This is a genomic window from Yersinia alsatica (assembly GCF_902170305.1).
Taxonomy (GTDB): domain Bacteria; phylum Pseudomonadota; class Gammaproteobacteria; order Enterobacterales; family Enterobacteriaceae; genus Yersinia; species Yersinia alsatica.
Genome location: NZ_CABHWW010000007.1, coordinates 57672 through 115342, shown reverse-complemented (window position 1 = coordinate 115342; position 57671 = coordinate 57672). Strand labels below are relative to the sequence as shown.

Below are 57671 nucleotides of genomic sequence, written 5' to 3'. Positions count from 1 at the left end.
CAGACAAGGAGAGCAGATGAAGTATCCACAGGTTTATATCGGTAAAATCGAACCTTATAGCGGCAGTTCCCCAAGTGCTATTGGCAAACGCCAGGTACAGGGCGACATTATGCTCACCTCTCTAGGGTTAGAAGGGGATGAACAAGCTGAAACCCGCTTCCACGGCGGCCCGGATCGCGCGTTATGCCATTACCCACGTGAACATTACCAGCACTGGGTACAGCAATTCCCGACACAGGCCGATATTTTCTCGCCACCCGCTTACGGTGAGAATCTATCCACCCTCGGTATGACCGAAAAAAATGTGTATATGGGAGATATCTATCGCTGGGGCGGTGCCATTATTCAGGTAACCCAACCGCGCTCACCTTGCTACAAACTCAACTTCCATTTTGCTATCGAAGATATGTCGGTATTGATGCAACAAACCGGCTATTGCGGCTGGCTGTATCGCGTGATTTCGCCCGGTAAAGTCAGCGACAGCCATCCATTAACGTTACTCGCACGAACCAGCGATATTTCAGTGTCTGAGGCCATCGCCATCGCCTGGCATATGCCATTCGATGAAGAACAGTACCGCCGCCTATTGGGCGTCTCAGGGTTATCCGCCAGTTGGAGCAAAACCATGCTGACGCGCATTGCTGAAGGAAAAATCGAAGATTTTAATCGGCGCTTGCGGGGAAATAGCGAGATATCAAGAGGTGGTTAACAGTTAAACATCACCAAGTCCTTCGATAAATTTGACTGTATCTCAATTGAGATACAAAATAGATTTATTGATGAGGAGGCTAAAATGGCTACACACACCACAATGTTGCATGTCCGTATTGATGATGACATTAAGAAACAAGCAACCACGGCACTCAATGCGATGGGCCTTTCTGTTTCCGACGCTGTCCGTTTATTTTTAAATCGCGTCGTCGCTGATCAGGCATTTCCATTTGAATTGAAAGTACCTAACACACAAACACGTGCGGCTATGCAGGAAGCAGAAGAGATTGTTCGCACTCGCGACGCACGCTTTACCACTTCTGATGAGTTATTTATTGAACTTGAAAAAGGCAACAGTAAGTAAGCGAACGACAATGCCAAGGACGGCAGACTATACGAAAGACTTCCTTAAAGACTGGGAAAAGCTGTCCCGCAGTGGCCGTTATGATATGCACCGACTGAAACAGGCAATGTTGCTACTGATTGCAAATGATATGCCTCTTGGTGCTGAATGGTTAGATCACTCTCTTAAAGGAGATTGGCAAGACTTCCGAGAATGTCATGTTGGCGGGGATTTCTTACTCATCTACAAATTAAGCAATCACAGCAAGACCAGCCAGATTGTTTTTGTCCGAACAGGGACACACGCTGAACTCTTTGAGTGATGAGCCGACAAAAACAAACCGGGTGGCGGCTGATACCGCGCACCCAGGTTTATCAGAAGTGGTAATTAGAAGGCTTTTTTGGCGTAACCGGTCACTTCTTTCAGGCCCATTTCACGGCCTAATGCAGTCATTGGATGCACTACCACAATACCGCGTGCCGCTTTTTTCAAAGAGCCCATATCAGCCTGCTCTTTCTTAGTAATTGGGCGACTGAATGGCAGTTGAGCCAATTTCTGAGCTTCAGCACTGAGGTTTTTGACCCGCACTTCTTTCAAACGCTGAATTTCAGCTGCCAGCTTCTCTTTTTCTTTCATATGTTGCGCAATTAAATCCACATTCCCCTGCTGAATAACAGTAGGATCTTTATGGTTCAGCGCATCCAGCATATCGCTTAGACGTTTGATTTCTGCATGTTCTTTCATAGTATTTGCCCGTACATGCCGCTGATGGGCACGATATTTCGCTAAAGTTGGAGATAGGATAGCACTGATTGTGCATCAAGATGGATAGTGTATCAGGATGCACGCCTTTCGGCAGCAGCCTCCTGTAACGGCTGCCACTGCATTCCGGCCGGTTCACCACTCATTTCACATGCAGCTGCCCCCAACCGCTCTAATGCCTCGGTATAGCGGCTGTTGAATGGATAACAGCACGATAGACGGAAGGCATGACGATAACGACCACTGGGCGAATAAAGCGTGCCGGGGGTCAGGCAAATTTGTTCCTGCAATAATTGATGGAACAGCGCAACAGTATCGACACTGTCAGGGAACTCGACCCAGAAAACAAAGCCACCCGCGGGTTGGGTTACTTTGGTGCCACGTGGAAAGCTGCGAGTAATCAATTGTTGGGCAAGCTGGACCTGTTGCGCATAGCGGCGGCGCAAACTGCGCAAGTGGTGGTCATAGCCACCCGACTCAAGAAACAGTGCCAGCGTTTCTGAGAGCAACATGGGTTCCGCCATCGAAGAAACCGCTTTTAGCTTATGGAGTGCTTCTGCAAAGCGCCCACCATCAATCCAACCGATACGGAAATCCGGCGCCAGTGTTTTGGTAAAACTGGAGCAAAACAGTACCCAACCATCACGATCAAACGCTTTGACCGCCGGCGATAACGTCGAGCCAAATTGAATTTCGGCGTATAGACCATCTTCAATCAATGGCACCTGATGATCGTTCATCAACTGTGCCAGCCGTTTTTTCGCCGCCAGTGGCATGGTGTAACCCAATGGATTCTGTACCGTTGGCATAGCAATCAATGCATTTAACCGCCCTTCTTCAAGCAGTAACTCCAGCACATCCAATGATAAACCCTGCTGCGGATCGGTGGGAATCTCTACCGCTTTCAGGCCCAGGCTGGCCAGCAATGGCATCAGATAGAAATAGGTTGGCGACTCCAGCCCGACGCAATCCCCCGGTTTGGTCGTCACGCGCAGCGCCAATTGCAGCGCCTCCATACAACCGTGGGTAATGGTGATATCAGCAGGACTGGCCAGCATCCCCAGCGTCATGGCACGGCGAGCGATTTGTTGCCGCAACCGCTGGCTGCCAGGTGGCAAGGAATATTGGCTGATTAGCTGGGGCTCACGGCGCAGTAACGACGCCATAATGCGCCCCAGTTTGGCACTGGGATAAAAATCCCCGGTTTGCGGGCAGGCGAGCGAAATATTGGTAAATCGCGGGTTTTGCTGCGCGGCAAATACGGTATCAATCAAATCCAGCACTTCATCCACTGGCTTGCCCACCGTGGCAGTTGGCACCACGGCTGTCGATGGGCTACAGACGTAAAAACCTGACTGTGGGCGAGCCTCAATCAAGCCGCGGTCTTCCAGCGTACGATAAGCCGCCACCACGGTATTGATACTCACTTGATGGCTTTGCGCACAGCTGCGTACCGATGGCAGGCGACTGCCCGCCAGCAAACTGCCATTTTTAATGGCCTGCGCCAAATTGTCAGCCACTTGCAAGTAGCGGATTTCATTCATAACCAGGGACATGGTGACAGTTCTCCGCAGGATCGATGGGTACAGTTTCGGCTTATGCAAACTGTACCCATAACAATAGATAACTTCTGCTTCTGACGCTATAGCCGATTGCTGTTTATGCTGAATCTCTTCGTAATATAATTATTTACCCAAAGTCATTGGAATTGCAGGTAGACAGCAAACGAACAAATCCCGATGAGCTTATTCAAGTAAGTGATGCGGGTAAGTGAGTGTAGCTAACACCCCTGCGGTTTCAAGAACGAAGGGTACAGAGGAATTCCCCATGCTGGACAGTGCTTTTATCAGTTACGTCACCGTTATGTCGATCACTCCCGGCCCGAATAACCTGCTGTTAGCCGCCTCCGGCGTCAATTTTGGTTTGCGCCGAACCTTGCCGATGATGTTGGGGATTACCTTTGGTTGTGCATTACAGTGCGCACTAACCACCACACTGCTGGCGTTGATTCTTAGTTGGGTGGGTATTATTCGCCTCCCTCTGGTGACGTTGGGGGGGGGCTATTTATTGTGGCTATCTTGGAAGATTTTTAATTCTGGCACCCCCAATGCGCGAGATAGCGAGCGACCAATGGGATTTATTCAGGGGGCATTATTTCAAGCGGTTAACCCAAAAGCCTGGCTGATGGCAATGAATGTCGCCATTTTATTCACACCACGCGAAGGGGCAACACTGAGCCATACCTTGCTGATTATGACTGGCTTTGCCTTATTGAATTTGCCTTGCGTTGCAGTTTGGGCGGTCATGGGCGACCAATTGCGTCATGCACTGCGCGTTAATTGGAAGTTGCGGTTATTCAATGGCGTGATGGGCGGCTTGATGGCAATCACCGCATTGTGGCTGCTTGTGGACGAATGGCTAAGTGTCTTACTTGCTTAAATCAGGCGTGACCAAGAGGTGAGAGCTTAGAAACTTGTTTTTGACTGATGCGGGAGAGCAATTCAGTAATCGAGAGCACCATAGTTGAGCGCACCATTTGCTGATAACGCTGGCGTTGCATGGCAATCAGCGAAGCATCGGCTTCATCTGGACGCAAGAATGTCGGCACTGGTGGCAGCTCAGCAACACAATGTAATTCGCCAAATGGCCCGAGGATTTCGTCATCAGTAAAGCGATACTCGGTGCCATCATGGTTCAGCTCTTCGCGCAGCGCCATCAGTAGCTCCGCATCTTCATATTCATGCCGGGTAATAACGCCGAGGGCATAAACCAGCTTCAACCTGACGGATAATTCCCCTAGCGGCCCATCCCCGACCAGCAATGGCTCCACAGCATATTTCACCGCGTAGTCATCTTTACGAAAAACCTGCACTACGAGAATATTGAGCGCTTCTGCCAATAATTCGACAGCAGCCATCAAGAAACTCCGAACGGTCTTACCCGCGTTCAGATGTTCTAGTACCCGATTCTCAAAGGCCTGTGTTTTTTCAATCATCGTTTGTCACTGGATATGAGGCTACTAAAGGATAAATACCGTGCAATCTGGCACGGTATTTATCACCTAACGCAACCGGCTTGGTTCTTAACGGAATCAGTGCGTCAGCTTGTCCTGCATGGCGTTATACACACTCACCGCCTGTTCGACAACCTCACTATCAGCAGGCAGGCCTGAAATTTGCGCTAACGCAGCTTTCGGCCCTAATTTTGCCAACAATTCAACCAGTTCCTGTGCTTGTGGGTCCTGTTCACTACGATAACTCATCGCGGCGGCAATACCTGTGACCAAATTATCGTGTGGTAACTGATATTCCAGTGTCCCTAACAGCGGTTTGATCAACCGGTCACCGGCACTCAGTTTACGCAGTGGCTGACGGCCAACGCGCTCCACATCATCGTGCAGGTAAGGGTTTTCAAAGCGAGAGAGGATTTTATTGATATAAGCGGCATGTTTTTGTGGTTCAAAAGCATAACGTTTAATCAGCACCGCACCACTTTCTTCCATTGCGCCTTTCACAACCTGACGTATAGCAGGATCCAGAATAGCGTCACGAATGGTCTGATGACCGGCCAGCTGACCCAAATAGGCTGTAATGGCATGGCCAGTGTTCAATGTGAAGAGTTTGCGCTCCACGAAGGCCATCAAGTTGTCCGTGAGTTCCATACCAGCGATTTCTGGTGGCTGCCCTTTAAACTGGGTGCCATCGACAATCCACTCGCTGAAGGTTTCTACCGTTACGGCCAGAATATCGGTGCTGCCTGCTTCTGACGGCGGCACAATGCGGTCTACTGCAGAATCAACAAAACCGACATGTTGCTCAACCCACGCCTGTTCGCTTTCGGGTAAAGCGGCAAAAACATGCTGTTTCAACTGGCTGGTGCCACGCACCATATTCTCACAAGCAATAATATTCAGTGGGCGGGTGTTGCCTTGTTGATGGCGGGCAATCAGACCTTGTGCCACAGTACCGGCGATGCGGGCCAGAATTTGTGGGCCAACGGCGGTGGTGACAATATCCGCTTGCGCAATCAGCTCGATCACTTCCGGGCTACCACTGTTGACGGCGCTAACATTCTTCACTTCTTCAACACGCGCTTGTTCGCCAACAATATTAACCGGATAACTCTTACGCTTGTTTAGCTCATCCAACAGGGGTTGGTTAACATCGGCGAAAGTCAGTTGCGCACCGGCATCAGCAAGAAGTTTACCAATGAATCCCCGGCCAATATTACCTGCGCCAAAATGCAATGCTTTCATATTCGTTACCTTTTGCTGTAAAAGGGCCGTTTACTCCCAACGGCCCTATTCAGGTTGCGGTGGTTATCCGGCAGCACCGGATAACACATTTCGCTATTCAGTTATGACTTTTTACCGCCCAGTAAATCCAGAACTTCTTGTACGCTGGTTGTTTTACTTAAACGTTCAATGACAGAGTCATCATCCAGCGCATTTGTCAGGCTAGTAATGACCTGAATGTGCTCATTATTACGGGCGGCAATACCAATAACCAAACGCGCCACTTCGTCTTCTTCTTCGCCAAAGCGCACGCCGTCTGGGTATTGGCAGAACACAACACCGGTTTTCAGCACGCGATCTTTCGCTTCAATCGTACCATGGGGTACAGCAATAGATTCGCCCAAATAAGTGGAGGTCAGTTTTTCACGTTCTAACATCGCTTCAACATATTCTGGCTCGACATACCCCCCTTTCACCAACTGCTCACCCGCAAAGCGAATAGCTTGCTCTTTGGCTGTAGCATGTTGATTGAGGAAGATATTCTCGGCGCCCAGTCGGAATAAATTAGCTTCTGAGGGTTCAAAGCTGTCATCCAATTTTTCAATCACTTTCTGAGCTTTCGTCGCAGCATCGCTAGCTTCAACCAGACGTGCCGTCAGGTTGCTATACAGCTGACTGTCGAGGAAGTTAGTCAGTGAGATATGCTGTGCCTGCGGTGCATGGCGCATCGCTCGCTCAGTTAAATCACGGTGCGTGATAACTAAGTCGACATCTTCCGGCAAGTTGTTAATGGCACAGTTAGTGACCGAGATATACTTCAGACCCGCATCTTGTACTTTCTTGCGCAACACACCGGCACCCATTGCGCTGGAACCCATGCCCGCATCGCAAGCAACGATAATTTTACGCACCGTGCTCAAGTCGCCAGCAGCAGCTGCGGCATTGGCGGCTTGTGCGCCTTTAGATTGCGCTTTCATATCCTGCATACGACGAGTTGCGTCTTCCAGGTTATCTTCATCTTCGTCTTTGACTTTAGAGGTTTTCAGCAAGATAGCTGACACCACGAAGGACACGGCAAAGGCTGCGGCAACAGCAGCAATGTTAGCGAAATAGGCACCTTTAGGTGTCATCGCCAATACTGCCAAGATAGAACCAGGAGAAGCTGGAGATACCAGACCGCCATTCAGCACAGTCAGTGTGAACACGCCAGTCATACCGCCCAGAATGACCGCCAGCAATAAGCGTGGGTTCATCAGAACGTATGGGAAATAGATTTCGTGGATACCACCGAAGAAGTGGATGATAGCTGCGCCGCCAGCAGACTGCTTGGCGTTGCCTCGGCCGAAGAACATATAAGCCATCAACACGCCCAAACCTGGACCTGGGTTAGCTTCGATCAGGAAGAAGATAGACTTACCGGTTTCTGTCGCCTGCTGGATACCCAGAGGTGAGAAGATACCGTGGTTAATGGCGTTATTCAGGAACAGGATTTTAGCCGGTTCAACAAAGATAGACGTCAATGGCAGCAGGTTATTCCGCACCATGACATGCACGCCTGCGGCCAACAGTTTAGACAGCACTTCTACCAATGGGCCAATCGCCATAAAGGCCAAAATCGCCAACAGCATACCGATAATGCCGGCTGAGAAGTTGTTAACCAGCATCTCAAAGCCGCTTTTGATTTTACCGTCAACCCAACGGTCAAAGCGCTTGATTGCCCAGCCACCTAATGGGCCTGCAATCATCGCACCGAGGAACATTGGCATATCCGCACCAACGATAACCCCCATGGTGGTGATAGCACCCACCACACCACCACGATCGCCACCGACTAAACGACCACCGGTAAAACCGATCAGCAGTGGAAGCAGGTAAGTGATCATCGGGCCAACCAGCTTGGCTAGCGTTTCATTTGGCAGCCAACCCGTTGGAATAAACAGTGCGGTAATAATACCCCAGGCGATAAACGCGCCGATATTGGGCATAACCATGTTACTGAGGAATCGGCCAAAATTTTGAATTCTGACCTTTGCGTCTGGTGAAAACATAAAACACCCCTATTGGTACGCGCTAGCAATAAGAGCGCGATATAATTGTTTTGTTGAGGCAGTTCTGCAAAACCCGCCGGTGTTATCGAATACAAACACGCTGTATGCAAAACAAACTTTAGCATGCTCTTTTACTCACGCGTAGCTCACCCCTTCAATGTGATACATATCACATTAAAACCCCCACCATAGGGGTGGATTTGTTGACGAAGATCACACTATTGAAGTGTAAGAAAGCCACAGAGGATAATTTTTAAGCTAAAAACCGCATTTAACGTGATTGATATCACATTTTTAGGTGGTAAGTTTGTTTTTAAAATGTGACATGAGTCACAAGTTATTTTTGCTCGCAGAGGGGATATGAGACATTCATCGACCTAATGTCTACGACTGGGCAAGTCACTTGGCAAATGTGTAATAAAACAACAATGGTAAATGAAACACTCGATTTCTTGGTTTTAAGGCAGAGTTTTGCTAATAAAAGCACATTTAAGTAGCCAAGGGGCATCATAGCGGTAGGTCATAGGGCGGGTAAGTGATACCAGCACAAACGCCAGATAGCAAAAGGGGCCCAATAGGCCCCCATCATCAAAACGTCGTACTCAGAGTGTAAACAAATTACTGCATAACACTCATGACACTTTTCTGTGCTGCCATCATCGCCGGATACTTGGCGACCAGGTTTGCCATCATCGCGTTATATTGTGCAGCTTGCTGTGCGGTCTGGAATTGAACGCCACCATTATTGAAGGTGACCTGAGTGCCCTGCTGTTGCAGGAAATCTCCAACCTGCGCCAAGTCCTGCACAAAGGCAGAAACCACCGGAACTGCCGGGATCAATACATTGGTCGGCTGAGTCACCACATTATCGAAGACTTTATTAAACACGACTTTCAAGTCATCGGGTTGCTTCAACGCCGCCACTGCGGTATCGGCCTGTGTTTTAGCGGTACGAATCTGCTGCACTAACAGGTTCAATGCACCTGCTGACTGCTGTAAAGCATCGCGCTTATTAAGATAATCTTGCGCCACGCGAATCTCATTGATTTGTGCAATTGCTGGCGTCAGGCTGGCATCCACAGATTTACCGAGTTGCTGTGAAAAAGTCACTAAAATCGCGTAATCGCTAACATAAGGGCCAAACTTCTGCTTTTGATCTTCACTCAGTGTTGGCAGTTTCATCCCACTGCGCATCACTGTGTTTTGCAGATAATCAATAAAAGCCTTACGTTGTTCTGGCTCTTTATCCCCGCAGGCGGTCAATTGGAACACCACCAGTAACGCCAGTAATGGCGCCAACCAACGTGAATATCGGGTCGTATTCAGTGCAAAAGTCATGTGAAGCTACTCCTGTAATAAGTACTTATTTTCACAAAATCCCATTCTTATCACTGGGTGTGAGTGATAAGAATAGCTAAGGGGAGCGATATACGCTCCCCTGTGACTAGCCGAATACAGGATTACTGCAACAGCGAAATATCAGCAACCTGCAAGAACAGCTCGCGTAACTTGCTCAACAATGTGAGGCGGTTTATCCGCACAGCATCGTCTTCAGCCATTACCATTACGCTTTCAAAGAACTCATCGATTGTTTCACGCAACGCCGCCAGTTCCACCAGAGCTTCCTGATATTGACCCGCAGCAAATACCGGTTCCAGCTTATCGCGCAGTACCACCAAATGTGTGGCCAATTTCAGTTCTGCCGGCTCTTTTAACACCGAAGCATGAACATGATCATTCAGCGTATCAGTGGATTTAGCCAGAATATTCGACACACGTTTGTTTGCCGCAGCCAATGCCGCAGCAGCATCCAGTGTGCGGAAATACGTCACCGCCTTCACCCGGGCATCAAAATCAGCCGGTTTAGTGGGACGACGAGCCAGTACCGCCTGAATAGTATCAACACTATGACCTTCATCCTGATACCAGGCGCGGAAGCGGCCGAGCATGAACTCAATCACTTCATCGACGACTTTGGCGTTAGTCAGCTTAGCCCCGTACAGGCGCACAGCTTCTTCGGTCAACGTTTGCAGATCAAGCGGCAAGTTCTTCTCGACGATAATACGCAGCACACCCAACGCCGCACGGCGCAGAGCAAATGGGTCTTTATCGCCTTTCGGATGTTGGCCGATACCAAAAATGCCTGCCAGCGTGTCCATTTTATCGGCAATCGCCAATGCACAGGCCACCGGATTAGATGGCAAGTCATCGCCAGCAAAACGTGGCTGATATTGCTCATTCAGCGCCACCGCAACGTCTTCAGCTTCACCATCGTGACGGGCATAGTGCATCCCCATCACACCTTGGGTGTCGGTGAATTCGAACACCATATTGGTCATCAGGTCGCACTTGGAGAGTAAACCTGCACGAGTGGCATGGTTAACATCAGCACCAATTTGTGCAGCAACCCAACCGGCCAGCGCTTGGATACGATCAGTTTTATCACGCAGGGTGCCCAGTTGCTGTTGGAACAGCACGGTTTCCAAACGCGGTAAATTATCTTCCAGACGTTTTTTGCGGTCAGTGTTAAAGAAGAACTCGGCATCCGCCAGACGTGGGCGCACAACCTTCTCATTGCCCGAAATAATCTGCTGAGGATCTTTCGACTCGATATTGGTAACGAAAATAAAGTTGGGCAGCAAATTACCCGCCGCGTCGTAAACCGGGAAATACTTCTGGTCACCCTTCATGGTGTACACCAGCGCTTCCGCAGGAACGGCCAGGAATTTCTCTTCAAACTTAGCCGTCAACACTACCGGCCACTCAACCAGTGATGCCACTTCTTCCAGCAAGCTTTCACTCAGATCAGCAATACCGCCAATCTTCTGTGCCGCCAGTTCTGCATCACGTTTAATGATGGATTTACGCAATTCATAATCAGCGATAACTTTGCCGCGCTCCAGTAACACCTGCGGGTACTGATCGGCATTATCGAGAGTGAATTCGGCTTCGCCCATAAAGCGGTGACCACGAATAACGCGGTCTGAATCGATACCCAGCACCGTACCAGGAATCAATTCGCTCCCCAGCAATAGGGTCACGGTATGAACCGGACGAACAAATTGGGTTTCTTTATCACCCCAACGCATCAGTTTTGGAATTGGCAGCTTGCTGAGCGCAGCATTGACCATCCCTGCCAACAGAAGTTGTGCTGATTGCCCTTTTACGTGGGCGCGATACAGCAGCCATTCACCTTTATCAGTGACCAGACGCTCGGCCTGCTCCACCGTAATACCACAACCCCGCGCCCAACCTTCGGCCGCTTTGCTTGGTTTGCCTTCAGCATCAAATGCTTGTGCAATCGCCGGGCCGCGTTTTTCAACTTCACGGTCAGCCTGAGCGGCGCTTAAATTCATCACTTTTAATGCTAAACGACGTGGTGCGGCATACCAAATCACCTCACCATGGGGCAGATTGGCGTTATCCAATTCAGCGGTGAAGTTGGCAGCAAAAGATTCGGCCAGAGAACGAAGAGCCTTCGGCGGCAACTCTTCTGTGCCGATTTCCACCAGGAAAGTCTGTTGAGTCATGACAGCCTCTTAGTTCTGATTCTTTTTGCACATAGGGAAGCCCAGCGCCTCGCGAGAGGCATAATAGGCCTCGGCGACAGCTTTGGTCAGCGTACGAATGCGCAGAATATAGCGCTGACGCTCGGTCACCGAGATGGCTTTACGGGCGTCCAGCAGGTTAAACGTATGGCCCGCTTTCAGAATGCGTTCATAAGCTGGCAGCGGCAGTGGGACTTCCAGTGCCAGTAGCGACTGAGCTTCTTTCTCATACTGCTCAAAGCAGGAGAACAGGAAGTCCACATCGGCATATTCGAAGTTATAGGTGGATTGCTCCACTTCATTCTGATGATAAATATCGCCGTAGGTGGTTTTACCCAGTGGGCCGTCGCACCAGATCAGGTCATAAACACTGTCTACGCCCTGAATGTACATCGCCAAACGTTCCAGACCATAAGTGATCTCGCCGGTGACCGGTTTACATTCCAAACCGCCCACTTGCTGGAAGTAAGTGAACTGAGTCACTTCCATCCCATTGAGCCACACTTCCCAACCCAGACCCCAGGCACCCAATGTTGGGTTTTCCCAGTTATCTTCGACAAAACGAATGTCGTGAATCGTTGGGTCCAGACCCAGCTCTTTCAATGAACCTAAATACAGTTCCTGAATGTTGTCTGGCGAAGGCTTGATGATCACTTGGAACTGATAATAGTGTTGCAAGCGGTTCGGGTTCTCACCGTAGCGACCATCGGTCGGACGGCGTGAAGGTTGTACATAAGCGGCAGCGATTGGCTCTGGGCCAAGTGCGCGCAGGCAGGTCATTGGGTGGGAGGTACCCGCGCCGACTTCCATGTCCAGTGGTTGAACAATGGTGCAGCCTTGGCGCGCCCAATAGTCCTGTAACGTCAGGATCAGGCCCTGAAAGGTCTTGGTATCAAACTTTTGCATGTTGGATTCGCACGCGATACAAGTGGATTAAAATGGAATGGGTCAGTATACCCGTTGACCGTAAGATATACAGCCAGAATCCGGCAAGATGTATGAATCAGAGTGAATTTGTTGATTAATCGGGTTGATAAAGGGCGAAAATGGGAGAACCAGAACCGCACTCATCAAAGGAAAATAAGCATATTTTCAGCAAAACCTGATGAAATGCGCCCTGATTCTGCTAACGACAATATGCCCTTTCACGGCTATTCCCCGGTATTATTCAAGGACTCGGACAACCAATCCAACAACCCCAGATGATGGGAGGACCAGCCATGGCAATGCGGGCACAGCCAAGGTAGATGCCCAGACCGAATACACAGATTAAGGGATATCGCAGAATTTTTTGCTTAGTTTGCATAATATACATTCCCATATAAACAGATAACTCAATAAATTCAGATAATCGCGCTAAGTCGATCAATTATTGACCAGTTATTATCTGCGTCAAGTTTCTGTCCAAATATAGAATGAGTCGGTTGCTTATCACCGTCCGAACAGCGATTATCCCATGCCATGCATCGCATAAAGGAATGAGTCAGATGGCTATAGAACGCTGTGGCTGGGTCACATCAGATCCACTCTATATTGCTTATCACGATAAAGAATGGGGCATCCCGCAGAGAGATAATCAGGCGCTGTTTGAGATGCTTTGCCTGGAGGGGCAACAAGCCGGGCTTTCATGGATAACCGTGTTGAAAAAACGCGAAAACTACCGCAAGTGTTTCCATAATTTTGATCCGGTACGTGTGGCAAAAATGGGACCTAAAGAGGTAGAAACTCTGGTGTTGGACAGCGGGATTATCCGGCATCGCGGTAAAATTCAGGCCATCATCACGAATGCCCAAGCCTATCTGGCTATGGAGGCTAATGGTGAAGATTTTTCCGAGTTTATCTGGAGCTTTGTTGAGGGCACGCCAAAGGTAAATCATTGGTGGAGTCTGGCCGAAGCCCCTGCGACAACACCGATATCAGACGCTATGTCTAAGGCATTGAAGAAAAAAGGGTTTAAATTTATCGGCTCCACTATTTGCTACGCCTTTATGCAAGCGACCGGGCTGGTGAATGACCATATGTGCAATTGCTTCTGTCATCCGGATAACGCCGATAAATGATTCGCCCAGCCCAGCCGGAAGATTTGGAAGCACTAATGCCATTATGGCTGGCTAGCACGATTGCGGCACATCCTTTTATTACTGAACAATACTGGCGCGAAAGCGCCCCATTGGTGCGAAATACCTATCTTCCGGCGGCGCGCACTTGGGTTTATTTACAACAGAATGAACCACCGGCAACCACCCCCGCGGATAATGCTATCGTTGGGTTTATCAGTATTCTTGAAGAACAACTGGTGGGAGCCTTGTTTGTTGAACCCTCTTTCCACGGCAAAGAAGTGGGCAAACTCTTGATGAATCATGCTCAACAGCATTATAAGGCGCTGACACTGGAGGTTTATCAACGAAACCTCCGTGCTTATCACTTCTATCGTAAGCAAGGTTTTGTCGTTGTCGAGCGAAGCTATAATGCAGAAACTAACAATTTTATTTTAACTATGCAGTGGCTACGTCCGATTTAATTCCTCCTCTGGTTTATTAGCTATGCTGTAAATATTTTAATATCCCTTTCATAAAATATATCTCATCAATCCTACAAAAGAATAAAAAACAAATAAAAGGCTGATTAAAGAACTTATCTCCTTTCTATTCTCTATAGTAGGAATCAAATGACTGATGCTCAAATTCACCTTAACTGAGGGTCGCCTATATAACGCGAGGTTATCATGAATAATAAACTCATTCTACTATTGTCTATTTTATATTTATTACCATCATCATTGGCCTTTTCTGAAACAGAAGGAAGTTTTAATTACATCACGCCACCAATAAATAATAACTCTTCTCATTCATATAATTATTCAGAATTTTTTGATGAAGAATTTTTCCCATACCAAGTCAATAATATAGATCCTAATATTAATCACGACAAAATGGATGTTATCGCAAAAAATAATAATTCGCTTAATTGTGAAAGATCGTGCGTAATATTAAGTAAGATGGTTATTCCTTTAGATGACATTTTTCACACGTCGGATATTGATGTTGAGCGACAGAATAAAGTAGCCTTGTTTAGCTTTGAAATAGACAGTAACTCCACGTTTAATTTAAATTTAGAGAACAATGCAGATATTACTATTGATGATAATGAAATACATATTCTTAGTAGTGGCATCGATAGTCAACAAATTAGTCACCCGCTCCATCCAGATACCACATCTATTTCATTTATTTTTGAGATGTCAAATTCTGAATTAAAAATCAATTATATGGAAAGCAACCAACACCAAAAAGGCACACCATCAGCTACCATTACTCTCCACTCAGAACGAACCAGAAATCTAAATACACTTCCCAATCTGGTTATTTATAATAATATTCTCAATGGGCCTTTAATAATGAGCCATCATCTAATGGTCAGGATGAGCGCTGACCATAGAACAAAACGGGGTACTGCGGGTATCATCGGTTGCCTATTGTCCGGCCCTTTAGCTCTTTATAATGTTGTGGTACATGGGCGGTGTAATCAGGTGGAATCCGCCTGGGCCAGTATTAAGTCATTTTTCAGTGGTGAAGATAAAGCAAAAATGCAGTTGGTTGCAGGTTCAGCAACTGCCTTAAAACCCAAGCCGCTCACAGAAAAACCGGCTAATACATGGGTATTAACCCAGTTAGATTTGCCGTCCTTGCACCAACAAAGCTTAACCCTCCCCGCGGTTGCCAATACTTGTCATATCCCATTGGATAATTTAATTAGCAGCCGCTTTCCTCGTCAGGTAGATGGGCCGGCCTGCGGTTCTTGGCTATCACGTTTATTAGCTGACTTCACTTTATTGTTTGGCGGCAGTTTGCGTGACTGGTCCATGGAACACTTACGTCGAGTGCTAGATAGCGCTATTGATTCAGATAACACAGGGTATGCAGTTATTGATACGGCAACCGAGCGCCGTTTGCTTCAAGGTATTAGAAGAGGTGTGCGAGAACTTGGGCGAACAGAGGCCATCAATCAAATAATGGGTTCATTCCATTATGCAGAGAGTGCACTCGCCCACTATTATCTACGCACCCATGGCGAAAATACTCCCCCCTCGGCGGCTCAAAACTTGCCTTTAGGGCACTATGTGCTGTCCCTTGATAGCTATATTCCCAGCACCGAACCTGTGCGTATTCGTAGAAATGGCGAATGGGAAACATCTAACACATTAGCCTTTCAGGTTGAGATTATTTTCGGGGAAGATCAACAAAGGGAACTGCACGCAGCATCCCTTGACGTTATTAATGAATGGTACGAAAAATATTACTCTCTATCCTATGGTGCAATGTTAATTCAGGATGAACAAACTCATAAAGAAACCAGAATACCGATTACCGCCAGTGACAGAATAATTTATGCTGCGCGCATTGCTAGCGACTCACTGAAAACACATCTTGAAAATAAAACGCCTAGTTTTTTATTTGTCATTGTTAAAGTTGATGGCGAGATTATCCATATGTTAGAGGCGGTAAAATATACAGTTAATGATGAAGAGCAAGAAGGTCATTATTATCTGGCAAATTTTCTTACCAAACCTCAATTTATTATAGATACTGAGGCGGAAGGGAGTATTCGTGGTGCTGGCACTGCGGCAGTTCATGGGTTAGCCAGTTATCTTAAAAGTAAAGGAGTTAAATACATACATTCTGATGTCATCTCTCACCCTTCTGCCAGAGTGAAAGCAAAACTGGGCTTTGAACATGATGAGCTTTAAATAGTTATATTTAAATACATTATGGAGTTAATATGAATAAATTATTATTATCTTTATTCACTATAATATACTCAGCAAACATCAATGCTATTGTAGACTTATCTAATAGATCAATAGAGGAACTGATCCATTTATCAGGAAAAAAGCACCTTCCGGCATGTTTCTACTCTGAAGATAATTTTCAAGGTGAATATTTTTGTTTACTTGCGCCGGAAAAAATAGATCTCTACAATATAGAGGATAAACACTTTAATGATACAATCGCTTCAATCAGTATCCCCAATAGAGTACAAGTCACCATTTATAAAAACGACAACTTTAATTCACCTCATTATAATTTAACAGAATCAATCAATTTAGTAGGACTAGAAAAAATAAACATGCTCGGAAGTATTAGCTCAATCGAGGCTCTTGATTCCCCCAGTTTTTGTGAGCAACACTGTGTTGTCATGAAAGAAAACAAAATTGTGCTAACGGATTTTTTTAGTCAATACCCTGCTATATTTGGCAATGTAAATAACATTGTATTAATGAATTTTGATATCAATAATGAAAGTAATTTTAGTGTAGGGTTTATTACTTCACCACAGGTTGTTGTGATTGGGAAAGATCTATTTATTTATATCACAAAGAATGATAACCCTATTAACATGAGATTAAATGACAATACGGATAATTTATCTTTAGTATTTAAAGTAGATAATAATAAAGTACAACTTCAATATCTTGAAGCTAAGGGTACTAGACCACTCAATACCCCATTTTGGATTAATACTAAGTATTCATCTGAAGATTCCGCAGAGTTATATATTACCAATGGAGTTTCCGATAATGAGCAAGGCCTACCACCAGAAGACATCGCCCCTTTAATATTGAATAAAACGATAATGGCTATCAATAAACACTCTCATCGCGACAAGCGAGGAGCATTGGGGATCGCTGGCTGCATCGGTATCCCTCTGCTGGCAATCTATAATTATGTGGTTCATGGACGCTGTAATCAGCTCGATAAACTGGTGGGAATAAACGAATTTTCCCACCACGATGGTGTAGGGAAAACACTGGTTATCGCAGGGACAGCAACCCCATTATCCATTCCTGAACACAATCCCAGACCCCCATTAGAGAGTCGCCCTCCACCGAGCTTGGTATTAACCCATCTTGATACAAACCTGCATAATCAGGCACTCACCTTACCGGCGGCGGCAAAAGCCTGTAAAACCTCAATAGAAAATATCCTTGCCGCTCGCTATCCACGCCAAACACAGCCATCAAAATTACATTGTGGCCGTTGGGTTTCCGAGGTTATGGCCGATTTTGTACTGTTATTTGGTTCACAACTCCGCGTCTGGACAACCGATTATTTCCGTCAGATGGTCACCGGTATTCTCAATAGCGGAAATATTGAACTTCCTGCATTTGATGCCCATTATCAGCAAATAGCCACTACCGCCATAGAGCAGCACCCTGATGTAGTCGAACGTTTAATAACCAATATTCAATCACAGAATATTACCCAAGAGGATACCTCCCATATTATCCGACCACTCATCCAAGCTTTTAATCGCACCCAAATGAATGCTGCCAATTATCTGTTGCAGAGCAGCAGCACTCGCCCGGTAGCCTCACCCACTCAAGCTCAATCATTACCACTGGGTCACTATGAATTGTTATTAACTCATTTTGTCTATCAAGAAGTTTTTCCTCGCGTATTACATAACGGGGAATGGATAACATCCGATAGCGAGTTTGAAATACAAATCATTGACGATATTAGTACTATAACAGCCGAGGCCCATGCTTATTTACACACAACATTAGAGGAGTGGAATCATATCTATAGAACACATCGTATAGAAAGCAATAGAGAGCGAGATAGCGCTTCTCAGGCGGGATGTAGTACTGCATCACTGTGCCTTACGCCGAGAGATGAAATTATCCATGCAGGGATTTCACTGAGTTATAGCATGCTGGCTGACCTTGAAAATCTGCCCATTGAGCCAAACAATCACTGGGTCATTGTGCGTTACAACCACCAGATTATTAGCTTATTAATGGCTGATAGTGATTATGACGAAAGTAGCGACTATGGCGCAGGCTCTGTTGAAATTGCAGCGTCATTAACCACACCCAATTATGTACTTAACCCGGAAAGAGAAGGAACAATAAGGGGAGCCAGCACCGCTGCTTTTATGGCTTTAGCACGACATTTGAAAGAAAAAGGAAAAACAAAGCTATTTTCTGAAGTTATCACTCAACCATCAGCCAGGGTAAAGCTCAAGCTTGGTTTTTTATATAAAGATGAACCTTAAACTCACAATCCAGCCATGTATCTAGATGAATTCTTATACATGGCTTTCTTTATTCTACTGACACCCGATATACACAACGCCGGGAGCCAGAAAGTATATGCTCAGTTCGCTCAACCGGTGCCTGTAATACCTGACGAAAGACATCCAATTCTGCTCGACAAAAACCTTGGCAGGTTGTGGCGGCGGCACAAATGGGGCAATGATTCTCTATCAGTAATATCGACCCATCGGTCTGAGTGTGGCTCTCTGCCATATAGCCCTCTTGCGACCGAATAGCCACCAGCCTCTTCACCCGTTCATCAATACTCTTAGCGCCTTCCATTGCTAAACAATATTGCTCGCGAGTTTCATGCTCACGGGTGTCGATCAGCATATTCAGTGCTGCTTCACCTAATTTGCTACGGACCATACGCAATAACTGAACCGTTAACTCGCCATGAGCATCAGGAAAACGGCTATATGCGCTATCGGTTAGCTGCCAAAGTTGGATCGGTCGCCCCACACCTTTCGCCTGTGCAACCGCAATAACTAACCCTTCTTTGGCTAATTTTACAAATTGTTGGCGTGCAGCCTCCCCTGTTGTCCCCAGAATCTTACCCGCATCTGTGGCCTGCAATGGGCCGCGAGTTTTCAGTAACAGAAGCAGCCGTTCAGCAACAGATTGCGGCTGACTGGTTGAATGATCGATATTCATACCTTCCCCAGTGTCGTTAGTGCGTTTTTATATTTCCGATGAATTATTGCTAGCATAACATTTAACAAGCATATACTTGACTTATTGTTGGTAACTGGCCTAACTTATTCCAAGAATTTACTTGTTTAACTTTACCGTAACAACAATCTCAACTCAATAACCAGATTTCTGGCAGGATGGAAACGTGATAATGAATGATGCAAGCCGATGGAGTGATTTGTTCTCCGGTAAAAATGCGGCTTTTGCTATAGCCCTATCGGGTGGTGTGGTGTTACATGCCATCAATATCTATATCGCCACCACCATTTTGCCCTCCGTGGTGCTAGAGATTAATGGCCTGAATCTGTACGCCTGGAATACCACCCTGTTCGTTACCGCTTCAATCCTTGGTTCAGCACTTTCAGCTCGATTACTCAGTGGTTACGGTGCTCGCAGCGCATATTTATTTGCCTCACTGACCTTTATGCTGGGCAGTGCTCTCTGCGCCATGGCACCGAATATGCCATTGATGTTAGTTGGCCGCACGGTGCAAGGTTTGGGGGGCGGTTTTCTGTTCGCCCTCTCTTATGCCATGATTAATCTGGTATTTCCGCAATCACTATGGCCCAGGGCGATGGCGCTTATTTCGGGGATGTGGGGTGTGGCAACCCTCATTGGCCCGGCAATTGGCGGTATCTTCGCTGAAATGAACGCCTGGCGTTTTGCTTTTTGGACATTACTGCCAGTCACCCTGATTTATGCCATTTTTACTTGGCGTATCCTGCCAGCAGGCAGATCCAGCACCGCCGTCACCTCAGCCTTGCCGGTGACCCAACTCGTGCTATTAACCGCGATTGTACTGACCATTTCCGCCAGCAGCATTGCCAGTAGCGGCCTGACGAATTTGGTAGGAATGGTGTTAGCCATCTTGCTGCTGGTGCTGTTATTACGCATTGAATCTCGGGCCACGTCGCGGTTACTGCCCAGAGGAGCATTACGGCTTAACTCGCCCTTGGCGGCACTCTATATCACCGTTTCTTTACTGGCGATCGGCATTACTTGCGAGATTTTCGTCCCCTATTTCCTGCAAACGCTGCATGGTCAGTCGCCACTGATTTCAGGGTATATTGCGGCCACTATGGCGGCAGGCTGGACGATTTCAGAAGTCATGAGTGCGGGTTGGAAAAAGTCAGGTATTCGCTGGGCGATTATCAGCGGCCCAATTATTGTGCTGGCGGGGATCGTGGCGCTGTCTATTCTGATGCCAATCAGCTCACTGGGTAGCTGGCAGCAGATGGCACCGATTGCCATTGCACTTACCATGGTTGGCTTTGGTATTGGTTTTGGCTGGCCACACCTGCTAACCCGTATTCTGCAAGTTGCCGCCGAAGAAGATAAAGATATTGCCGGGGCTTCCATTACCACAGTGCAGATGTTTGCTACCGCAGTGGGTGCGGCGATCGCCGGTATGGTGGCGAACCTCTCCGGCCTCAATGAACCCGGGGGTGTCGCCGGCGCAGAAAATACGGCGCACTGGCTCTTCACTCTGTATGCCATTGCACCAGCACTGGCGATTATCACGGCGCTACGTTGCGCGGCGATTCGGTCTCAGGCTCTGTCGGTTAATACTGCGAATTAGAGCAATAAAACTCAGTAAAACTAAAGCACCAACCTGTGAGAGCAAGTTGGTGCTTTCATTAGCTGTAACATTATGAGGGTGATTAGCGCTTGATCACACCGTGGTGATCACTGTTATGCTGGCTTCAGATCTCACCTATCTGGAGATGTAACTTGTGATGAAACCTTCCATTGTGCTGTACAAAAGTATTCCCACCGATCTGCACCAACGTTTAGCGCAACATTTTACCGTAAACAGTTTTGATGGTTTAGCGCCGGACAATCAGCCCGAACTCTTATCTGCTCTGCAACAGGCTGAGGGGCTTATCGGTTCTGGCGGCAAGATTGACTCGGATTTTTTGCAATTAGCGCCACATTTGCGCGCGGCTTCAACCATTTCTGTTGGCTATGATAATTTTGATGTGGATGCCCTGAATCAACGAGGGATTGCATTGATGCACACCCCTACAGTGCTCACCGAAACCGTCGCTGACACCATGATGGCGTTGGTGTTGTCTAGCGCACGTCGCGTGGTTGAGCTGGCAGAGCGAGTGAAAGCCGGTGAGTGGCAAGACAGTGTGGGTGATGACTGGTATGGCGTTGATGTTCATCACAAAACGATTGGTATACTTGGTATGGGCCGTATTGGCATGGCTCTGGCCCAGCGCGCACACTTTGGTTTTAGTATGCCGGTGTTGTACACCAGCCGCCGCCCACATGAAGAAGCTGAAAAGCGCTTTGGTGCTCGCCGCTGTTCGCTGGATGAGTTACTGGCGGAGGTTGATTTCCTCTGCATTACCTTGCCGATGACCGAGCAGACTTATCATATGATTAGCCGCGAGCAACTGGCTAAAATGAAGTCCAGCGCCATCCTGATCAATGCAGGCCGTGGGCCGGTAGTGGATGAGCAAGCGCTGATTGCCGCCCTGCAAGATGGCACCATTCATGCTGCTGGGCTGGATGTATTTGAGCAAGAACCACTGCCAGTGGATTCGCCATTACTCAAGTTACGCAATGTGGTTGCCGTGCCACATATTGGTTCCGCCACCACCGAAACTCGCTACAACATGGCCGCTTGCGCCGTGGATAACTTGATTGCGGCACTAACCGGCACGGTAACAGAAAACTGTGTCAATCCGCAGGTGTTACAGAAACAATAAGTTAAAGAAGCAATAAGTTAAAGAAATCCGCCTACTGGCCTGCAAGCAGGCCAAATTCTCCTCCTCCACCCGCCTCCTCCCTGCAAAAATTGCTCAGGGATGAGGCTATTTATTCGCCAATCGGCACACTGCTACTGATAAAACTTTATCTGTTCTCAGACCCAAGGAAGATGCGCCATGAAATATTTTGGGCTCCCTTTGCTACTCCTGATACCACCAGCAGCCATGGCGAGCTGGTCACTACAGCATTTCCCGGCATTTACCGAGCAAGACAGCGGGGTTTTTGTTAGCAGCAGCGCCCTCACTAAAGGTGAATATCCACTCAAGTTTTATCAAGGTAAACAGTGCTGGCAGCCCACCGGCCCCGTGAAACTGAATCAGACATTTTCACTACAACCTTGTCAGAATCAGGCCGACATTCAATGGCGACTGTTTCGTGATGGGCAATATCAGGCGCGGATTGATACTCGCAGCGGCACCCCAACACTCACCTTAAATATCAAAGAGCCGGTCGCCGAAGCCGTCAGTGTCGTGACACACAGTTGTCAGCGCTGGAATGGCAACCCCGTGACGATTGATGTGAGCAAAACTTTCGCTGAAGGTGAAATGGTGCGGGATTTCTACTCCGGCCAAATAACCAAAGTTTCCCTCGGTAAAATCACGCTCCAACCCAGCCCGGAGAGTGGCGGCTTACTGCTGCTGGAATCAGCGCAAACCCAGCAAGCGGCCCCATTCAGTTGGCAGAATGCCACGGTCTATTTCGCACTGACCGATCGCTTCAAAAATGGTAACCCGGCGAATGACCACAGCTATGGCCGCCATGGTGATGGAATGCAAGAAATCGGCACTTTCCATGGTGGTGATCTCGCCGGTCTGACTGAAAAACTTGATTATCTGCAACAGCTTGGCGTCAATGCGCTGTGGATAAGCTCACCGCTGGAACAAATTCATGGCTGGGTAGGCGGCGGCACCAAAGGTGATTTCCCCCATTATGCTTACCACGGCTATTACGGACTGGATTGGACGCGCCTGGATGCCAATATGGGCACCGAGCAAGATCTGCATAAGCTGGTTGAACAGGCCCATAAACGCGGTATCCGCATTCTATTTGATGTCGTAATGAATCATGTCGGATACGCCACTCTGGCTGATATGCAGAGTGATCAGTTTGGCGCACTTTATCTACAGGGCGATCAATTAGAAAAAACACTGGGTAAAAACTGGACCGACTGGACGCCGGGCAAAGGGCAGACTTGGCATAGTTTCAATGATTATATTAATTTTGGTGATAAAGCAGCATGGGACAACTGGTGGGGCAAGAAGTGGATCCGCACCGATATTGGCGATTATGACGCTCCCGGTTATGACGATCTGACCATGTCACTGGCTTTCCTGCCTGACATTAAAACAGAATCAACCCAACCCAGTGGATTGCCGGTGTTTTATCGCAATAAGCCGGATACTGCGGCACGGGAGATCCCCGGCGCGACACCGCGTGATTACCTCACACAGTGGTTAAGTCAATGGGTTCGCGATTATGGTATTGACGGTTTTCGGGTTGATACCGCCAAACATGTCGAGAAACCCGCCTGGCAACAACTTAAGCAGCAATCCACCGCCGCACTGGCCGCCTGGAAAGCCGCTCACCCTGATCAGGCACTGGATAACTTACCGTTCTGGATGACCGGAGAGGCTTGGGGCCATGGGGTAATGAAGAGTGATTACTACCAAAATGGCTTCGATGCCATGATTAACTTTGATTTTCAGGATCAAGCAAAACAGGCGCTAACATGCTTCTCATCCATTGACGGCACTTATCAGCAAATGGCAGATAAACTGCAAGGTTTCAATGTGTTGAGCTACATTTCATCTCATGACACTCGGCTGTTTTTTAAAGATGATGCACAAGAGTCTTTAGTGAAGCAGCAGCGAGCGGGTGATCTGCTGCTATTGGCTCCGGGAGCCGTGCAAATCTTCTATGGTGATGAAAGTGGGCGAGAATTTGGCCCGACCGGCTCAGACCCATTGCAAGGTACGCGTTCAGATATGAACTGGAATGAGCTGTCAGGCGCCAAAGGCGGGTTATTGGCACATTGGCAAAAAGTCAGCCAGTTCCGAGCTCGTCATCCCGCCATTGGGGCTGGAGTGCAACAATCTCAACAAACTGCTGATTACTATGCCTTTAGTCGTCAACATCAGGGCGATAAAGTGTTGGTCGTTTGGGTCGGAGACAAAAAAGAGTAATCTAGTGTATTATTCCGTAATAACTCTTCCTGCCGATATTTTTACGCGGCGGGAAGAAATCTTTCCGCATTGCACCCGCTTTTATCTGCGAGTATGGTACTTGTTCACTTACGGATAACAATAAATTTTCATCTATGAAGTTTTCACTTTTCGGCGACAAATTTACCCGCTACGCGGGCATTACCAGACTGATGGACGACCTCAATGACGGCCTGAGAACCCCCGGTTCTATCATGCTCGGCGGCGGTAATCCGGCACATATCCCAGAGATGGATGCTTACTTCCAACAACTGTGTCAGGAGATGCTGGAGCGCGGGCAGTTGACCGAGGCGTTGTGCAATTATGACGGGCCACAGGGCAAAGATTTGCTGCTAAAAGCGCTGGCCAAAATGCTGCGTGATGAGCTAGGTTGGCAAATTGAGCCACAGAACATTGCACTGACAAATGGCAGTCAAAGTGCATTTTTCTACTTATTTAATTTATTCGCTGGCCGCTATGCCGATGGTAGCCGCCGTCGGGTATTGTTCCCACTGGCTCCCGAGTATCTCGGTTACGCCGATGCGGGTCTGGATGAGGATTTATTTGTCTCTGCCAAACCTAATATTGAGTTGCTGCCGGAAGGCCAATTCAAATATCACGTCGATTTTGAGCACCTCAATATTACCGACGATATTGGTCTGATCTGCGTTTCCCGGCCGACCAACCCGACCGGTAATGTCATTACTGACGAAGAGTTAATCCGCCTTGATGCTATTGCTCAACAGCGAGATATTCCGCTATTGATTGATAACGCCTATGGTGTGCCTTTCCCCGGTATCATCTTCACCGATGCAACTCCGCTGTGGAACCCGAATATTATCCTGTGCATGAGTTTGTCGAAACTTGGCCTACCGGGCTCGCGCTGCGGGATTGTGATAGCCGACGAAAAAGTGATTTCAGCCATCACCAATATGAACGGTATTATTAGTTTGTCGCCGGGCAGTATGGGGCCAGCTATCGCCGCCGAAATGATTGAGCGTGGTGATTTATTACGTCTATCTAACGAGGTTATCCGGCCGTTCTATTTTGAACGAGTACAGCAGACTATCGCCATTCTACGCAAATATCTGCCGCCGGAGCGTTGCCTGATCCACAAGCCAGAGGGGGCCATCTTCCTGTGGTTATGGTTTAAAGATTTGCCCATTAGCACTGAACTGCTCTATCAGCGCCTGAAAAAACGCGGCGTGTTGATGGTGCCAGGCCACTACTTCTTCCCCGGTCTGGGATATGACTGGCCACATACCCATCAATGTATGCGGATGAACTATGTGCCGGAACCCGAGCAAATAGAAAAAGGCGTGGCGATTCTGGCTGAAGAGATTGAGCTGGCGTTTCAGGAAGCGAAGTAATTTCTGGGAAATGATCAGAACATACTCAAAGTAATTGGAGTTGCAGGTAGGCAGCCAGCTAACGCATCCCGATGAGCTTACTCAAGTAAGTGATTCGGGTAAGTGAGCGCAGCTAACCCCCTGCAACTTCAAGTACGAAGAGCATGAGTTACATAGTGGTCCAAAACAGCACCGCCAAAATCTGCGGCGACATTATGCGTAAGAACATCGCCAGCGGGTACACCGTGGCATAAGACAACGCTGCCGCACCGCTGGTCGGGTGCAGACCATTAGCAAAGGCCAGCGCCGGTGGATCAGTCATTGAACCGGCGAGCATGCCACACAAGGTCAGGTAGTTCATCTTGACCAACATGCGCGCCAGAATCCCCACCGTCAGCAACGGAATCCCGGTTATCATCGCACCGTAGCCAATCCATGCCAGCCCATCGCCATTAACCAGTGTATTGATAAAGTCACCGCCAGACTTCAGCCCGACCACCGACAAGAACAGCACAATCCCCAGTTCACGCAAAGCCAGGTTGGCGCTCGGTGGCATAAACCAATACAGCTTCCCGATGCTGCCGATACGGCCAAGGATGAGAGCCACCACTAGCGGGCCACCAGCCAAGCCTAAACGCAATGCCGCAGGGAACCCCGGAATAAACAGAGGTATTGACCCTAACAACACCCCCAATCCGACACCGATGAAAACCGGTAACATTTGCACTTGTTGCAGTTTCTGTTGTGCGTTACCCACAACCGCAGAGACCGCCTCGATAGCCTCTGGGCGTCCCACCAAATTAAGGATGTCACCGAATTGCAGACTGGCGCTGTTACTGGCAACCAGCTCAATACCGGCACGGTTTAAGCGGGTGATAGCCACGTCATATTTCTGTTTCAGATTAAGGTCACGGATTTTCTTACCCAACACCGCCTCGTTGGTCACGACCACGCGAGCTGTTTGCAATGCCGTGCCAGCGGTAGACAATGTGACATCCACCTCTTCCCCCACCACCAGCCGTACTTTTTCCAAGGCTTCGCGCTGGCCCACTAAATGCAGATAATCCCCCAGCTCAATCACCGTGGCGGACAGCGGCACCATCAGCAAATCACCTCGTTTCAAGCGAGAGCAGACGACTTCATCACTGTTAAGCAATGGCACATCCTGTACTGATAAGCCGTGTAGGTTGGGGTTACGCACTGCCACGTTCATGGTCTGGAGCAACTCACGATTTTGCCCGTGGCTGCTATCAAAATCTTTCGCTTCACGATCGACGTTGATTTTAAAGAATAAACGGATCAGCCACATCACCAGCAAAATACCGCAAATACCGAATGGGTAAGCCATGGCATAGCCCATACCCATTTGGCTGACCAGCTGTGGTGGCGAGCCTAAATCAGTGAGGATTTGCTGTGCCGCCCCGAGTGCCGGGGTGTTGGTGACCGCCCCTGAGAATACTCCCAGAATGATGGGCAGCGGTACGGCAAACAGTTTATGGATAATCGCTGTCACTAACCCGCCAACAATCACCATCAAAATAGCAAAGCAGTTAAGTCGCAGCCCCGATACCCGCAGTGAGGAGAAGAACCCCGGCCCCACCTGAATACCGATAGTGTAAACAAACAGAATCAGACCAAATTCCTGAATGAAATGCAGCATGTCCCCGTTGAGAACCAACTGATAGGTTTGTGCAAAATGGCCAACAATAATGCCGCCAAAGAGCACCCCGCCGATACCTAACCCCACGCCATAAACTTTCCAATTACCGATCCATAACCCCAATACGGCGACTAGCGCCAACATACTGACGGTAAGGGCGATAGCACTCATAAATCACTTCCTTGCCTAAGTTTAAAAACCGGTCGGCCATGTGGAATATCACCCATGTCACACACAGCCTTAAATTCTTACAATTAGTAAGGATTCTGTCAGAAGGGGGGGCAATTGAATGTGGGATGCACCACAAAACGCACCGGAGAGCGGGGAATCTCTCCGGTGAAAAAAATAACAGATAAAAAGCATGATGCTAAAGGACACAACAAGGAGAGGGTAATACCGACCGACACCCCGGTGAGAGGTGCCGGTCATCATAATTACTGCTGTTCAGTTGCAGCCTGGTTTTCTAATACCTGGTGCTCTTGAGGTGCAGCACTGCCGATACTAATGCGCTGTGGTTGCAGCGCTTCTGGCACCTGGCGCAACAGATCAATGTGCAGCAGGCCATTTTCAAATTGAGCATTATCGACATTCAGATGCTCAGCCAGAGTAAAGGTCAATGAGAACTCTTTGCGAACCAGACCTTGATGCAGGTATTCAACCTGTTTTTCCACTGGTGTTGGCTTGCCGCGAACAGTCAAACGCGGGCCTTCAACTTCAATATCCAGTTCGCTCTGTTTAAAACCAGCCAATGCCAATGAGATGCGATAGTGGTTATCGTCAGTTTTCTCAATATTGTATGGAGGGAACCCCTGAGAATCCTGACCGCCTTGCATTGAGCTGGCTAATTTATCAAAACCAATCCACTGACGAAGCAAAGGTGACAAATCATAATTACGCATATATAACTCCTTCTTTGAAGCGAGATATTGCCGTTATCTTTCAAGTTGCGGAGTGTTAGTTATCTTCCCACATCTTGAAATCTATTAGGCATAACATAATAAACAGTCACGAATTTTCGATATAAATAACCCTAACGCAAAATACTGACGTTATATTATTTCTCACTATCGATTCGCGACCGGTCGGCCCCCGACTACGGCAGGCCGAACTCTGTGTTAATAATGCAAATAACTCACACTATTAAGTAAATTACTTAATTTCAATACGACGTGGTTTTAAACTTTCAGGTACTAACCGCTCAAGATCGATATACAGTAAACCATTCACTAAGTTGGCACCTTTGATTTTAATGTGCTCCGCCAACTGGAATTTCCGCTCGAAATTGCGTTCAGCGATACCTTGATATAAATAGGTTTTCTGTGCCGGCTCACTGGTATGAGAACCACGAACAATCAACAGGTTATCTTGTGTTACGATTTCCAGTTCCTGCTCTGCAAAGCCTGCCACCGCGATAGCAATGCGGTAGTTGTTTTCGTCGACTAATTCGACGTTATAGGGAGGATAACCGCCATTGCTTTGGTTCTGGCCGGATTCTAATAGATTGAACAACCGGTCGAAACCGATAGCTGAACGATATAGTGGTGCAAGCTCGGAATTACGCATAAAACTGCCTCCTAAATATATTAGCAAGGGTGTTATCATATTTTCTATTAAGCCTTCCACCATGGACAGGCTCGTGGTCTGAATACCCTGTCGGCGTATTCTCTCTGACCTACTAATAAAATGGGACCGGTCTTCTTCTTTTCAAGAGCAAAATCAAAAAAAATTTTGCGGGAAAAATCTCAATCAGACGTTTATTAATCTAATTATTCGATAAATGCTTTGCTATAACTTACACTTAAGACGATTTACGCCACAAGATTGAATCTTTAACCATAGGAACTGTCTGTAAAGTAGTGTAAAAAAGCCATGTCAAAACCTGATATTGGTGGCGTATTAACCTGTGTAACCTGTTTATCAATATTGGCCCAATCGCGTGAAAATCAACCGGTATGATGAGAGCTGAATAAAATAATGAAAAATACAGTTATCCCTTTTGTTACCGGCTGCTCGCTGCTTTTATCCAGCGGGTGCTCCAGTATTATGACGCACACCAGCAGCAGCCAGGGTTATTACTCGGGTACTGAAGCTAATGTGGCCATGCTTAAAGATGACAATACCGGCTGGGCTCTGCGCCCTCTGCTGGCGGTAGACCTGCCTTTCTCTGCGGTGATGGATACCTTGCTGTTGCCGTATGATTATTTGCGGTCTGACAGTGACGACAAAATGGCCAATTCACCGCGTGAGCGCGTTCGCCAATCTGAAGCTGAAAATCAGACGGCAACGGCTCCACCACAATAACCCATGCCCTTCTCAGTTAAATTCGCAGCGCTCTTACCGGTGTAAAAGCGCTAGCCGCTCACTCGGCCACATTTACGGTAAAGATTTGAGTGAATCCGTCTATTTCCCGCATGAATGCAATTTGAGTTCCATCCGGTGAAAATACCACTGCATCTGCCAATGGTGCCACAGCACTTCGCGCAGTTAACCGCTGTAATTGCCCGGTTATGCTATCACACAGCATCACCGAGTTATCACTAACAAATGCCAAACAATGGCCTTGTGGATGCCAACTAAAAGCCGATTGAATCCCCTGCTCAGTAAATGTTAGTTGCCGTGGTTCCCCCCCATTGGGTGAAACCAACCACATCTGCACTATGCCGCTATCATCCTTCATCAGACAAGCAATGGCACTGCCGTCAGGTGATGCGCGCAGCCAGTGCCGTGGGCTAGTGGCAAGGCCGGGGAAGCGCCGCTCGGCAGTAAAGGTTATTCGCCGCTGACTGACCCCGATAGGTGGGGCTGGTAAAGTGGTTTCCGTCCCCTCCAGAGGTTGCGCGCCAGCTCGGGCATAATCCCTATCATGCTCAGGTAAATCAACAAGATAGATTTCCGGAACTTTCTCGCCTTGGGCCGAAAGTGTATCGCCAATAAATGCCAACGCCCAACGCTGGCGGCGGCCATCTGCTGTCACATAACCCTGGGTTCCCACCCATCCCTCTTCATAAGCACGGTTTATCTGGTCACTGCCCGCCTGTGGCGTAGGTGTAGTGCGAGTGACTAACACACAGAAATGACTGCCATCATATTCACGAGGATGTTGTTTGGGAGGATTAACACCATGCAAAGGCACGGCCACGCCAACATTGCGGCAATCCAGAGCAGGATCTCGCTCATGTAATACATGGTCGTTATAGGTGAAGCTTAAGCGGCTGCCATCAGGGCTGAAAACATGTACATGGCTGCCGCCGCGTAATGCTCCGGCAGTATAAGGTGCGCTGATGTCCATAGCATCCAGTGTTACCGCCAGCTCCCTGTCCGGTTCAGTGACAATCACACCACGGCGGTGATGAAAATCATAATGCCAGTGGCTATCCGGATGTTCGGGGCCGTGGATAAATACATAGCGCGCAGGCTCGTCAGGGCTCACCGTCACCACACCAACATGGGCACCATGCTGAGCACGATAGATAACTTCAATCTCACGGGTTATGCAATTAACCCGCTCAATGGTTAACCCACTAAATGTACTGCCATTGGGCCGCACATCATATGCCAGCCATTGACTGTCCGGCGTCCAGACATTGATGTTAGTGAGCTGATGACCTCTGGGAGCAAAGGTGAGCTGCTGTTGGTGAAAGAAAGCCTCTTTCTGATTGGTCATCCGGTCTCCGGTGATGCAACAAGCCAAATAATTTAGCTAAATTATATCACCAACCCATCCGCTGCATGCCGCTGTCATCTACGGCATGCAGACTCGAGATTATCCTACCCGCTCAACATCCCCGACCAAGAAGATATAAGAGAGCGCGCCAATCAATGCCACCGCAGCAATGTAAGTTAACGACGGTGCAAAACCATAGTCCTGCGCCAGATAACCTACGACCAATGGTACCGTGATGCCGCCCAATCCACCGACAAAGTTAAATACGCCGCCGGTTAAACCAATCAATCTTACTGGAGCCAATGAAGACACCAGTGACCAGGTAATGGAAGCAAAACCATTGCCAAAGAATGCCAGCCCCATCAAGACCATAATCCAGAAGGGATCGTTGGTGTAATTAGCACCCATGATGCAAGTAGAGAGTAATAAACCACAAATAATTGGCGTCTTGCGGGCAAAGCCAATGGACTTCCCTTTGCGCACCATACGGTCAGCCACTAAGCCGGATAGTAACACCCCGAAGAACGCAGCTAAAAAGGGGACTGTCGTCATGAAACCAGCAGTTAAGGCGCTGATGTGCTTTTCCTGGGTGAGATAGTTTGGGAACCAGGTCAGGAAGAACCACAAGGTTGAGGTGATGGCAAATTGCCCGATATACACCCCAACCAATTTACGATTAAATACCAGTTTCCATTCAGCAGCAGTGATAGGAGTACGTGCTTTTTTCTCGGTCGCAGCATCACCATCAACAATTCCACCACCGGACTGGATATAATCGAGTTCTGCTTGATTAATACCTTTGGATTTACGCGGCGGCTGATAAACAAAATGCCAAATCAGTGCCCATATAATGCCGATACCACCCGTGATAATAAATACCCAATGCCAGCTTAATACTTCCTGTACCCAAATAAGTAATGGCGTTAAGAAAGCCAAACCAACAAACTGACCTGAGGTATAAAAACCCACAGCAGAGGCCCGCTCTCTTTCCGGGAACCAACTGGTTACAATACGGTTATTGGTCGGGAAAGCCGGAGCTTCAAATAAACCGGTAATGGCTCGCAGGCCAATAAGTGTCCCTAGCCCGTTAGCAAAACCTTGTAATAGTGTTGCCACTGACCAGCCCATAATGGCAATAAAATAGGTCATTTTAGAGCCGACACGATCAAGGAACCAGCCGCCGGGGATTTGGCATATCGTATAAGTCCAGGCGAAAGCCGAGAAAATGTAACCCATCTGAGTTTTAGTAATACCAAACTCTTCTTGAATATGGGCCGATGCAACAGCAAGGTTTGCTCTATCAACATAACAAATGACGACTGTCACAAATATCATAAACAGTGTCAGATAACGCCTTTTACTCGGGGCAGTAGATAAGGTCATTTCCATGGTAATGATCCCATTATTATTCGGATTAATATCCGCCGGAGCACCCTGCCTTTATATTGGTAATACTGTCGCATTACCGACTTTTAGGCGCAAGGGTGCCCCTGCGGGTAGGTTCGCAAAAAATCGTTATTTAATAATTTCACTATTCTTCGACCCGCGTTATTTAGCAGGAGTGGGATAGCATTTTTAAACTATTTATATAAATTATATTTATTAAGTAGGGTTATTCCTTCAATTATCTTGCTAGATAATAAAGTGGTAAATTACCATTCAGCCACAGCACCGTCAGGATAACGCCATACCGGGTTACGCCAGTCAGGAGCATTTTTACTGCGTTCAATCACTAACTCTTCATTAATTTCCACCCCTAGGCCGGGTTTATTCAGCGGATAGAAATGGCCGTCAGTCATTTTGAAGTCGTCTTTATTAATGACGTAATCTAATAATTCGGCACCTTGGTTGTAATGAATCCCCATGCTTTGTTCCTGCAATACTGCATTGCGGGCGACAAAATCAAGATGTAGACAAGATGCCAGCGCAATTGGCCCTAATGGACAATGAGGTGCCAACGCAACATCGTAAGACTCTGCCATTGCGGCTATTTTAAAGCATTCCGTCAGGCCACCAGCATGAGAAAGATCGGGCTGAATAATGGCTAATCCACCATCAGCTAATACTCGCTTAAACTCAAAGCGGGAGAACATACGCTCACCTGCGGCAATCGGGATATGGGTTTGCGCTGCCAGCCGTGGGTAATATTCTGCTTGTTCCGCCAATACCGGTTCCTCAATAAACAGAGGTCGGTAAGGTTCCAATTCTTTAATTAGGATTTTTGCCATCGGTGCATTAACCCGACCATGAAAATCCAAACCGAATTCAATGCTATTACCAAACGCTTCCCGAATTTGTGCCACTACCTCGACGGCGGCATCAACTTTGCGCGCGTTATCAATAAGCCCCATTTCTTCGCAGCCGTTAAGCTTAAAGGTATCAAAACCAATTTCAGTTAGTTTATTAATACCACTAATCACATCAGACGGGCGATCACCGCCAACCCAGCTGTAAGCTTTGATTTTATCGCGAACTAAACCACCTAATAATTGATAAACCGGCACACCCAATGCTTTACCTTTAATATCCCACAGCGCCTGATCAATACCGGCAATGGCACTCATTAGGATCGGGCCACCACGATAGAAACTACCGCGATACAAAGTTTGCCAGATATCATTGATACGGGCCGGATCTTGCCCAATAACATATTCGGATAACTCATGTACGGCGGCCTCAACGCTACGAGCGCGCCCTTCAATCACTGGTTCACCCCAACCAACAATGCCTTCATCAGTTTCGATTTTCAGAAACATCCAACGTGGGGGTAATCGATAAGTGGTTAGCTTGGTAATTTTCATTTTGTGGCATCCTTATAGGCTTGAATAAATGCAGCCGCCTGTTGCGCCGTCTGGGATACCGATTGACCGGCGCGATAAAGATCACCGCCCAGACCGGCACCCGCACAACCCGCCGCTAAATAAATATGTAGATTCCCTGGCGTGATCCCGCCGACGGCAAATACCGGAACTTCTGGTGGCAATACGGCTTTCAATGCTTTGATGTAGTCGGGGCCAAAAGAGACCGAAGGGAAAATCTTCAATGCGTGTGCACCGGCATCTATGGCGGTGAAAGCTTCTGAAGCGGTGGCGCACCCTGCGCAGACCGTCATACCTAACTCAACAGCCCGGCGAATGACGGCGGGTTGGGTATTTGGCGTGACCACCAACTTACTCCCCATGCCAGCCAATATCTCTAATTGCTCTGGTTTTAATACCGTACCCGCACCAATTAATGCACGATGTCCGAATTCCGCCACTGCCTGGGAAATACTGACTTCCCATTGTGGGGAATTCAGTGGGATTTCCACTGCATCAAACCCAGCATTCAGCAACGCCGCTACATGGTCGTGGACTTCGGTGGGCGTGATACCTCGCAATATGCCAATCAATGGCACATTAGTATTCCATTTCATTCACGATACTCCTGATTCCAGATTGAAAAGCATGGTCGCCATCCAGCACCTGATAAGGCATTGCCGCCATTTCTAATGCCTGGGTATAACGTGCGACCAGTTTGGGATTGCCAATCACCGTAATGCGTTCGCCGGCAGCCAGTGGATATTGCTGCTGCATTTGTGCCACTTCATTGCCAATCAGCAGACCCGATAGCCATTCGCTAACCGAGCTTCGTTTCAATCGACCCAATACATGAGCGGCTCGGGTTTCAAACAGACAACGCATGATATTGCTGTCGTTAAAGCCTTGTGCTAACCCTTGGGTGAACGTGGCACTATCAGGTAATTGCTCAGCTAAGCCAGCCCCTACCAAAGAATTATTTAACAGAAGATGGTGTAACTCGCCGGTCATCATGGTGCGAAAATCCATTACCTGATCACCCTGCATTTGCACCCATTTACTGTGGGTGCCGGGCATCAAATACACAGATGACGGCAATTCGGCATAGGCACCAATCAGCTGAGTTTCTTCACCGCGCATCACATTGCGGTTATCTGGTTTATCCACACATAAACCAGGAATGATCCATGCCCGGACTGGCTCAGCCTCTGCCACAGCCGTGAGTTGGTGGGAAACCTGAGTCAGGTGAGTCGGGCAAGAGAGATAGGGCACTGAGATCCAGCCAGCATTACTGCCAATCATGCCCGCCATTACTACCGGCAGATTATGCTGTTGTTGCTGGTCCCGCCAAGGTGCGATCACTTGCTGGAACACTTGCTGCGCACTTTGCCCGTTAAAGCGCGTGACCCCCGCTTCGGAACGCAATGTATCCACACATTGACCATGTAAATAGAGCCAGGCACGTAAGTTGGTGGAACCCCAATCAATGGCAATATAGCTTTTATCCATCACTCTGCTCACTCATGTAATGTCCTTTAACCGTTTAGCAGAGCTGGCAATCATTGTCAGCGCCGCCCTTTCTGCTGCATCAGCATCCTGATGACGGATGGCATCATAAAGATCTTGATGCTCTTTCAAGGTGCGCGGCATATTTTCCTCATCGGGCATATAAGTTCGTTCAAATACAGCCCGTTGCAGTGAACTAATTGCTACGCTAAGTTGTTGTAAAACTGGGTTATGTACCGAAGCCAACACCGCCTCGTGATAACGGATATCTGCTTCATTAAATGCATCTCTGTCCTGATGATTGGCAATCATTTCATTGAGCGCAGTTTCAATAACCGCGAGCTCCTTCGAGGTCGCTCGCTCTGCGGCCCAACGCGCAATAGTCGGCTCCACCAGATTACGCACTTCACTCATAGCGCCAATTAAACGCGGGTCATAATCACTGGCTAGCACCCATTGCAATACATCGGTATCCAGATAATTCCACTGGTTGCGGGGCCGCACAAAAGCACCACGAAAGCGCTTCACTTCAATCAAACGTTTTGCCATCAACGCCCGGAAAACTTCACGAATCATGTTGCGAGACGTTTGAAATTCCTCACAAATCTCAGCCTCAGCAGGTAACGGTGACCCTGGTGGGTATTTACCTTCAACAATCTGCTGACCAATAACCAAAATGATGCGGTCTGTTTTACTGAGTTGTTCTTTTGTCATGTTCGCTCCGGCTGTTTCAGATAAACCAATAGTGGTTGGCTTACTTTACGCATCTCTTGGTTAACCGTCCCCACAGCGCCGCACAATTTTCAAATCACGTCACTCAACCTCAAACAGATTGTAGAGCCATTTAATTAATCTGTACTACAATCTAGATCGCAAAATAAGCAATGCGTCACAAAGCGAAGGAAAAATACTGCATTATCGCTATTTTTTTAGAATAAATAGTCTAATATGGATTTTTTATTCCAAACAAAAGCCGCCTATGCTTAGCCGATACCAGCCCATTGCTGATGCGATTGCCACCCTTTTCTCTCCCTATGCGGAAGTTGCCATTCACGACTTAGCCAGTCAGAAACTGGTTTATATCGCTAATAACTATTCACAGCGGGAATTAGGGGAAGACTCCAATCTCAGTGACCTGCAATTTGATCAACATTCGCAGGTCATTGGGCCGTACCAAAAACGTAACTGGGATGGTCGGCAGTTGCGCTCTATCAGTACCGTATTGCGGGGGGACGATAAACAGCCTATCGGCCTACTGTGTATCAATCTGGATATTAGCGTTTTTGAAAGCGCTAAAGCGGCGCTGGATTTATTCCTATCAGGCCATCAATTGCAGCCACAACCGGATGTTCTGTTCCAAGATGATTGGCAGGAGCGGATCAATACCTACACCCATCACTGGCTACAACAGCAGCAACTCACATTGGCCACGCTAGACAGTGCCAGCCGCCGTAAACTCATTGAGGCGCTCTATCAGCAGGGAGCATTTAACGGCAAAAATGCCGCAGGCTACGTTGCAAAAATTCTTAACATTGGCCGGGCGACCGTTTACAACCAGCTGAAAAATATCAAAAACAGCTGAAAAATTTAAAGGAACCGACATGAATACGCTATTCGATGCCATCAAAGAAGCCCACCAGGTATTACGTCCGCAAGTGAGAGTGACGCCATTGGAATATAGCCCGCTGCTGTCCCAGCACAGTGGCTGTGAAATTTATCTCAAATGTGAGCATCTACAACACACCGGTTCTTTTAAATTTCGTGGTGCCAGCAATAAACTGCGTTTACTCACTGACGAACAGCGCCAACTGGGCGTAATCACCGCCTCTACCGGCAACCATGGGCAAGCCATGGCGCTGGCTGGGAAGTTGGCCGGGGTGAAGTCCACTATTTATGCCCCCGAGCAGGCCGCCGCCATCAAGTTGGAAGCTATCCGTGCCTTGGGTGGCAACATTGAACTGGTGCCCGGTGATGCACTAAACGCGGAACTGGCTGCGGCTCAGGCCGCACAGCAGCAGGGTAAAATCTATATTTCCCCCTATAACGACAAGCAAGTCATTGCCGGGCAAGGCACCTGTGGCATGGAGATGGTTGAACAACAACCTGATCTTGATGCTGTTTTTGTTGCAGTAGGTGGCGGTGGTCTAATTTCCGGTATTGCGACGGTGCTGAAGAAACTCTCTGATAAAACACAGGTAATTGGTTGTTGGCCAGCCAATGCAACCAGCATGTATACCTGCCTGGAGAAGGGGCAGATTCAGGAAGTGGCTGAGCAAGAAACACTGTCTGATGGCACCGCTGGCGGAGTTGAGCCAGAGGCCATAACCTTCGCCCTTTGCCAGCAGTTAATCGACCAAAAAGTGTTGGTAAGTGAACAGGAAATCAAAGATGCCATGCGCTTGATTGCCCGCACTGACCGCTGGATGATTGAGGGTGCCGCAGGTGTGGCCTTAGCCGCAGCGCTGAAATTAGCACCACAGTGGCAAGGCAAGAAAGTGGCGGTGGTGTTGTGTGGCAAGAATATCGTGTTGGAAAAATATTTGGGGGCAGTCAGCGCATGATTATCCTCAATAAACAACAGATTCTCGACAAGTTTGATGCCGATGCCATCACGTTACTGCTAAAAGAAGGATTTATTGCTTTTAGCCAAAAACAGGTACAAATGCCCCCAGTGCAGCATTTGCTGTTTGAGCAAGCTAATGGCGATTGCTGTATTAAAAGTGGTTATTTGCAGGGCGACAGCCTATTCGTGGTGAAAGTCTCAGGGGGGTTTTATCATAACCCCGCTCAGGGTCTTGCCAGTAATCAAGGGCTGATGATGGCGTTTTCTGCACAAACTGGCGAGCCACAAGCCCTACTATTGGATGAAGGCTGGCTAACGGCGTTGCGTACAGCACTGGCCGGGCGCATTGTGGCTGAACTTTGTGCGCCACAGCAGATTAGCGCCATAGGTATGGTCGGCACCGGCATGCAAGCACGATTGCAGCTGATGTACTTGAAAAGTGTCATTTCATGTCGCCAGCTATGGGTCTGGGGGCGCTGCGAAACAGCATTAGAAGAATACCGGCAATATGCTCAAACCGAAGGTTTTGAGGTCAAAACCACGTTAGATGCCACGGAGCTCGCCCGTCACAGCCAGTTTATTGTTACCACCACCCCCAGCCGGGAAGCTATTTTGAATGCTGTGGATATTCAACCCGGCACTCACATTACTGCCGTCGGTGCCGATGGAATGGGTAAGCACGAACTGACTGCTGAATTAGTGGCAAAAGCCGATAAGATTTTAGTGGACTCATGGGCGCAATGCACTGAATTTGGTGAAGTTTCACAGTCATTCCAACAAGGGCTTTTGGCGCAGCATACCTTGACCGAAATCGGGGAAGCATTAACTCAACAGGTGCCTTTCAGAGAAAATGAGCAGCAGATAACCTTAGCGGATTTAACTGGCTTAGGCATTCAAGATGTACAAATAGTGAAAGGCATTCTGAAATAGCTCGCGACTATTATTTTAGCTAATTCCTTTATTTTAGGCCGATAAATTCTATTATCGGCCTCGTTTTATATCCATCATATTTCAATATAATAATCCATCGCGACAAAATTAGTGCTGAGGATGATCAGGCCGTTGACGTGGCCAGAAATACTTCACTCTAAACTCATGGACATTAGATGTTAATAATGAATAATCAAGATGAACACCATTAATATCAATGGCTTGAGTTGTTAACTGTAAAGCAGGTTCCCGAAGACTGATTTTGAGTAAATTGGCAATTTCTTTATCTGGAATAACCGGCATAAAAGTTTCGTAGCATCCGGCAATCGTCATCCCACAATTTAGCTCTATATAAGCAAACTTGGAATTAACCATATCCCGTAAAGATAAATCAGGGAACAGTGCGACAGACATCCAAGTGTCTTCTAATTGTACCGGTTTATCATCAATAAAACGTAGCCTACGAATATAATAGACTTGATCACCAGGCTTTATTCTCAATTGAGAAGCAATATCTGCATTTGACTTTATCACCATAAATTTAAGCACTTTACTGGTACAATTTTTACCCGCTTGTTGCGCATTTTCTGAAAAACTTTTTAATGCACTAATATTAGGTTGAATATTTTTATTTCTTATATAAGTGCCAGAACCATGTCGTTTTTCAAGTAGCCCTTCATCAACCAGAACAGTCATCGCTTTACGTAATGTATTTCGCGAGATATTCAATGTAAGTGCTAATTTCTGCTCAGATGGGAAAATATCACCAACCTTATAATCCAGCGAATTAACACGGTCCCTAAGGCACTTAACTACTTCAGCATAAACCACTTATGCACCTCTTTATTTATCGTTGATGTGGGTTTTTTTCATTTTATAACAGAGACTTAATTATTTACTTAAAAATGAGACTAGCAAGGTTGTTCTTTTTTAAGCGAATAAGTGAACACAGTAATAGATAAAATAAAGTGATCAAGTTAACGGTTTTGGAAATAACATCCAAGTAATTTAACCTTCATTCTGTAGTACCCAAATGACTAACCAAAAGGTATTAAATAATGGAGCATAAGAAATTAAAGTCTTTTCCCAATAATTTCCTGTGGGGCTCAGCATCTGCAGCCTATCAGGTTGAAGGGGCATGGGATCTGGACGGTAAAGGTGCTTCAGTTTGGGATAAATTTGTCCGTATTCCGGGTAAAACATTTGAAAATACCACCGGTGATACTGCCGTTGATCATTACCATCGTTACAAAGAAGATGTTGCTCTAATGGCGGAACAGGGCCTAACGGCTTATCGTTTCTCCATTGCCTGGAGCCGTATTTTCCCTAATGGTAGTGGGGCTATTAACCAAGCCGGTCTGCAATTCTATAACAATCTAATCAATGAGCTCATTAAGCACAATATCAAACCCGTCGTCACGCTTTATCACTGGGATATTCCTCAAGCGCTACAAGATGCATATGGTGGCTGGGAATCTAGAAAAGTTGTGGCAGATTTCACCCATTATGCTGAAACCGTCTTTAAGCATTACGGTGATCGCGTGCAATATTGGGTTACCCTGAATGAGCAAAATGTCTTTATTGGGCATGGTTATAAAACAGCACTGCACCCACCAGGTGTGGCTGATGAAAAACGGATGTACCAAGCTAACCACCACGCTAACTTAGCCAATGCCGCCGCTATCAGCGCATTTAGAGCACTTGGTATTCCGGGGAAAATCGGACCAAGTTTTGCTTATGGCCCTAACTATGCCATTAATGCCGATCCAAAAAATGTGTTAGCGGCTGAAAATGCTGAAGAATTCGGTGCCCACTTCTGGATGGATGTCTATGTACGCGGCGAATATCCTCCATTGGTGTGGAACTGGTTAGAAGAACGAGGCCTGGCCCCGGAAACTCATCCAGAAGATACTGAACTGCTAAAACAAGGCAGACCGGATTTTATGGGCGTTAATTATTATCGCAGCATGACAAATGCCTTTAATCCGCTAGATGGTGTTGGTATACAAGCAATGAATACCAACGGGAAAAAGGACAGTGCGAAATATTCTGGCGAGCCGGGTGTTTATCGGCACGTATGTAATGAATTCCTTGAAAAAACCAACTGGGACTGGGATATCGACCCGACAGGCTTACGTATTGGCTTGCGCCGTATCGCCAGCCGTTACCAACTCCCGGTGATGATCACCGAAAATGGTTTGGGTGAATATGATACTTTGACCGATAGCGGTGAAGTGAATGACGATCACCGCATTGCCTATTTGCACGACCATGCACTAGCGATACAACAGGCTATTACTGATGGCGTTGATGTCATTGGGTATTGCACCTGGAGCTTTACTGATCTTCTGAGTTGGTTAAATGGTTATCAAAAACGCTATGGCTTTGTTTATATTGATCGCGATGAGCAAAATGAAAAATCATTAACGCGCTATAAGAAGAAAAGTTTCTATTGGTATAAAGAAGTTATTGCCAGCAACGGTGAGATTTTATCGAAAGGTTAATTCGTCCAATTACTTAATCGCTGTTTCATCAGCTCATCATTATTTTAGAGAATAATTATGAAAAAGATATTACTCGTTTGCGCAGCTGGAATGTCAACCAGCATGCTTGTTAAAAGAATGCAAGATCATGCCAAGTCAATTGGTTTAGAAGTTGATATCGAGGCGTTATCAATTTCCGATGCCAAAGATAAAGTTGATAGTATTGATATTGTTATGCTTGGGCCACAGGTGCGTTATCAAAAAGCTGAGGTCGAAGAGGTTGTTAATGGCAGAGTTCCAGTGTTAGTTATCGACATGAAAGACTATGGCTCGATGAATGGCAAAGCCGTATTAGAAACAGCGCTTAATGCCATTCAGCAATAAATTATTTTCCTAAATTCAGTCTAATAATTGTGCGCGGATAATACTATCTGCGCCTCTACTCTATACTAATAAGGCATAATAATGAGTTTTATGACATCCTTCGAAAGAGGAATGGAGAAAATTCTCGTTCCTGTTGCGATAAAATTAAATTCACAACGGCATATTGCTGCTATTCGTGATGCATTTATTTTATCTTTCCCATTAGTCATGGCAAGTTCATTTATTATATTGATTAACTTCGCTATTCTTTCACCTGATGGCTTTATTGCCAAGATGCTTTTCCTGGGGAAAATATTCCCTAACATTGCCAGTGCCCAAGCTGTATTCTCACCGGTAATGCAAGGATCGGTGAATATAATGGCAATACTGATTGTCTTTTTAGTAGCAAGGAATATTGCTATTAGTTTTAAACAAGACGATCTGTTATGTGGCCTAACAGCGATTGGGGCTTTCTTTATTGTATATACGCCTTACGAAGTCATTAATGGCCAAGCTTATATCACAATGAAGTTTATGGGCGCACAAGGGCTATTTGTCGCTATTATTGTGGCGCTAATTACCGGAGAGATCTTCTGCCGACTAGCAAGGTCACCCCGGGCAATCATTACGATGCCAGCACAGGTGCCACCGGCCGTTGCTCGATCGTTTAAAGTTTTAATTCCTGTTTTCTTTGTGATGATTTTCTTCTCAGTATTGAGCTATCTGATTGCTCTGATATCGCCTCTTGGGATCAACGACCTGATATACACCTTGATTCAAGCGCCTCTCAAGCATATGGGCACCAATATTTTTGCTGTTGTAATTATTGGTTTAGTCTCTAACTTCTTGTGGGTTCTCGGTATTCACGGCCCTAATACCGTGGCCGCAATCCGCGAAGCTATCTTCTCGGAAGCCAATCTGGAAAACCTGTCTTACGCCGCATCGCACGGCACAACGTGGGGCGCACCTTACCCAACGACTTGGGGAAGTATTTACGATACCTTTGCCAACTATGGTGGTTCAGGTATGACGCTTGGCTTAATTTTTGCCATCTTCATTGCCTCGCGCCGTCCAGAATATCGTGACATTGCTAAGTTATCTATTGTCCCTGGGTTATTTAATATTAATGAGCCTATTATTTTCGGCTTACCTATCGTCCTTAACCCAGTATTAATTATTCCGTTTATTTTAGTCCCTGCGATTAACTCATTAATTGGTTATTTCTTTGTATCAATGAATATCATTCCTCCGGTGGCTTATGCCCTTCCGTGGACAACCCCCGGACCGCTGATTCCTTTCTTGGGTACAGGAGGGAATTGGCTAGCGCTCGGTGTCGGTATATTCTGTCTGATAGTCTCGACGTTAATTTATCTGCCATTCGTTATTGCTTCTAATAAAGTCCAGATGAAAAACGTAGAGAATACATAATCTCGACAGATATCAGGAGAGAGCACAATGAAAATAGCTGCATTCGATATTGGCGGAACCTCGCTAAAAATGGGGATTGTCTCATCGGAAGGCAAAATCTTAGCGCAGGGTAAGGCCGCGATACAGGAGAGCAATGGCGATCAAATTCTGCATGAAATTCAGCGCTGGCTCGACCTTCAGCATGGTTACGAAGGGATTGCTATCAGCGCCCCTGGGCACGTCAATCCGTTCAGTGGATTGATATCCATGGGTGGAGCTATTCGTAGATTCGATAATTTCAACCTTAAGATTTGGTTGGAGCAACGCTGTGGTTTGCCTGTAAGTATTGAGAATGATGCAAATTGCGTATTACTGGCAGAAAAATGGCTGGGGAAAGCACGTCAACTAGACGATTTTCTCTGTCTGACCATTGGAACCGGTATTGGCGGCGGCATCTTTGCTAATGGCAATTTGGTTCGTGGTGGGCATTTCCGAGCCGGTGAATTTGGCTACATGTTCAGCTCACAACCTGGAGCAGAGCGCCCTGGCAGCTATACGATGAATGAAGTCTCTACCTTGTTGGTCTTGCGCCGACGCTTTGCCACCAAGGTCAATCGGCCAATTGAATCAGTAACAGGCGAAGAGATTTTTACTGGCTACGACAATGGCGATCTTATCTGCCGACGTCTGGTTGATACTTTTTATAATGATATTTGTGCTGGCATTTATAACTTGGTTCATCTTTTCGATCCAACGCATATTTTTATTGGTGGCGGAATTACGGAAAGAGAAACATTCTTAGATGAACTGAATGCGCAGCTTAATTGGTTTGATATCAAAGATACTGTTATTGATATTGCAACATATAAGAACCATTCAGGTTTATTAGGCGCAGTGTATCATTTTCATCAAATACACCAAGCTCAATAATTTTATTAATTAACATTGCATATTATTGAAGGATGGCAACTAAATACAAAAAATAAAACAACAATAACTAATAGAACCCTAATTTAAATTACCTTTTAAGGTTGTGTTAATACAACCTTAAAACACTGTGTCTGGAGAATGACATGCCCTGCTATTATTCAAAAAATAAGATTGCCATTGGCATTATGGCCGCCTGTTTATCTTATTCTACTGTGGCTGCACCATTATCTGTTGAACAACGTCTCGCGTTATTAGAAAAAAAGCTCAGTGATAATGAACAAGAATTACAAAAAACACGGTCTGAATTACAGCAATATAAAGCCAATAACGCTGCTGAAGTTTCTGCAAAACCGGTCACCAAGAATGACCGAGTGCTGGTTCAGCAACAAGTCCCCGCGACAGCAGGGTCAGCTAATGGACAACCTGTTGTCCAGAATTCGGCATTAACATTAGATGAAATCAGCAAATATATTAAAGATGACTTTGGTTTCAACTACTCAGGTTATTTCCGCTCTGGTTGGGCAACAACCCCGCGCGGTGGGCCAAAATCCTGGGCCATTGGCTCTTTAGGGCGCTTTGGTAACGAACACAGCGGATGGTTCGACTTAACACTCAGCCAAAGGGTATACAACAACAATGGCAAAACAGCGAAAGCCGTTGTGACGTTGGATGGTAATGTTGGGCAGCGTAACAATGACAGTTGGTTTAATGACGGCGGCGATGATTTATTAAAATTCTCTGACATGTATCTAACGACCACCGGATTTGTTCCGGGTTTACCGGATACAAACTTATGGGTCGGTCGCCATGCATTGCAGCAGTACGAGTTGCAAATGCTCGATTGGAAAGCACATAAAGAAAATACCGCCAGCGGCGTCGGTCTGGAGAATATCCCTCTCGGCACCGGGAAATTGGATGTCTCGCTTAATCGTCAGGATCTGAGAAACTGCGCGCGTAATACTGACGGCTCAGCAAATTGTAATCTGACCGATGATGTAAATACCAACTCGGTTGATTTTAACTATCATGATATTCCGCTGTGGGATAAAGCTAATCTGACCTTCCGTGGTCGTTATAATCTGGCTAATAAAACCAGTGATAACAAACGTAACGAAAGAGATAATGATTTCTTCGACGTAAAAGATGCATGGCTGGCAACTGCGGTACTGCGCCAGGACTTTGATCGTGGTGCATTTAATGATTTTGCTTTCCAGATTGCGAATAACTCTATCGCATCAGGCTTTATGAATATCTCCGATGCCAATCCAGACTTTGGTCGTGGGAAATATTACTACGGTGATTATGATGGCGGCACAGCCTTCCGTCTTATCTCACAGGGTGAAGCCTATCTATTGCCTAATGTGATCATGGCAAATACTGTGGTGTATAGCCAAGGTAATAATTTGTATGACTACAACACTCTGGCAGATACTGATTTCCACAGTATTCGCGCGGTAGTGCGCCCATCCTACATTTGGAGCGAATATAACCAAACGGGTGTTGAACTGGCTTATTTTGATCAAGTCAATAAAGCACAAAATAACCGTTATCATGAGTCCGGTTATAAAACCACCTTGTTCCATACCTTTAAAGTGGGCACCAGTTTGCTAAATTCTCGCCCAGAAATTCGTTTTTACAGCACTTATTTAAAAGTGTTGGATAGCGAAATCGATCATTGGACATTCAATGATGAGAAGAAAGACCAATTATCCTTTGGTGTACAAGCTGAAGTTTGGTGGTAAACCACACTTGGCCAAGTAAATATTAAAACGTCAGGGGCCTGTGGGTGGCCCCTGATTTCATACTTTATCAAAAATATCTTAGAGGCAAATATGGATCTGGAACTAACAGTAATGGAACTGATTATTCATGCTGGAGAATCACGTTCAAATTCAATGGAAGCATTACGTCATGCTCGCCAGGGGGAATGGGACAAAGCAGATGAGTTACTCGTGGCGGCAACCAATGCAGCGCGTGAAGCCCATCATATACAGACTCAGCTTATTGGGGCTGATGAAGGCTGCGGTAAAATCCCAGTCAATTTGATTATGGTTCATGCTCAGGACCATTTAATGAATGCCATGCTTTGTCAGGAACTGGCAGTAGAAATTATTAAATTACGTCGTGAAGTCGCTGCATTGAAAAATACGCATTAAGATTATTAGCCCCAACGCAAAATGCACTGGGGTTTTATCTTCTTAGCTACAGAACATATTTTTCAATTGCCATGGCTACGCCATCTTCAGTATTGGTACCAGTAACAAACTGCGCTATCTCTTTCAGCTCAGGAATTGCATTGCCCATCGCCACACCCACACCGGCGTAATTAACCATTGCGATATCATTGCCCTGATCACCCAACGCCATAATATTCGCCTGTTCGATGCCTAAATGCTCCGCCAGCATCTTCACGCCAGTCCCCTTATCAACCCGCTTACTCAAGATCTCCAGGTAAAAAGGCGCACTCTTCATGATAGTGAAACGCTCAAAAGCCTCGGCTGGCATCATCTCTAAAGCACGGTCCAGTTTTTCTGGCTCATCAATCATCATCACTTTCGGGAAACGCAATGTCGGGTCCATCTCTTCTACCGCCCGATATTTTAACGGAATGCCCGTTAACAGTACTTCGTGCAGAGTATATTTGCTGATGTCTTTGTTCGCGGTATATAAAGTATCAAAATCAAAAGCCTGAAAACTCACGCCCATTTTGCGCGATAAAGCTTCAAAATAGCGATAATCTTCAAAGCTGATTGTTTCCTGCAAAATACACTCGCCGGTCGCGGCTTTTTGTACCAATGCACCATTGTTAGTAATGCAATAATCGCTATTGCCTTCCATATTGAGTTCGCGCAAATAACGTTGGACACCGATATAAGGACGACCAGTTGCCAAAACCACACAAACCCCTTTCTCACGGGCAGCGGCAACCGCCTGTTTTACCCGAGGGGTAACTTCATGCTGTGGATTCAGCAACGTGCCATCCATATCAATAGCGATCAATTCAATAGCCATAGGTCCTCACATTTATTTAGCCAATACTCCATGCTAACGCGATTCAGCGATCAGATTCTAGTGAGTCTGTGCGCCGTATCAGTATCACAGAGAGCGAAATCTTGAATAGCACCCCATTCAAGCAAAAAAAAGCCCAGATGCAGTTTTCTGCTCTGGGCTTTTTGTCAGACAATAATCAGCCTGATCAATTAGATATCGATGTTCGCTGCACGCAGCGCATTCTCTTCGATAAAGGCACGACGAGGTTCAACCGCATCACCCATCAGGGTAGTGAATAGTTGGTCAGCGGCAATGGCATCTTTAACCATCACACGCAACATACGGCGACCTTCTGGATCCATCGTGGTTTCCCACAATTGTTCTGGGTTCATTTCACCCAAACCTTTATAGCGCTGGATTGCCAGGCCACGACGAGACTCTTTCACTAACCAATCTAGCGCACCTTCAAAGCTGGAAACCGGCACACGGCGATCGCCACGTTCAACAAAGGCACCCTCTTCAATCAGGTCACGCAGTTTGTCACCAAGCAGGCAGATTTTGCGGTATTCGCCACCGTGGATGAAATCAAAGTCCAGCTCATAATCAGTATCTACACCATGGGTACGGATACGTAATATTGGCTCGAACAATTGACGCTCGCGGTTTTCACGCACTACTGCGCTGTAACTGCTGCCGTGTTGCTCTTTTTCATTCAGCAAGGCCACCAGCGACTCAATCCACTGCGTCACAACTTCTTTATTGCTTAGCTCTTCTTCTTGCAGCGTCGGCTGATAAATCAGGTTATTCAGCAAAGCACGCGGGTAACGGCGTTCCATACGCGCGATGGTTTTCTGTACGCTGTAATGTTCAGCAACCAGTCGCTCTAATGGCTCACCGGACAGTGCAGGCGCATGTTCATTGATGTGCAGTGCTGCCCCATCCAATGCCAATGTCATCTGGTACTGTTCCATAGCATCATCATCTTTGATGTATTGCTCTTGCTTGCCTTTCTTCACTTTATACAATGGCGGCTGAGCGATATAAACATGACCACGCTCAATAATTTCCGGCATCTGGCGGTAGAAGAAGGTCAGCAGCAAGGTGCGGATGTGAGAACCATCCACGTCGGCATCGGTCATGATAATGATACTGTGATAGCGCAGTTTGTCCGGGTTATATTCATCCCGACCAATACCGCAGCCCAGCGCAGTAATCAGAGTGGCGACTTCTTGTGAAGAAAGCATTTTGTCAAAACGCGCTTTCTCGACGTTCAGAATTTTACCTTTCAGCGGCAAAATCGCCTGGTTCTTACGGTTACGACCTTGCTTAGCAGAGCCGCCCGCGGAGTCCCCTTCCACTAAGTAGAGTTCAGACAGTGCAGGGTCACGTTCTTGGCAGTCAGCCAGCTTGCCTGGCAAGCCGCCTAAGTCCAGCGCCCCTTTACGGCGTGTCATTTCGCGGGCTTTACGCGCCGCTTCACGGGCACGGGCCGCATCGATAATTTTACCGACCACGATTTTGGCGTCAGTTGGGTTTTCCAGCAAATACTCAACCAGCTTCTCGTTCATCAGCGTTTCAACTGCAGTTTTCACCTCAGAAGAAACCAATTTATCTTTAGTCTGTGAGGAGAATTTAGGGTCTGGCACTTTCACGGAAACCACGGCAATCAGGCCTTCACGAGCATCGTCACCCGTCGCACTGATTTTCGCTTTTTTACTGTAGCCTTCTTTATCCATGTAGCTGTTCAGGGTACGGGTCATTGCCGTACGGAAGCCCACTAAGTGAGTCCCCCCATCACGCTGCGGAATGTTGTTGGTGAAACAGTAAATATTTTCCTGGAAACCGTCGTTCCACTGCAAGGCCACTTCTACACCGATATCATCTTTCATGGTGGAGAAATAGAACACTTTGGGGTGGATCGGGTTTTTGTTTTTGTTCAGATACTCAACAAACGCCTTGATACCGCCTTCATAATGGAAGTGGTCTTCTTTGTCGTTACGTTTGTCTTTCAGTTTGATTGAAACCCCGGAGTTCAGGAACGACAGCTCGCGCAGACGCTTAGCCAGGATTTCATATTGGAATTCGGTGTTATTGGTGAAAGTCTGGAAACTTGGCCAGAAGCGCACGGTAGTCCCGGTTTGATCGGTTTCACCCACCACTTTCAGTGGTGCCTGCGGCACACCCATTCTGTAAGTCTGCTCGTGAACTTTACCTTCACGGCGGATCACCAGCTCCAGTTTTTCAGACAGAGCGTTAACAACTGACACACCCACGCCGTGCAAACCGCCAGAAACTTTGTACGAGTTATCGTCAAATTTACCGCCAGCATGCAACACGGTCATGATGACCTCAGCGGCCGATACCCCTTCCTCGTCATGCATACCGGTAGGGATACCACGACCATCATCCTGTACGGAAACGGAGTTATCCGAATGGATGGTCACCACAATTTCTTTACAGTGGCCAGCGAGGGCTTCGTCGATAGCGTTGTCCACAACCTCGAATACCATGTGGTGCAGACCGGTACCGTCATCAGTATCACCGATATACATGCCCGGACGCTTACGAACCGCATCCAGCCCTTTTAATACCTTGATACTTGAGGAGTCATAAGTATTCGACATCAACGTTTCTCGCTCATTTTTAATCCTGTGGTTGAACCTCTATTTTGCCATGTTCCACGCGGAACATCTTGCCCTTTTCGCCTACCATGTCAGTCACTTGTTCAGCACTCACTGCGCTGACAAAAACCTGTGCCTGGGTAGCTTTCAAACGCTCGGCCAATAATCGACGACGGCCGGTGTCTAATTCGGAAGCAAAATCGTCAAGCAGATACAGGCAACGCCGCCCGCTCTGTCGGGTGAGAAACTCACCCTGCGCTAACCGCAGTGCGCACATCAGCAACTTCAACTGACCACGCGATAGCAAATCTTCTACCGGCGTACTATCGGCCCGAATGCGGAAGTCCGCTTTATGTGGCCCGACAGCGGTATAGGTTAGCGCTCTGTCACGCTCAAACTGGCGTTCCAGCAACTCACCATAGTCACTCTCTTTATCCCAGCCGCGCTGGAAAGAGAAACTCAAGGCGAACTCTGGCAGGAACAGGGCGCATGTAGCTGAAATATCTGCCGCAATTGCGTCACTGTATGCCGCCCGCCACTCACTAATACGCTCAGCCAGCGGGATAATTTCCTGATCCCAGGCCCGGATTTGCGTATAGCGACTAACCTGGCGCAGCGCGGCGTTGCGCTGCTTAAGTAATCTTTTCAGATTGCTCCAGGCCGTAAAAAAACCGGGTTCGTTATGAAAGCAACCCCAGTCTAAAAAAGCGCGCCGAAACTTCGGCCCACCATTCAATAAGGTAAATCCTTCAGGAGTAATCAGTTGCATCGGCAGCATTTGCGCCAATTCAGCCACTTTATGACCATCAGTGCCATCAATGCGCACTTTGGTATCACCCTGTCGACTTTTGCTCAACCCCACGGACGATTCGCGCTCATTAGCATCGACCCGGCCATGTAACACAAACTCAGCACATTCGTGACGTATCACGCGGCCAGCCTGCAAACTGCGAAAAGCGCGGCCATGACCCAGGGTATAAATCGCCTCCAGCACACTGGTTTTACCACTGCCGTTGGGGCCGACTAAAAAATTAAAACCCGACGCCAGCGCTAAGTCTGCCGATTCAATATTGCGGAAATCTTTTATCAGTAAACGCGTCAAAGCCATGAAACTGCTTCTTATTCTTGTATCCCTGACCTCGGGCGTAATTGTCGCAGACAGATTGGGTGCGGACAGCGCACAGCCACCGGAGCGTACTTCAGTACGTGAGGATGGCGAGTACTGCCCAATCCCAAGCTGGCAAGTAAAATAGCCCGCTATAGATCACAGACGCATTGGCATGACAACATAGGCCGCTGCCTGACTATTACCATCCTCAATCTGCACACTAGAGACCGAGTCAGTCAGTAACAGGCTAACATCTTCACACTTGAGCGCATTGAGCACATCAAGCACGTAGCTGACGTTGAAACCGATCTCCATTTCCGCCCCATCGTAGCTAACATCGAGAATCTCTTCCGCTTCTTCCTGTTCCGGGTTATTAGCGGTGATCTTAAGCTGGTTTTGGCTAACATACAGCCGAACACCACGAAACTTCTCGTTAGACAAAATGGCTGCTCGAGCAAAGGCTTGTTTCAGCAAATCGCAACTTGCTTTCAGTGTTTTGTCGGGGTTCTTCGGCAATACACGGCGATAATCCGGGAAGCGACCATCAACCAGCTTAGAGGTGAAAATGAAATCACCGACGTGTGCGCGGATATTGTTACTGCCAATTTGCAGACGCAGTGGCGTATCACCACCATCCAGCAACCGAACCAACTCCATCACACCTTTACGCGGCACGATCACCGAATGTGAAGGTAACGTCTGGCCCACTGGCATCGAACAAACCGCCAAACGGTGACCATCAGTTGCGACAGTACGCAGCTCCTCGCCTTCAGTCTCAAATAGCATGCCGTTCAAGTAATAGCGCACATCCTGATGGGCCATTGAGAACTGGGTAGACTCAATCAGACGTTTCAATGTTGCTTGCGGTAAAGTGAATTCAACTTCACTCTGCCAGTCATCCAGATTCGGGAAATCTGCCGCAGGTAGGGTGGATAGTGAGAAACGGCTACGGCCTGAACGCACCAGTAGGCGATCACCATCCAACGCAACGGTAATTTCTGCACCTTCCGGCAAACCACGCCAGATATCAAAAAACTTCCGTGCAGGCACGGTAGTTGCGCCCTGAGTATGGGGCTGAGACAGCGCCACGCGCGCAACCATCTCCATTTCCAGATCGGTACCGGTCAGCAGCAAAGAGCCTTCCGTGACTTGCAGCAACAAGTTGCCCAAAATTGGCAACGTAGGACGTCCACCCAGCGGGCTACTGACCTGTTGCAGCGGTTTTAGCAGATGCTCACGTTCAATGATAAATTTCATAGCGCTAGGAGGATAATGTTCTGATTAAGTTAGAGAAATCTTCTTTGATGTCGTGACTTTCTTCACGCAATTGCTCAATCTTGCGGCAAGCATGCAACACCGTGGTATGGTCGCGGCCACCAAACGCATCGCCGATTTCAGGCAGGCTGTGGTTGGTTAACTCTTTCGCCAGCGCCATCGCCATTTGGCGTGGACGGGCTACCGAACGGGAACGCCGTTTGGAGAGCAGGTCAGCGACCTTAATTTTATAATATTCAGCAACCGTCTTTTGAATATTATCGATAGTAACCAGCTTTTCCTGCAATGCCAGTAAGTCACGCAGAGCTTCACGAACAAAATCAATGGTGATTGCCCGCCCTGTAAAATTGGCATTGGCGATCACACGATTCAATGCCCCTTCCAGCTCACGAACGTTGGAACGCAGACGCTTGGCAATAAAGAACGCAACCTCACCCGGCAAGCGAATATCATTTTCATCCGCTTTTTTCATCAGTATCGCGACGCGGGTTTCCAGCTCTGGAGGCTCAATTGCCACCGTCAGGCCCCAGCCAAAACGCGATTTCAGACGATCTTCTACCCCATTGATCTCTTTTGGATAGCGATCTGAGGTCAAAATGATCTGCTGATTGCCTTCCAGCAAGGCATTAAAGGTGTGGAAAAACTCTTCCTGAGAACGCTCTTTATTGGCAAAGAACTGAATATCATCGATTAATAATGCATCAACCGAACGATAATAGCGCTTAAATTCTTCTATTGCGTTGTTTTGCAAGGCTTTAACCATGTCTTGCACAAAACGCTCCGAATGCATGTAAACCACTTTGGCATTGGCCTTACGGGCCATGATGCCATTCCCCACAGCATGTAACAGGTGAGTTTTACCCAAGCCTGTTCCGCCATAAAGGAATAGAGGGTTATATGCACCACCCGGATTATCAGCAACCTGACGCGCCGCAGCACGGGCCAGTTGGTTAGATTTACCTTCCACAAAGTTATCAAATGTGTGCTTAGGGTTCACATTCGAACGATAAGAAAGTTCAGGCTGAGCAGGCGAACTGTCCCAACTCGGACGCACGGGTGCGCTGCGGGTAACCGGAGCAACAGGCGCGCTAACACTGGCTGTAACTGGATGACTGTGTGCTCTTACCGCAGGTTTACTCCCAACTTCAAAACGGAGTAAAGGAACCTCGGTGCCACAAAAATCATTAAGCAAGCCATTGATATTGTTTAAGTACTTATCACGGACCCAGTCCAGTACAAAACGATTAGGTGCGTAAAGCGCCAGAGTATTGTCACTCAGTTCCGCCTGTAGGGGGCGTATCCACATACTAAATTCTGTGGCAGGTAACTCATCCTGCAATCGGGCAAGACACTGCTGCCAAAGCGAAAGTGACACGGCGGACTCCACTCGAACAAGATCAATAAAAGAAAGAAATCAGGATTTTTTGTAACTCATCGTTTTTGACACACGCCAATATGGCCTGTAGCAAGCCAAAGTGACATGCGAACCGTTTTTCGGTTGTTTTTACGACTCACATCCCCCCACGATCCCGGAGTAGTGATCCCAGAGTAGCGGATGCGATCGGAATGGCGGATCATAGCGCAAAAGGAGCAATAGATCCTCCCCTTCCTCACAGATTAGATCCTTTTTATCCACAGGGCATAACTTCTGTCGGGAGTGTAACCTAGCGCACAGCTTTTCGTGCCCTTCATCGTCAATGATCCCGAAATATTTCAGATTATACTGGAATCGCCTTCCCCTTTTCAGTCAACTGATCCTCATTAATCTTTTAAGGATCACGCGGCGATCCTTGCGATTTATCCGGGAGTCCGTATAATCCTCAGCCCTACGTGTGATGCCTGATCTCTTGATGGTCTTGGCCAAAAAGAAACCAGCGGTGAACACGGACAGGCTCTTGGTAAACTCCCGATACAGAATTCTGTGCGGGCGGACGCAATGTCAATTGACTCAGGACTGTACAATTATTACAATCCCGCTTCTTTATATGTTGCGATTGAGGCGTCGGTGTCTTCACTCCGAGCAGCCAAACGCGTTTACTGAATCAGTAATTATTTTAAGTTTAGGTAGAAATCGCTATGAAACGCACTTTCCAACCGTCCGTATTGAAGCGCAACCGTAGCCACGGTTTCCGTGCTCGTATGGCCACCAAAAATGGTCGTCAAGTTCTGGCTCGCCGTCGTGCGAAAAGCCGTTCTCGTCTGACTGTTTCTAAGTAATAAAAGCTAACCATCTAAGTGGTTAAGCTAGCATTTCCTAGGGAGTTACGTTTGTTAACTCCCAGTCATTTTACTTTCGTCTTCCAGCAGCCACAACGGGCTGGCACGCCGCAAATCACCATCCTCGGCCGCCTGAACGAGCTGGGGCATCCCCGCATTGGTCTCACCGTCGCCAAAAAACATGTCAAACGTGCTCATGAACGTAATCGGATAAAGCGCTTAACACGCGAAAGCTTCCGCTTGCATCAGCATACTTTGCCATCAATGGATTTTGTCGTTTTGGTGAAAAAAGGTGTGGCTGACCTCGATAACCGTGCGTTGACGGAAGCTTTGGAAAAATTATGGCGTCGCCACTGTCGCCAGGCTCCCGCATCCTGATCGGGCTAATCAGGGGCTATCAGCTCGTGATTAGTCCGCTGTTGGGGCCGCGTTGTCGTTTCCATCCGACATGCTCTCATTACGGAATTGAGGCATTGAGCCGGTTTGGTATGATAAAAGGCAGTTGGTTAACACTGAAACGCGTATTAAAATGCCACCCTTTGAACCCAGGTGGCGATGATCCCGTGCCGCCGAAACCCGACGATAACAGAGAACACTAACGATGGATTCGCAACGCAATCTTCTACTCATCGCTCTGCTGTTCGTGTCTTTCATGATCTGGCAAGCCTGGCAAGTGGACAACAGTCCTCAACCAGCCGCTCAGACCACGCAACAGACTGCGAATACTGCTACCGGTGATAAAGCAAGCCAGGCTGTGCCAGGCAGTGGTCAGGGTCAACTGATTACTGTAAAAACTGATGTGCTGTCTCTGACCATTAATACCCGTGGCGGTGACATCGAGCAGGCTAACCTGCTGGCTTACCCGGATGCTCTGGGTTCAGACAAAACTTTCGAATTACTGGAAACCACCCCAGCTTTCATTTATCAAGCACAAAGCGGCTTGACAGGCAAAAGCGGCCCGGACAATCCAGCTAACGGGGAGCGCCCGCTGTTCGAAGTGGCTCAAACCAGCTTTGCATTAGCTGATGGTCAAGATGAACTGCGCATTCCATTGACCTTCACCGGCAAAGACGGCTCTGTGTTCACCAAGACATTCGTGCTGAAACGTAATGATTACGCCATTGGCGTCGATTATCACGTTAAAAACGCCTCTGAAGCTCCGCTGGAACTGACGCTATTTGGTCAATTAAAGCAAAGCATCAACTTGCCTAAACACCGTGATACTGGCAGCAATAACTTTGCGCTGCATACTTACCGTGGTGCGGCTTACTCTTCTGATGAAACTAAATATAAAAAATATAGCTTTAGTGATATCGAAGACAAAAGTCTGGACATCACCACCAAAGGTGGCTGGGTAGCAATGTTGCAGCAGTATTTTGCAACCGCCTGGATCCCAGCAGCTAACGAAACCAATACCTTCTACTCCGCTGATTTGGGTAATGGTTTGGCTGCCATCGGCTTTAAAGGTGCACCTGTTGTCATTCAACCAGGCGAGCAGAAACAACTGGGGGCAACCTTATGGGTTGGTCCAGAAATTCAGGACAAAATGGCAGCCATTGCGCCACATTTGGACCTGACTGTTGACTATGGTTGGTTATGGTTTATCTCTCAGCCGCTGTTCAAACTGTTGAAATTCATCCACAGCTTTGTCGGTAACTGGGGCTTCTCCATCATTGTAATCACCTTTATCGTGCGCGGTATCATGTACCCGCTGACCAAGGCGCAATACACCTCGATGGCGAAAATGCGTTTGCTGCAGCCTAAACTGGCCGCCATGCGTGAGCGTATCGGTGACGATAAGCAGCGTATGAGTCAGGAAATGATGGCGCTGTACAAAGCTGAGAAGGTTAACCCACTGGGTGGCTGCTTACCGCTGGTCATTCAGATGCCTATCTTCCTGGCGTTGTACTACATGTTGATGAGTTCTGTTGAGTTGCGCCATGCGCCATTCATCTTGTGGATTCATGACCTGTCAGCACAAGACCCGTACTACATTCTGCCAATTCTGATGGGTATCACCATGTACTTCATTCAGAAGATGTCACCGACTACCGTGACTGACCCGATGCAGCAGAAGATCATGACCTTTATGCCGGTTATCTTCACTGTATTCTTCCTGTGGTTCCCGGCTGGTCTGGTACTGTACTATATCGTCAGTAACCTGGTGACCATCCTGCAACAGCAGTTGATTTATCGTGGTCTGGAAAAACGTGGTTTACACAGCCGCGACAAGAAAAAATCGTCTTAATATGATAAATGCCCAAGGTAATTGGAGTGACGGCTAAGCGCCAAACGACTGACTCCCGATGAGCTGGCACAGGTCAGTGATTCGGGTGACCAATCTGCCGGGAGCAGATTTGAACGCTGCAACTTCAAGAGCCAAGGGTATAGGGCGGTCAATATGACCGCCTTATTCTTTTAGAAGAGAGAAATAACCATGAGCACCATTGACACTATCGTGGCACAAGCAACGCCCCCTGGCCGTGGCGGCGTTGGCATTTTACGTGTTTCTGGTCGTGCTGCCGCCACCGTCGCGCAGGCCGTGTTGGGTAAATTACCCAAGCCGCGCTATGCAGATTATCTGCCTTTTAAAGATGTCGATGGCAGCACATTGGACCAAGGTATTGCTCTCTATTTTCCCGGCCCGAATTCCTTCACTGGCGAAGACGTGTTGGAGCTACAAGGTCATGGCGGCCCAGTGATACTGGATTTGCTATTAAAACGCATTCTGGCCCTTCCAGGGCTGCGGATTGCCCGCCCCGGTGAGTTCTCTGAGCGCGCATTCTTAAATGACAAACTGGATTTGGCACAAGCTGAGGCTATTGCGGACCTGATTGATGCTAGCTCAGAGCAAGCTGCACGCTCGGCAGTAAATTCATTGCAGGGCGCATTTTCTGTCCGAATCCATCAATTGGTGGAAGCACTCACTCACTTGCGAATCTACGTCGAAGCTGCCATTGACTTCCCGGATGAGGAAATTGATTTCCTTTCTGATGGCAAAATTGAAGGCCAGTTAAACGGCGTAATGGCTGACTTGGAGCAAGTACGCACAGAAGCCCGTCAAGGCAGTCTATTGCGTGAAGGGATGAAAGTGGTTATTGCTGGCCGTCCTAATGCCGGTAAATCCAGTTTACTCAATGCGTTAGCTGGCCGTGAAGCCGCGATTGTCACTGATATCGCCGGAACAACTCGTGATGTATTGCGAGAACATATTCACATCGATGGAATGCCACTGCATATCATTGATACCGCAGGATTACGTGAAGCCAGCGACGAAGTTGAGCGCATTGGCATCGAACGGGCCTGGCATGAGATTGAACAAGCGGATCGCGTGCTATTTATGGTTGATGGCACCACCACTGATGCCACTGAGCCGGCGGCAATCTGGC

52 protein-coding genes (1 of these 52 only partly in view) are annotated in these 57671 nt (G+C 47.4%); 28 read left to right on the top strand and 24 right to left on the bottom strand.

The window, feature by feature from the left end:
* The first annotated feature begins 16 nt into the window (after nucleotides 1-16).
* The 3 genes from yiiM to FTA96_RS02460 all read left to right on the top strand — a co-directional run bounded on the left by yiiM (nucleotide 17) and on the right by FTA96_RS02460 (nucleotide 1376).
* Nucleotides 17-709 (top strand): 6-hydroxyaminopurine reductase, encoded by a 693-nt coding sequence (yiiM, locus tag FTA96_RS02470; RefSeq protein WP_145573111.1) that lies wholly within the window; start codon nucleotides 17-19, stop codon nucleotides 707-709.
* An 84-nt stretch (nucleotides 710-793) separates the two neighbouring features.
* Nucleotides 794-1075 carry a type II toxin-antitoxin system RelB/DinJ family antitoxin gene (locus FTA96_RS02465; RefSeq protein WP_050123827.1) on the top strand — a complete coding sequence of 94 codons (282 nt, stop codon included), beginning with the start codon at nucleotides 794-796 and terminating at the stop codon, nucleotides 1073-1075.
* Between the two features lie 10 nt (nucleotides 1076-1085).
* Nucleotides 1086-1376 carry a type II toxin-antitoxin system YafQ family toxin gene (locus FTA96_RS02460; RefSeq protein ID WP_172666544.1) on the top strand — a complete coding sequence of 97 codons (291 nt, stop codon included), beginning with the start codon at nucleotides 1086-1088 and terminating at the stop codon, nucleotides 1374-1376.
* A 65-nt stretch (nucleotides 1377-1441) separates the two neighbouring features.
* Here the strand turns inward: FTA96_RS02460 and FTA96_RS02455 are convergent, their stop codons facing one another.
* Both FTA96_RS02455 and FTA96_RS02450 read right to left on the bottom strand, forming a co-directional pair.
* Entirely contained in the window at nucleotides 1442-1798 is a 357-nt protein-coding gene (locus FTA96_RS02455) for a YibL family ribosome-associated protein (RefSeq protein ID WP_050109241.1), read from the bottom strand.
* A 92-nt stretch (nucleotides 1799-1890) separates the two neighbouring features.
* Nucleotides 1891-3372, bottom strand: a complete 1482-nt coding sequence (locus FTA96_RS02450) for an aminotransferase-like domain-containing protein (RefSeq protein WP_050109242.1) — start codon at nucleotides 3370-3372, stop codon at nucleotides 1891-1893.
* Nucleotides 3373-3643: 271 nt separating this feature from the next.
* Here FTA96_RS02450 and FTA96_RS02445 point away from each other — a divergent pair, with 271 nt between their 5' ends.
* Entirely contained in the window at nucleotides 3644-4255 is a 612-nt protein-coding gene (locus FTA96_RS02445; RefSeq protein ID WP_050151867.1) for a LysE family translocator, read from the top strand.
* Between the two features lies 1 nt (nucleotide 4256).
* Here FTA96_RS02445 and FTA96_RS02440 read toward each other — a convergent pair whose 3' ends face one another.
* The 6 genes from FTA96_RS02440 to glyQ all read right to left on the bottom strand — a co-directional run bounded on the left by FTA96_RS02440 (nucleotide 4257) and on the right by glyQ (nucleotide 12552).
* Complete coding sequence (locus FTA96_RS02440; protein ID WP_019212698.1) at nucleotides 4257-4811, bottom strand: MltR family transcriptional regulator; 555 nt, start codon at nucleotides 4809-4811, stop codon at nucleotides 4257-4259.
* Nucleotides 4812-4907: 96 nt separating this feature from the next.
* Entirely contained in the window at nucleotides 4908-6071 is a 1164-nt protein-coding gene (locus tag FTA96_RS02435; RefSeq protein WP_050109244.1) for a mannitol-1-phosphate 5-dehydrogenase, read from the bottom strand.
* Between the two features lie 101 nt (nucleotides 6072-6172).
* Entirely contained in the window at nucleotides 6173-8098 is a 1926-nt protein-coding gene (locus tag FTA96_RS02430) for a PTS mannitol transporter subunit IICBA (RefSeq protein ID WP_050135200.1), read from the bottom strand.
* Between the two features lie 618 nt (nucleotides 8099-8716).
* The gene (locus FTA96_RS02425) at nucleotides 8717-9436 is read right to left on the bottom strand and encodes a DUF3053 domain-containing protein (protein ID WP_050109246.1); all 720 of its coding nucleotides are present in this window, start codon (nucleotides 9434-9436) and stop codon (nucleotides 8717-8719) included.
* A 122-nt stretch (nucleotides 9437-9558) separates the two neighbouring features.
* Entirely contained in the window at nucleotides 9559-11628 is a 2070-nt protein-coding gene (gene glyS / locus FTA96_RS02420) for a glycine--tRNA ligase subunit beta (protein ID WP_050109247.1), read from the bottom strand.
* Nucleotides 11629-11637: 9 nt separating this feature from the next.
* The gene (gene glyQ, locus FTA96_RS02415; protein WP_050099397.1) at nucleotides 11638-12552 is read right to left on the bottom strand and encodes a glycine--tRNA ligase subunit alpha; all 915 of its coding nucleotides are present in this window, start codon (nucleotides 12550-12552) and stop codon (nucleotides 11638-11640) included.
* A gap of 581 nt (nucleotides 12553-13133) precedes the next feature.
* On the opposite strand from glyQ, the gene FTA96_RS02410 reads away from it, so the two are divergent.
* From FTA96_RS02410 to FTA96_RS02395, 4 genes are all read left to right on the top strand, one after another.
* The gene (locus FTA96_RS02410) at nucleotides 13134-13706 is read left to right on the top strand and encodes a DNA-3-methyladenine glycosylase I (protein WP_050123830.1); all 573 of its coding nucleotides are present in this window, start codon (nucleotides 13134-13136) and stop codon (nucleotides 13704-13706) included.
* Nucleotides 13703-14167, top strand: coding sequence for an N-acetyltransferase (locus FTA96_RS02405; protein ID WP_050123831.1), 465 nt, complete (start codon nucleotides 13703-13705; stop codon nucleotides 14165-14167). The genes FTA96_RS02410 and FTA96_RS02405 overlap by 4 nt, the downstream gene beginning before the upstream one ends.
* Nucleotides 14168-14371: 204 nt before the next feature.
* A complete protein-coding gene (locus FTA96_RS02400) occupies nucleotides 14372-16393 on the top strand; it encodes a GNAT family N-acetyltransferase (protein WP_145573109.1) in 2022 nt (673 codons plus the stop codon).
* Between the two features lie 32 nt (nucleotides 16394-16425).
* On the top strand, nucleotides 16426-18705 hold the full coding sequence (locus tag FTA96_RS02395; protein ID WP_145573108.1) for a peptidase inhibitor family I36 protein: 2280 nt from the start codon (nucleotides 16426-16428) through the stop codon (nucleotides 18703-18705).
* Between the two features lie 49 nt (nucleotides 18706-18754).
* Here the strand turns inward: FTA96_RS02395 and FTA96_RS02390 are convergent, their stop codons facing one another.
* The gene (locus FTA96_RS02390) at nucleotides 18755-19399 is read right to left on the bottom strand and encodes a helix-turn-helix transcriptional regulator (RefSeq protein WP_050109251.1); all 645 of its coding nucleotides are present in this window, start codon (nucleotides 19397-19399) and stop codon (nucleotides 18755-18757) included.
* A gap of 190 nt (nucleotides 19400-19589) precedes the next feature.
* Between FTA96_RS02390 and FTA96_RS02385 the strand changes: the two genes are divergently transcribed.
* From FTA96_RS02385 to FTA96_RS02370, 4 genes are all read left to right on the top strand, one after another.
* Nucleotides 19590-21017, top strand: a complete 1428-nt coding sequence (locus FTA96_RS02385) for an MFS transporter (RefSeq protein ID WP_050109252.1) — start codon at nucleotides 19590-19592, stop codon at nucleotides 21015-21017.
* 157 nt (nucleotides 21018-21174) lie between these two features.
* Complete coding sequence (gene ghrB / locus FTA96_RS02380; protein WP_145573106.1) at nucleotides 21175-22155, top strand: glyoxylate/hydroxypyruvate reductase GhrB; 981 nt, start codon at nucleotides 21175-21177, stop codon at nucleotides 22153-22155.
* Between the two features lie 177 nt (nucleotides 22156-22332).
* Nucleotides 22333-24399 carry an alpha-amylase gene (locus tag FTA96_RS02375; RefSeq protein WP_145573105.1) on the top strand — a complete coding sequence of 689 codons (2067 nt, stop codon included), beginning with the start codon at nucleotides 22333-22335 and terminating at the stop codon, nucleotides 24397-24399.
* A 134-nt stretch (nucleotides 24400-24533) separates the two neighbouring features.
* Nucleotides 24534-25787, top strand: a complete 1254-nt coding sequence (locus FTA96_RS02370; protein WP_050109257.1) for a valine--pyruvate transaminase — start codon at nucleotides 24534-24536, stop codon at nucleotides 25785-25787.
* 148 nt (nucleotides 25788-25935) lie between these two features.
* Here the strand turns inward: FTA96_RS02370 and FTA96_RS02365 are convergent, their stop codons facing one another.
* The 3 genes from FTA96_RS02365 to ibpA form a co-directional block, all read right to left on the bottom strand.
* Nucleotides 25936-27597, bottom strand: coding sequence for a putative transporter (locus FTA96_RS02365; RefSeq protein ID WP_050109258.1), 1662 nt, complete (start codon nucleotides 27595-27597; stop codon nucleotides 25936-25938).
* A gap of 263 nt (nucleotides 27598-27860) precedes the next feature.
* Entirely contained in the window at nucleotides 27861-28325 is a 465-nt protein-coding gene (gene ibpB, locus FTA96_RS02360) for a small heat shock chaperone IbpB (RefSeq protein ID WP_050109259.1), read from the bottom strand.
* Between the two features lie 250 nt (nucleotides 28326-28575).
* A complete protein-coding gene (gene ibpA, locus FTA96_RS02355; protein WP_050109260.1) occupies nucleotides 28576-28989 on the bottom strand; it encodes a small heat shock chaperone IbpA in 414 nt (137 codons plus the stop codon).
* 411 nt (nucleotides 28990-29400) lie between these two features.
* Here ibpA and FTA96_RS02350 point away from each other — a divergent pair, with 411 nt between their 5' ends.
* Entirely contained in the window at nucleotides 29401-29727 is a 327-nt protein-coding gene (locus FTA96_RS02350) for a YceK/YidQ family lipoprotein (RefSeq protein WP_050109261.1), read from the top strand.
* A gap of 58 nt (nucleotides 29728-29785) precedes the next feature.
* On the opposite strand, the gene FTA96_RS02345 is transcribed toward FTA96_RS02350, so the two are convergent.
* The 6 genes from FTA96_RS02345 to dgoR all read right to left on the bottom strand — a co-directional run bounded on the left by FTA96_RS02345 (nucleotide 29786) and on the right by dgoR (nucleotide 36108).
* On the bottom strand, nucleotides 29786-31090 hold the full coding sequence (locus FTA96_RS02345; RefSeq protein ID WP_050109262.1) for a DUF3748 domain-containing protein: 1305 nt from the start codon (nucleotides 31088-31090) through the stop codon (nucleotides 29786-29788).
* Nucleotides 31091-31189: 99 nt separating this feature from the next.
* The gene (locus FTA96_RS02340; protein ID WP_050109263.1) at nucleotides 31190-32479 is read right to left on the bottom strand and encodes an MFS transporter; all 1290 of its coding nucleotides are present in this window, start codon (nucleotides 32477-32479) and stop codon (nucleotides 31190-31192) included.
* A gap of 263 nt (nucleotides 32480-32742) precedes the next feature.
* Nucleotides 32743-33891: a galactonate dehydratase gene (dgoD, locus tag FTA96_RS02335; protein WP_050109264.1), complete on the bottom strand. Its 1149-nt coding sequence runs from the start codon at nucleotides 33889-33891 to the stop codon at nucleotides 32743-32745.
* A complete protein-coding gene (locus FTA96_RS02330; RefSeq protein WP_050109265.1) occupies nucleotides 33888-34505 on the bottom strand; it encodes a 2-dehydro-3-deoxy-6-phosphogalactonate aldolase in 618 nt (205 codons plus the stop codon). Before FTA96_RS02330 ends, dgoD begins: the two co-directional genes overlap by 4 nt.
* On the bottom strand, nucleotides 34489-35397 hold the full coding sequence (locus FTA96_RS02325) for a 2-dehydro-3-deoxygalactonokinase (RefSeq protein ID WP_050151855.1): 909 nt from the start codon (nucleotides 35395-35397) through the stop codon (nucleotides 34489-34491). Before FTA96_RS02325 ends, FTA96_RS02330 begins: the two co-directional genes overlap by 17 nt.
* A 12-nt stretch (nucleotides 35398-35409) precedes the next feature.
* Nucleotides 35410-36108, bottom strand: coding sequence for a D-galactonate utilization transcriptional regulator DgoR (gene dgoR, locus FTA96_RS02320; protein WP_050109266.1), 699 nt, complete (start codon nucleotides 36106-36108; stop codon nucleotides 35410-35412).
* Between the two features lie 265 nt (nucleotides 36109-36373).
* Here dgoR and FTA96_RS02315 point away from each other — a divergent pair, with 265 nt between their 5' ends.
* The 3 genes from FTA96_RS02315 to FTA96_RS02305 are packed head-to-tail and all read left to right on the top strand — an operon-like array spanning nucleotide 36374 to nucleotide 38887.
* Nucleotides 36374-36976: a helix-turn-helix transcriptional regulator gene (locus tag FTA96_RS02315; protein ID WP_050123841.1), complete on the top strand. Its 603-nt coding sequence runs from the start codon at nucleotides 36374-36376 to the stop codon at nucleotides 36974-36976.
* A 19-nt stretch (nucleotides 36977-36995) separates the two neighbouring features.
* Nucleotides 36996-37955 carry a threonine/serine dehydratase gene (locus tag FTA96_RS02310; protein ID WP_145529996.1) on the top strand — a complete coding sequence of 320 codons (960 nt, stop codon included), beginning with the start codon at nucleotides 36996-36998 and terminating at the stop codon, nucleotides 37953-37955.
* A complete protein-coding gene (locus FTA96_RS02305) occupies nucleotides 37952-38887 on the top strand; it encodes an ornithine cyclodeaminase family protein (protein ID WP_145573104.1) in 936 nt (311 codons plus the stop codon). The genes FTA96_RS02310 and FTA96_RS02305 overlap by 4 nt, the downstream gene beginning before the upstream one ends.
* A gap of 108 nt (nucleotides 38888-38995) precedes the next feature.
* Here FTA96_RS02305 and FTA96_RS02300 read toward each other — a convergent pair whose 3' ends face one another.
* Nucleotides 38996-39718 carry a GntR family transcriptional regulator gene (locus tag FTA96_RS02300; protein ID WP_050109270.1) on the bottom strand — a complete coding sequence of 241 codons (723 nt, stop codon included), beginning with the start codon at nucleotides 39716-39718 and terminating at the stop codon, nucleotides 38996-38998.
* Nucleotides 39719-39945: 227 nt separating this feature from the next.
* On the opposite strand from FTA96_RS02300, the gene FTA96_RS02295 reads away from it, so the two are divergent.
* From FTA96_RS02295 to FTA96_RS02270, 6 genes are all read left to right on the top strand, one after another.
* Complete coding sequence (locus FTA96_RS02295) at nucleotides 39946-41391, top strand: glycoside hydrolase family 1 protein (RefSeq protein WP_145538968.1); 1446 nt, start codon at nucleotides 39946-39948, stop codon at nucleotides 41389-41391.
* Nucleotides 41392-41448: 57 nt separating this feature from the next.
* Nucleotides 41449-41754: a PTS sugar transporter subunit IIB gene (locus FTA96_RS02290; RefSeq protein WP_050123845.1), complete on the top strand. Its 306-nt coding sequence runs from the start codon at nucleotides 41449-41451 to the stop codon at nucleotides 41752-41754.
* An 81-nt stretch (nucleotides 41755-41835) separates the two neighbouring features.
* Nucleotides 41836-43161, top strand: coding sequence for a PTS sugar transporter subunit IIC (locus tag FTA96_RS02285; RefSeq protein ID WP_145538970.1), 1326 nt, complete (start codon nucleotides 41836-41838; stop codon nucleotides 43159-43161).
* A 27-nt stretch (nucleotides 43162-43188) separates the two neighbouring features.
* Complete coding sequence (locus FTA96_RS02280) at nucleotides 43189-44070, top strand: ROK family protein (RefSeq protein ID WP_134957355.1); 882 nt, start codon at nucleotides 43189-43191, stop codon at nucleotides 44068-44070.
* 143 nt (nucleotides 44071-44213) lie between these two features.
* Nucleotides 44214-45812 (top strand): carbohydrate porin, encoded by a 1599-nt coding sequence (locus FTA96_RS02275; RefSeq protein ID WP_145573102.1) that lies wholly within the window; start codon nucleotides 44214-44216, stop codon nucleotides 45810-45812.
* Between the two features lie 90 nt (nucleotides 45813-45902).
* Nucleotides 45903-46226, top strand: a complete 324-nt coding sequence (locus tag FTA96_RS02270; RefSeq protein WP_050109276.1) for a PTS lactose/cellobiose transporter subunit IIA — start codon at nucleotides 45903-45905, stop codon at nucleotides 46224-46226.
* 46 nt (nucleotides 46227-46272) lie between these two features.
* Here the strand turns inward: FTA96_RS02270 and yidA are convergent, their stop codons facing one another.
* The 3 genes from yidA to recF form a co-directional block, all read right to left on the bottom strand.
* Complete coding sequence (yidA, locus tag FTA96_RS02265; protein WP_050145971.1) at nucleotides 46273-47082, bottom strand: sugar-phosphatase; 810 nt, start codon at nucleotides 47080-47082, stop codon at nucleotides 46273-46275.
* Nucleotides 47083-47270: 188 nt separating this feature from the next.
* Nucleotides 47271-49685 (bottom strand): DNA topoisomerase (ATP-hydrolyzing) subunit B, encoded by a 2415-nt coding sequence (gyrB, locus tag FTA96_RS02260; protein WP_050135172.1) that lies wholly within the window; start codon nucleotides 49683-49685, stop codon nucleotides 47271-47273.
* Nucleotides 49686-49704: 19 nt separating this feature from the next.
* On the bottom strand, nucleotides 49705-50790 hold the full coding sequence (gene recF, locus FTA96_RS02255) for a DNA replication/repair protein RecF (RefSeq protein ID WP_145532986.1): 1086 nt from the start codon (nucleotides 50788-50790) through the stop codon (nucleotides 49705-49707).
* On the opposite strand from recF, the gene FTA96_RS23205 reads away from it, so the two are divergent.
* Nucleotides 50789-50935, top strand: coding sequence for a hypothetical protein (locus FTA96_RS23205; RefSeq protein ID WP_155410759.1), 147 nt, complete (start codon nucleotides 50789-50791; stop codon nucleotides 50933-50935). The two genes, recF and FTA96_RS23205, sit on opposite strands and share 2 nt — an antisense overlap.
* An 11-nt stretch (nucleotides 50936-50946) precedes the next feature.
* On the opposite strand, the gene dnaN is transcribed toward FTA96_RS23205, so the two are convergent.
* Together dnaN and dnaA are read right to left on the bottom strand one after the other, a co-directional pair.
* Entirely contained in the window at nucleotides 50947-52047 is a 1101-nt protein-coding gene (gene dnaN / locus FTA96_RS02250; RefSeq protein WP_004707290.1) for a DNA polymerase III subunit beta, read from the bottom strand.
* 4 nt (nucleotides 52048-52051) lie between these two features.
* Nucleotides 52052-53440, bottom strand: a complete 1389-nt coding sequence (gene dnaA / locus FTA96_RS02245) for a chromosomal replication initiator protein DnaA (RefSeq protein WP_050099354.1) — start codon at nucleotides 53438-53440, stop codon at nucleotides 52052-52054.
* Between the two features lie 701 nt (nucleotides 53441-54141).
* On the opposite strand from dnaA, the gene rpmH reads away from it, so the two are divergent.
* From rpmH to mnmE, 5 genes are all read left to right on the top strand, one after another.
* On the top strand, nucleotides 54142-54282 hold the full coding sequence (gene rpmH, locus FTA96_RS02235) for a 50S ribosomal protein L34 (protein WP_002220736.1): 141 nt from the start codon (nucleotides 54142-54144) through the stop codon (nucleotides 54280-54282).
* Nucleotides 54283-54300: 18 nt separating this feature from the next.
* Nucleotides 54301-54660 (top strand): ribonuclease P protein component, encoded by a 360-nt coding sequence (gene rnpA / locus FTA96_RS02230; protein WP_025380108.1) that lies wholly within the window; start codon nucleotides 54301-54303, stop codon nucleotides 54658-54660.
* Nucleotides 54624-54881 (top strand): membrane protein insertion efficiency factor YidD, encoded by a 258-nt coding sequence (gene yidD / locus FTA96_RS02225; protein ID WP_005161103.1) that lies wholly within the window; start codon nucleotides 54624-54626, stop codon nucleotides 54879-54881. Before rnpA ends, yidD begins: the two co-directional genes overlap by 37 nt.
* Before the next feature lie 2 nt (nucleotides 54882-54883).
* Entirely contained in the window at nucleotides 54884-56530 is a 1647-nt protein-coding gene (gene yidC, locus FTA96_RS02220) for a membrane protein insertase YidC (RefSeq protein ID WP_050109279.1), read from the top strand.
* Between the two features lie 189 nt (nucleotides 56531-56719).
* A protein-coding gene (gene mnmE / locus FTA96_RS02215; protein ID WP_050151843.1) for a tRNA uridine-5-carboxymethylaminomethyl(34) synthesis GTPase MnmE crosses the window boundary here: on the top strand, nucleotides 56720-57671 show its 5' portion. It continues 413 nt past the right edge of the window; the window shows 952 of its 1365 coding nt (coding positions 1-952); its start codon is at nucleotides 56720-56722; its stop codon lies beyond the right edge, outside the window.

Bases quoted from the DNA above. Each gene is read 5' to 3' on its own strand.
- yiiM (WP_145573111.1), top strand. From the start codon at position 17: ATGAAGTATCCACAGGTTTATATCGGTAAAATCGAACCTTATAGCGGC.
- FTA96_RS02465 (WP_050123827.1), top strand. From the start codon at position 794: ATGGCTACACACACCACAATGTTGCATGTCCGTATTGATGATGACATT.
- FTA96_RS02460 (WP_172666544.1), top strand. From the start codon at position 1,086: ATGCCAAGGACGGCAGACTATACGAAAGACTTCCTTAAAGACTGGGAA.
- FTA96_RS02455 (WP_050109241.1), bottom strand. From the start codon at position 1,798: ATGAAAGAACATGCAGAAATCAAACGTCTAAGCGATATGCTGGATGCG.
- FTA96_RS02450 (WP_050109242.1), bottom strand. From the start codon at position 3,372: ATGTCCCTGGTTATGAATGAAATCCGCTACTTGCAAGTGGCTGACAAT.
- FTA96_RS02445 (WP_050151867.1), top strand. From the start codon at position 3,644: ATGCTGGACAGTGCTTTTATCAGTTACGTCACCGTTATGTCGATCACT.
- FTA96_RS02440 (WP_019212698.1), bottom strand. From the start codon at position 4,811: ATGATTGAAAAAACACAGGCCTTTGAGAATCGGGTACTAGAACATCTG.
- FTA96_RS02435 (WP_050109244.1), bottom strand. From the start codon at position 6,071: ATGAAAGCATTGCATTTTGGCGCAGGTAATATTGGCCGGGGATTCATT.
- FTA96_RS02430 (WP_050135200.1), bottom strand. From the start codon at position 8,098: ATGTTTTCACCAGACGCAAAGGTCAGAATTCAAAATTTTGGCCGATTC.
- FTA96_RS02425 (WP_050109246.1), bottom strand. From the start codon at position 9,436: ATGACTTTTGCACTGAATACGACCCGATATTCACGTTGGTTGGCGCCA.
- glyS (WP_050109247.1), bottom strand. From the start codon at position 11,628: ATGACTCAACAGACTTTCCTGGTGGAAATCGGCACAGAAGAGTTGCCG.
- glyQ (WP_050099397.1), bottom strand. From the start codon at position 12,552: ATGCAAAAGTTTGATACCAAGACCTTTCAGGGCCTGATCCTGACGTTA.
- FTA96_RS02410 (WP_050123830.1), top strand. From the start codon at position 13,134: ATGGCTATAGAACGCTGTGGCTGGGTCACATCAGATCCACTCTATATT.
- FTA96_RS02405 (WP_050123831.1), top strand. From the start codon at position 13,703: ATGATTCGCCCAGCCCAGCCGGAAGATTTGGAAGCACTAATGCCATTA.
- FTA96_RS02400 (WP_145573109.1), top strand. From the start codon at position 14,372: ATGAATAATAAACTCATTCTACTATTGTCTATTTTATATTTATTACCA.
- FTA96_RS02395 (WP_145573108.1), top strand. From the start codon at position 16,426: ATGAATAAATTATTATTATCTTTATTCACTATAATATACTCAGCAAAC.
- FTA96_RS02390 (WP_050109251.1), bottom strand. From the start codon at position 19,399: ATGAATATCGATCATTCAACCAGTCAGCCGCAATCTGTTGCTGAACGG.
- FTA96_RS02385 (WP_050109252.1), top strand. From the start codon at position 19,590: ATGAATGATGCAAGCCGATGGAGTGATTTGTTCTCCGGTAAAAATGCG.
- ghrB (WP_145573106.1), top strand. From the start codon at position 21,175: ATGAAACCTTCCATTGTGCTGTACAAAAGTATTCCCACCGATCTGCAC.
- FTA96_RS02375 (WP_145573105.1), top strand. From the start codon at position 22,333: ATGAAATATTTTGGGCTCCCTTTGCTACTCCTGATACCACCAGCAGCC.
- FTA96_RS02370 (WP_050109257.1), top strand. From the start codon at position 24,534: ATGAAGTTTTCACTTTTCGGCGACAAATTTACCCGCTACGCGGGCATT.
- FTA96_RS02365 (WP_050109258.1), bottom strand. From the start codon at position 27,597: ATGAGTGCTATCGCCCTTACCGTCAGTATGTTGGCGCTAGTCGCCGTA.
- ibpB (WP_050109259.1), bottom strand. From the start codon at position 28,325: ATGCGTAATTATGATTTGTCACCTTTGCTTCGTCAGTGGATTGGTTTT.
- ibpA (WP_050109260.1), bottom strand. From the start codon at position 28,989: ATGCGTAATTCCGAGCTTGCACCACTATATCGTTCAGCTATCGGTTTC.
- FTA96_RS02350 (WP_050109261.1), top strand. From the start codon at position 29,401: ATGAAAAATACAGTTATCCCTTTTGTTACCGGCTGCTCGCTGCTTTTA.
- FTA96_RS02345 (WP_050109262.1), bottom strand. From the start codon at position 31,090: ATGACCAATCAGAAAGAGGCTTTCTTTCACCAACAGCAGCTCACCTTT.
- FTA96_RS02340 (WP_050109263.1), bottom strand. From the start codon at position 32,479: ATGGAAATGACCTTATCTACTGCCCCGAGTAAAAGGCGTTATCTGACA.
- dgoD (WP_050109264.1), bottom strand. From the start codon at position 33,891: ATGAAAATTACCAAGCTAACCACTTATCGATTACCCCCACGTTGGATG.
- FTA96_RS02330 (WP_050109265.1), bottom strand. From the start codon at position 34,505: ATGAAATGGAATACTAATGTGCCATTGATTGGCATATTGCGAGGTATC.
- FTA96_RS02325 (WP_050151855.1), bottom strand. From the start codon at position 35,397: ATGGATAAAAGCTATATTGCCATTGATTGGGGTTCCACCAACTTACGT.
- dgoR (WP_050109266.1), bottom strand. From the start codon at position 36,108: ATGACAAAAGAACAACTCAGTAAAACAGACCGCATCATTTTGGTTATT.
- FTA96_RS02315 (WP_050123841.1), top strand. From the start codon at position 36,374: ATGCTTAGCCGATACCAGCCCATTGCTGATGCGATTGCCACCCTTTTC.
- FTA96_RS02310 (WP_145529996.1), top strand. From the start codon at position 36,996: ATGAATACGCTATTCGATGCCATCAAAGAAGCCCACCAGGTATTACGT.
- FTA96_RS02305 (WP_145573104.1), top strand. From the start codon at position 37,952: ATGATTATCCTCAATAAACAACAGATTCTCGACAAGTTTGATGCCGAT.
- FTA96_RS02295 (WP_145538968.1), top strand. From the start codon at position 39,946: ATGGAGCATAAGAAATTAAAGTCTTTTCCCAATAATTTCCTGTGGGGC.
- FTA96_RS02290 (WP_050123845.1), top strand. From the start codon at position 41,449: ATGAAAAAGATATTACTCGTTTGCGCAGCTGGAATGTCAACCAGCATG.
- FTA96_RS02285 (WP_145538970.1), top strand. From the start codon at position 41,836: ATGAGTTTTATGACATCCTTCGAAAGAGGAATGGAGAAAATTCTCGTT.
- FTA96_RS02280 (WP_134957355.1), top strand. From the start codon at position 43,189: ATGAAAATAGCTGCATTCGATATTGGCGGAACCTCGCTAAAAATGGGG.
- FTA96_RS02275 (WP_145573102.1), top strand. From the start codon at position 44,214: ATGCCCTGCTATTATTCAAAAAATAAGATTGCCATTGGCATTATGGCC.
- FTA96_RS02270 (WP_050109276.1), top strand. From the start codon at position 45,903: ATGGATCTGGAACTAACAGTAATGGAACTGATTATTCATGCTGGAGAA.
- yidA (WP_050145971.1), bottom strand. From the start codon at position 47,082: ATGGCTATTGAATTGATCGCTATTGATATGGATGGCACGTTGCTGAAT.
- gyrB (WP_050135172.1), bottom strand. From the start codon at position 49,685: ATGTCGAATACTTATGACTCCTCAAGTATCAAGGTATTAAAAGGGCTG.
- FTA96_RS23205 (WP_155410759.1), top strand. From the start codon at position 50,789: ATGAAACTGCTTCTTATTCTTGTATCCCTGACCTCGGGCGTAATTGTC.
- recF (WP_145532986.1), bottom strand. From the start codon at position 50,790: ATGGCTTTGACGCGTTTACTGATAAAAGATTTCCGCAATATTGAATCG.
- dnaN (WP_004707290.1), bottom strand. From the start codon at position 52,047: ATGAAATTTATCATTGAACGTGAGCATCTGCTAAAACCGCTGCAACAG.
- rpmH (WP_002220736.1), top strand. From the start codon at position 54,142: ATGAAACGCACTTTCCAACCGTCCGTATTGAAGCGCAACCGTAGCCAC.
- yidD (WP_005161103.1), top strand. From the start codon at position 54,624: ATGGCGTCGCCACTGTCGCCAGGCTCCCGCATCCTGATCGGGCTAATC.
- yidC (WP_050109279.1), top strand. From the start codon at position 54,884: ATGGATTCGCAACGCAATCTTCTACTCATCGCTCTGCTGTTCGTGTCT.